The sequence below is a fragment of the Myxococcus sp. RHSTA-1-4 genome, from assembly GCF_020037125.1.
Taxonomy (GTDB): domain Bacteria; phylum Myxococcota; class Myxococcia; order Myxococcales; family Myxococcaceae; genus Myxococcus.
This window is the reverse complement of record NZ_JAIQDG010000017.1, coordinates 171,890-229,560: the sequence shown is the minus strand read 5'-3', so window position 1 is coordinate 229,560 and position 57,671 is coordinate 171,890. Positions and strand designations below refer to the sequence as shown.

Here is a 57,671-nt window from a genome sequence, read left to right as displayed (position 1 = left end):
GGCATCGCCGGCCAGGTGGCCCAGACGGGCACCGTCATCAACATCCCGGATGCCTACTCGGACCCGCGCTTCAACCGCTCGTTCGACATCTCCAGCGGCTACCTGACGAAGACCATCCTCTGCGTCCCCATGCGCGACGCCAACGGCGAGGTGACGGGCGTCATCCAGGCCCTCAACAAGCTCGACGGCGGCAGCTTCAACGCCGAGGACGAGGAGCTGCTGCTCGCCCTGGGCGCCCAGGCCGCCGGCGCGATTGAAAACGCCCTCCTCCACGACGAAATCAACCGCCTCTTCGAGGGCTTCGTCTCCGCCTCCGTCGTCGCCATCGAGGCCAGGGACCCGACCACCGCGGGCCACTCCGGCCGCGTGGCCGACCTCACGGTGTCCCTGGCCCAGGCGCTGGAGCACCTGTCCACCGGCCCCTACGCCCACACGCGCTTCTCCCCCGTGGAGCTGCAGGAGCTGCGCTACGCGTCGCTGCTGCATGACTTCGGCAAGGTGGGCGTGCGCGAGCCCGTGCTCGTCAAGGCGGAGAAGCTCTACCCGCACGAGCTGGAGGCGCTGCGCGCCCGCTTCCAGCTCGCCCGCAAGGATTTGCAGCTCCAGAGCTACCGCCGCCGGCTGGAGGCCGTGAAGGTTCGCGGCGACAAGCACCTGGCGGAAATCGAGGGCGAGGAGGAGGAGCGGCTGGGCACCGAGCTGAAGCAGCTCAACGAGGTGCTGGACTTCATCCTCACCTGCAACCGCCCCACCGTGCTCGCCCAGGGCAACTTCGAGCGCCTCCACGAGCTGGGCAGGCTCCAGTACGCGGACGCCGACGGCCAGTCCCAGCCCCTGCTGCTGCCCCGCGAAATCCAGTCGCTCTCCATCACCCGCGGCACCCTCTCCCCGGAGGAGCGCCGCGAAATCGAGAGCCACGTCGAGCACACCTACCGCTTCCTCACCCAGATTCCGTGGACGCGCACCCTGCGCCGCGTGCCGGAAATCGCCTACGCCCACCACGAGAAGCTCGACGGCACCGGCTACCCGCGCGCGGAGAAGGCCATCCCCATCCAGTCCCGGATGATGTCCATCTCCGACATCTACGACGCGCTCACCGCCAGTGACCGTCCCTACAAGAAGGCCGTGCCCCACACGCTCGCGCTCGACATCCTCAAGCGCGAGGCGGACTCCGGCCAGCTCGACAAGGAGCTGTTCACCATCTTCGTGGAGGCGGAGGTTCCCCGCCGCGCCCTCCACGACAAGAAGTAGCCCCGCGCGCTCAGCCGATGGTGTGCAGGCGGAGGCTGTTGATCTTCCCCGGCTGCCCCACCGGCGCGCCGAAGACGATGACGATGCGGTCGCCCTTGCGGCCCAGCCCGCGCGCCAGCAGCTCCTCCTCCACGCGCTTCAGCATCTCCTCCGTGTCCTGGATGGGCTCGAGCACGCGCGGCACCACGCCCCACAGCAGCGCCAGCCGGCGCCGCACTTCCTGGTTCGGGCTGAAGGCGACAATGGGCACCGGCGGCCGGTAGTGCGCCAGCAGGCGCGCCGTCACGCCGGACAGGGTGAAGGCGGCAATCAGCGTGGCGCCACTCGCCTTGGCCGCCTCGCACGCCACCCGGGCAATCACGTCCGGGAAGTGCTGGGGCAGTCCCAGCGGCGCCTCGATGTAGTGCGGCTGGCTCCCCGTCCGCGCCGACGACTCGGCCGCGAGGATGATGCGCTCCATCATCTGCACGGACTCGATGGGGAACTTGCCGCTCGCCGTCTCGCCCGACAGCATCACCGCGTCCGCGCCGTCGAAGACGGCGTTGGCCACGTCGCTCGCCTCGGCGCGCGTGGGGCGCGGGTTGTCAATCATCGAGTTCAGCATCTGCGTGGCCACGATGACGGGCAGGCCGCGCAGGTTGGAGCGCCGGATGATGTCCTTCTGGACGGCCGGCACCTCCTCGGGGGGAATCTCCACGCCCAAGTCTCCGCGCGCCACCATGACGCCGTCCGTCTTGTCGAGGATGGCGTCCAGCCGGGCGATGGCCTCCGGCTTCTCCAGCTTGGAGATGATGGGCACCGTGCGGCCCACCTCGGCCATGGCCTGCCGCGCCGTGTCCAGGTCCGACGGCTGGCGCACGAAGGACAGCGCGATGTAGTCCACGCCGGCCTTGAGGCCGAAGACCAGGTCCTCGCGGTCCTTGGGCGTCAGCGCCTCCGCGCGCACCGCCACGCCGGGCAGGTTGATGCCCTTGTTGTTCTTCAGCGTGCCGCCGTGGATGACCTGCGTCTTGAGGAGCTTCTGCTTGTCCGTCTCCAGCACCTTCAGCTCCAGCAGGCCGTCATCCAGCAGGATGCGGTCTCCCGGATTCACGTCCGCCGCGAGGAAGGGGTACGTGGTGGACACGATGTCGTCCGTGCCCGGCACCGTCTCGTCGGTGGTGATGTGGAAGGTGCCGCCCTCCTTCAGCTCCGTGCTGCCCTTGACGAAGCGGCCGGTGCGAATCTTGGGTCCCTGGAGGTCCCCGAGGATGCCCACCGCCTTGCGCACCTTCAGCGACGCGGCGCGCAGCTTCGCGATGTTCTCCGCGTGCTGCTCGTGGCTGCCGTGGGAGAAGTTCAGGCGGGCGACGTCCATGCCGTTCTCCAGGAGCGCTTCGAGCATCTCCTGGCTCTGGCTGGCGGGACCGAGGGTGCAGACAATCTTCGCTCTTCGCATAGGGCTCGGGAGGATGGGTGCACCTCATGGACGCGTCAAGCACGGTCCACGGGTGGCATCGCTCGGTAAAACGGTAAATGAGCCAGCGAGCGAATGAGCCATCAACCGCGCAACAGCACGCCCAGGTTCTCGCGTTCCCAACGCAACGCGGCGGCGTAGTGCGGGTACGTCCGCTCGCGCTCGCGGAAGGCACGCGGGTGGTGGACGCGGCGCCCGCCGCGCGCGTTGCTCGGGAAGAGCTGGTGGAGCATCTCGTGGAAGACGATGAACTCCACGAAGAAGGCGGGCACCTCCGGCCTGTCCAGCGCGGGGTGGATGCGAATCTCCCGCGTCTGGTGGTCATAGACGCCCAGGCGGATGGACTTGCGGCGCCGGCGCGGCGGCATGCGGCCCCAGCCGATACGGGCCTGGATGAGGCCCTGAAAATGGGCGGCGTTGACGGCGTCGTAAAGCGCCTGCAGGTCGAAACAGCGGCCGCGGGGGTTGAGGTCCGCGTCCGTCTCGCGGCGCACCTGGCGGATGCGCGGCTGCTGGCCGCGGATGTACTCGTCCAGCACCCCGCCCGCGCCGCGGTGGCCACGGCCCGCGTAGTCCGCCACCGCGCGCACCACCGGCTCGGGCGCGTCCAGGAACATGTGGTGCAGCCGGAGCTGCAGCACGTTGGCGCCCCGGCGGAAGGACACCATGGTGGAGCGGTTGTCCGTCACCGACAGCCGCACGGGCATGCCCAGCTCGGCGCTCAGCCGCCAGGCCAGGGACTCGGCGCGCGTCCACATCTCCTCGCGCGTCGAGGTGACGGTGAGCATGCGCGGCGCCTCCTCGACAATGCGGTTGCGAGGAGGAGGGGGCCGCGGCGGCACGGGAGCGGGCATCACGTCCCGCGCCGGCTGTGGCTCGACGGCCTCCGGGGCCCGGTTGGCCGCGGACAGGCCGCGAGGGAAGAAGGACATCTGGCGGAGTTGCTCGGGACTCACTCGGCCGCCATCGTACCCGGCACCCCCTGGGACTCAAGGCCGGCGGCCCCTGCCTGCCCCCCCTTAAGTCAGCCCGTCAACCGCGCCCACCTCCCCGCCTCCATGAGGATTCCCGGGAGGCGGGCCTCCAGGCGGCTGTCCGCCAGGGGCAGCGGGCCCCGACTCCAGGGCAGGACGCCGGAGTCCCCTGCCCCACCTCCATGGCGGAGTCAGGACGCGGGCGCTTCCGCGTGGCGGGACTTGAGCAGCCGCTCCAGCCGCTCCGGCTCCATGCGCACGACGAAGGTCTTCTCTCGCGTGTACGTCACCTGCCCGTGCGCGCCGCCCTTCACCTTGCGCACGAACTTCACCGGCACGTAGCTCACCTCGCCGCGCGGCTCGCCCTTGGCGCCCGAGTGGTGCAGCGCCAGGTGCGCCGCGTCCAGCAGCACCTCCTGCGCCACCTCCTGGCCCTTCTCGAGCGGGAGCACCACGTGGCTGCCCGGCACGCCGCGCGCGTGCAGCCACAGGTGCCAGGGCCGCGCCACCTTGAAGGTGAGCGTGTCGTTGTCCTCCGAGCCCCGCCCCACCCAGATGCGCGCGCCGCCGTGGCCCACGTACTCCTTGAAGGGCCGCCCCTCCGGCGCCCCCTCTCCTCCCGAGGGAAGCTGGAGCACCTCGGCCTGCGCCAGAAGCAGGGCCTCGTCCATTGCCTCAATCTGGGTGAGCGCGGCCTGCGCCTGCGCCACCTCGCGCGCCAGCTCCGCCTCGCGGTGGCGCGCCTGCTCCACGCCGCGCAGGAGCCGCCGGTACTGGTGGAAGTGCCAGTCCGCTTCCTCCTTGGGCGTGCGCTTCGGGTCCAGCGCCACCCGCACCTCCTCGGCGCCGGCTTCGGTGTACTCGGTGAGCGTCACCTCGGTGGCGCCCCGCTTGAGGCGGAAGAGGTTCTGCGTGAGCAGCTCGCCCAGCCGCCGGTGCTTCTCCGCGTCCGGCCCTCGCGAGGCCTCCGCGCGCACCTTCTCCAGCGTGCGCGAGGAGCGCTTGAGGCGCGCCCGGTACGGCTGCGCCAGCCGGCGGCGGATGCTCTCGGCGCGGCTGGCCTTGTCGCGCGCCCCCAAGAGCCGCTCCGCGGCCCGGGCATACGGGAGGTCATCCCCCTCCGAGGGCACGAGGCGCGACGGCACGCCCCTCGCCTTGGCGAGCGCGTCCGGCGGCTGCGGCTCCGGGGGCGTCCACGCCATGCCCGGGTAGAGGTTGCGCCGCTGCGCGAAGCCCTCGCCGGAGTGCATCAGCACGCGGCCGTTGTCGCTCAAGAGGAAGAGGCCGCCCGGAGCGCCCAGCTCCAGCACCAGCCGGCGGCGCACGTCCTCGCGCTCGAAGTCCAGCTCCACCACCCGCTCCGCCTCGCGCCAGCGGGCGCCCTGGAGCTTGAAGCCGGTCAGCTCGTGCCGCAGCCACCGCTGGAAGGGGGCCGGCTCACCCGGCGTGGGGAAGCGCTCCTCCGCCACCGACATGCGCGCCAGGTCTCCCTCCGCGCACAGGCACAGCACCACCGAGCGGCCGGGCACGCGCAGCTCCAGGTAGGCCAGCCGGGGGAGTGGGCACCAGGCCTTCTGCGCCACCGCCCCCACGAGGCGTGTGCGCACCTCCTCCACCACCTGCTCCAGCTCCACGGGACGCAGCGACACGGGCCCCTCCAGCGCCAAAAATGAAAACGGCCCGGCGGGTTTCGCCGAGCCGTTCACCGGACGTCAACTCACGTCCGCTCATGACTTCTTGCTGCTCAGGACTCCGGGGTCGCCGGAGCGGACGCCGTCTTGCTGGCGCGCTTGCGGGCCGGGGCCTTCTTCGCGGCCTTGCGAGCGCCGCCCTTCTTGGCCGCCGCCTTCTTCGCGGTCTTGCCCGCGGTCTTGCGGGTGGTGGTCTTCTTCGCCTTCGCGGCCTTCGAGGCGGTCTTCTTCTTGGCAGCCATCAGAATCCTCCGGTTCAGTGATGTAGCCCCAGTCAAATGAGGCCCTGCACTCTTCTTGATGGGAGTGAGTGCTTGAAGTGAAGAGTACGGGTGACATGCGCGTGTGTCAACGCATGGTGATGTATTGCAACGCGCTTCAAGGCCGATTTTTCGGCATCGGGCGCTTCCGGAGGCCCGAAACGGTGCCTCGCGGACATTCGGAAGCGCGCGAAGGCATCGCGCGCGAGGCCGATTTTCCGGCTCCGGACGCGCTTCGGCCACTTTCGCGCCACCGCCGCTCGGGCCACCTCGGCGCGCGAGCGGCGGGCACGCGGCGCTTTCCGCGCTGGGAGGCGGGGTCTACGTTGCGCCACCACGATGAGCACCCACGAGCTGACCTTCCCCGAGGACTTCACCTTCGGCGTCGCCACCTCGGCGTACCAGGTGGAGGGCGGAATCGAGAACGACTGGGCCGAGTGGGAGCGCGCCGGCAGGCTGAAGGAGCCGGACGCCAGATGCGGCCGCGCGGTGGACCACTGGCACCGCTACGAGGAGGACTACGCCCTGGCGCGAGCGGTGGGCGCCACCGCCTTCCGCATCTCCCTCGAGTGGGCGCGAATCGAACCCGAGCGCGGCCGCTACGACGGCGCGGCGCTGGAGGCGTACCGGGAGCGGCTCCTCAAGATGAAGGCCCAGGGCCTGCGGCCCGTGGTGACGCTCCACCACTTCACCCACCCCACGTGGTTCCACCGCGAGACGCCCTGGCACCAGCCGGCCAGCGTGGACGCCTTCCGCCAGTACGCGCGCCGGTGCGCGGCGCTGCTGGAGGGGCTGGACGCGCTGGTCATCTCCTTCAATGAGCCCATGGTGCTGCTGCTGGGCGGCTATCTCCAGGGCGCCATTCCTCCGGGCATCATCGACGGCCCCACCACCATGAAGGCCCTGGAGAACCTGGTGCGCGCGCACGTGGCCGCGCGCGAGGAGCTGCTGTCGCGCCTGGGCCGTGTGGAGCTGGGCATCTCCCAGAACACGCTCGCCTTCGCGCCGGACCGGTGGTGGCACCCGCTGGACCGCGCGCTGGTGCGGCTGAGCGCCCAGGCCTACAACCACGCCTTCCACGAGGCGCTGGCCACCGGGAAGCTGCGCGTCACCATGCCGGGCGTGGCCTCCACCCGCGTGGACATCCCCGGGGCGCGGGACTCGGTGGAGTTCATCGGTGTGAACTACTACACCCGCGCGCACCTGCGCTTCGTGCCTCGCGCGCCCTTCATCGAGTTCAAGTACCGCGACACGCAGGGCCGCGGCCTCACCGACATCGGCTGGGAGGACTGGCCCGAGGGCTTCCTCCAGACGCTGCGCGAGGTGAAGCGCTACGGCCGGCCGGTGTGGATTACCGAGAACGGCATCGATGACCGCGGCGGCGCGCGCCGGCCCCACTACATCCATTCACACCTGTCCCAGGTGCTGGCCGCGCGCGGGCTCGGCGTGGACGTGCGCGGCTACCTCTATTGGAGCCTGCTCGACAACTTCGAGTGGCTGGAGGGCTGGGGCCCCCGCTTCGGCCTCTACCACGTGGACTTCAACACCCTGGAGCGCCGCCCCACCCCCGCTTGCGAGTACTTCCGGGCGGTTGCGAGCGGGCGCCGGCTCGTCTCCCCGGATTCCATGTAAAACATCGGGGTTGCTGTCCGGGAATGGGTCACCCCTCCGGGGTACTGGCTGAAACAAGGCCACTATGCGCCCGGAATCAGGGCGGAATTGGGCGCCTCTGGCACAAAAGAACAACATGGCTGTGAAAATTCCACTCTCATGGCCTTGACTTCACCAAGCGATTAGCTGCTTGATGCGGGACCAACCGAACGGGCCTTCCGTTTTCTCAGGAATCCCGGGGTCGGCCTCTCACATCCAGGAGCACCATCCATGAAGAAGATGTGGTCGAGTGTCGTTGCCGTCACCACCGCCCTGACGTTCACCGCCTGCCAGAGTGAGGAGCCGAAGCCCGCCGCGGAGGTCGCCGACTTCCAGGTCATCGGAGGCCAGGTCATCGACGAGGCGTTCTTCGCCGAGAACAAGACGGGCGCCTGCGGCACGGTCGACTTCGGCCCCAGCGAGGCCCGCCGCGAGCCGACCCCCGAGGAGGCCTCGAAGTTCCAGGTGCGCGCCGCCGCCGACAACATGGTGAATGTGGCCTGGCACGTCATCACCAGCGGCACGACCGGTAACGTGACGGACGCGCAGATCGCCGCGCAGCTCCAGGTCCTGAACGACGCCTACGCCGGCAAGGGCTTCCAGTTCCAGACGGTGTCCATCGACCGGACCAACAACTCCAAGTGGTTCGGCATGACGCCGGGCTCGCGCAACGAGACGCTGGCCAAGCAGACGCTGGCGAAGAGCCCGGCCACCACGCTGAACATCTACACCGCGGGCCCCGGGCAGGGCCTGCTGGGCTGGGCGGTGTTCCCGTGGTCCTACGCGGAGAGCCACTACCAGAACGGCGTGGTGCTGCTCCACAGCTCGCTGCCCGGCGGCAGCGCGGCCCCGTACAACCTGGGTGACACGGCGACCCACGAGGTCGGCCACTACCTGGGCCTGTACCACACGTTCCAGGGCGGCTGCACCGGCTCGGGCGACTCCGTGGATGACACGCCGGCCGAGGCCTCCGCCGCCTACGGCTGCCCGGCGGGCCGCGACACCTGCTCCGCCACGGGCCAGGACCCCATCTACAACTTCATGGACTACACCGACGACGCCTGCATGAACCACTTCACCGCGGGCCAGACGACGCGCATGGCGTGGGCCGTCTCCACGTACAAGCCGAGCCTGTAATCCCGGCATAGGCCTGGTGGTCTGAAGCACGAAGGCGCGGCGCCCTCTTCGAGAGGGGCCGCGCCTTCTCCTTTTGGGGCTCAGCCCAGCGCGGCGCGGTAGTCCACGTCCTGCTCCTCCGAGGGGCCGGCGCTGTCGGTGTCGGCGGCGGCGAAGAAGCGGCGCACGCAGGCCTCCACGGCCTCGGGCGCGTCGAGCGCATTGACCTCCGCCCTGAAGGCGGCGGCGCCGTACAGGCCGTGGGCGTACCACGCGAGCTGCTTGCGGAAGGAGCGCACGGCGCCCAGCGCGTCACCCACGAAGTCCAGGTGCGCGCGCAGGTGCTCCAGCACCAGGGCGCAACGCTCCTGCGGCGTGGCGGGAGGGCCGCCCAGCAGCTCGCGGAAAATCCACGGGTTGCCCAGCGCCGCGCGGCCAATCATCACGAAGTCACAGCCGGTGGACTCCAGCATGCGCCGCGCGTCCCCGGGCGTCCTCACGTCGCCGTTGCCGATGATGGGCATGTCCGGGAAGTGACGCTTGAGGTCGGCGATGACGCTCCAGTCCGCCTGGCCCGAGTAGCCCTGCTCGCGGGTGCGCGGGTGGATGGCCAGCGCCGCGCAGCCCGCCTCCTGGAGCGCGGCGGCCATCTGGAGGTAGTTGCGGCTCTTCGCGTCCCAGCCCGAGCGAATCTTGCAGGTGACGGGCAGCCCCGTGGCCTCGCGAATCTCGCGGACGATGCGGGCGGCGCGGGGCACGTCACACAGCAGGGCGCTGCCGGCGCCGTTCTTCGTCACCTTCTTCACCGGGCAGCCCATGTTGATGTCGATGATTCGCGCGCCGGCCTCCCTGCCCACCAGCGCGGCGCGGGCCATGGCCTCCGGCTCGCCGCCGTAGATTTGCAGCGAGTAGGGCCGCTCCACCTCGGCGTCGTAGCGCAGGTATTTCAGGGTGCGCTGGTTGGCCCGCATCAACCCCTGGGAGCTGACCAGCTCCGTGGGGCAGAGGGCGGCGCCCAGACGGAAGGCGATGACACGGAAGGGCATCTCGCTCACGCCCGCCATGGGAGCGAGGATGTAGGGGTTCGGCAGGGAATAGGGACCGAGCTGCGGCATGAAGGGCGGGGAACCTAGCGGATATGACGAGGAGGATGCAGGCCGTGTTCAACGGACTGCGCGGCAGGGGGCTAACGGTTAAGGTCCGTCCCCATGTTCCGCTTTCGCCTCGGGAGCATTCCCGTCGAAGTGCACCCCAGCCACCTGCTCGTGTCGGCCCTGATTGCATGGAGCTCCATTGGCGCTGCCCAGGACGGCTGGCCCTTCCGCCAGGTGGAGGGGGCGCCCGCGCTCGGCCACGCCAGCGCGATGGTGGTCTACATCCTGTCGTGGATGCTCATCGTCTTCGTCTCCGTGCTCATCCACGAGCTGGGCCATGCCCTGGCCAGCCGGCTGTTCGGCTACCGGCCGAGCATCGCGCTCGTCTGGATGGGGGGCCACACGCTGCCCAATGACCAGCCCGGCCCCCTGCCCTGGAAGCGCAACCTGCTCATCACCGCGGCCGGGCCCTTCTTCGGGCTGATGCTGGGGCTGGCGAGCGGGGTGGGCTTCGTCCTCTTCAAGGGCCGCGCGCCGGCGCTCGACTTCTTCCTGTTCACCTTCGCGGTCGCCAACCTCTTCTGGGCGGTGCTCAACATGCTGCCCGTGCTCCCGCTGGACGGGGGCCACATCACCGCCACCCTGGCGACGCGGATGTTCGGCCCGCGGCGCGGCTTCGTGCTGGCGCAGGGCCTGGCGCTGCTGGTGTGCGTGGCCGCCGTGGTGTACGGCCTGCGGTCCGGGTCGACGCTCTTCACCCTCATCTTCGCGATGTACGGCGTGCAGGCCTTCCGCGTGGTGGCGGAGGCGCTGCGCGGCGGAGGACCAGGCCAGGAGTCGCGCATGACGGGCCCGCTGGCGGAGAAGCTCCGCGAGGCGAAGGTGGCGCTCGACGCGGGCCGGCTGGACGACGCCCGGCGGCTGGGCACGTCGGTGCTGGAGGCCGAGGAGGGCCTCACGGTGCCGCTCGCCAGCCACGCGCACCACCTGCTGGGCTGGGTGGCGCTGAAGGAGAGCCAGGGCCGGGCCGCGCTGGACCACTTCTCCCAGGTGCAGGGCGTGCCGCCGGTGGAGCCCCACGCGGTGGCGGCGGCCTGTTCGCTGGTGGGCGACGACGCGCGCGCGGTGGGCTGGTGGGAGCAGGCCTGGAAGATGTCCGCGAACCGCACGGTGCTGCACGAGTACGCCGGCACCCTCATCCGCCTGAAGCGTGAGCAGGAGGCGCTCAGGCTTCCGGGCGTGGACCCGGCGGTGGCGTATGCCTGCGCGCAGTCGGTGCTGTTCAACCGCGGCGCCTATTCCGAGGCCGCCGCGGTGGGCGAGGCGGCGCTCCAGCGCGTCCCCAGCGCCTCCATCGCCTATGACGCCGCATGCGCCCACGCCCGCGCGCGCAACGCGCCGGACGCGGTACGGATGCTGCACCGTGCCACCGAGCTGGGCTTCCGCGACGGTGCGTATGCCGCCTCGGACGCGGACCTGGCCCCCCTGCACGGCCACCCGGCTTTCGAGTCCTGGCTGACGGAGCTGCGCCAATCCGCCGTCTCCTGACAGAGCCATGACACGAGGGGGTGTTGATGCGGGGTGGGACTGAGCAGGTTGCGGCTCGGTCCCGTTCAGCTCACGAGGCTTGCCTTGCAGACACCCTCCCCTGCCCTGCCCGCGGATAACGAGCGCATCAACTGGCTGTCGTCCATTCCGTTCATCGCCGTCCACCTGATGTGCCTCGCCGTCTTCTGGGTGGGCGCGAAACCGGTGGACGTAGCGGTGTGTGTGGGCCTGTACGTGGTGCGGATGTGGGGCATCACCGCGGGCTACCACCGGTACTTCTCGCACCGGGCCTTCAAGACGGGGCGCGTCTTCCAGTTCATCCTGGCCCTGGTGGGCACCCTGTCGACGCAGAAGGGCGTGTTGTGGTGGGCGGCGAACCACCGGCACCACCACCGGTACTCGGACCAGCCCGAGGACATCCACTCGCCCGTCCAGCGGGGCTTCTGGTGGAGCCACATGAACTGGATTCTCTGCGACAAGTACGGCGAGACGAAGATGGAGGCCATCAAGGACTTCGCGCGCTACCCGGAGCTGGTGTGGCTCAACCGCTTCCACCTGGTGCCGCCGGTGCTGCTGGCCGTGGCGCTCTACTTCATCGGCGGCTTCTCCATGCTGGTGTGGGGCTTCTTCGTCAGCACCACGGTGCTGTGGCACGGCACCTTCACCATCAACTCGCTCAGCCACGTCTTCGGCAAGCGCCGCTACAAGACGACGGACACCAGCCGCAACAACTGGCTGCTGGCCATCATCACCCTGGGCGAGGGGTGGCACAACAACCACCACTACCACCAGAACACGGCCAACCAGGGCTGGTTCTGGTGGGAGGTGGACATCAGCTACTACACGCTGAAGGCGCTCTCCTGGGTGGGCATCGTGGAGGGGCTGCGGCTGCCCTCCGAGTCCACGAAGTACGCCTACCTGAAGTACACGCCCGAGGAGCGCGCGGAGCTGGCGGCGCCCACGCCCTTCTGGGGCGCCCAGGGCGCGCGGGCCCAGATTCTGGCCGCCCGGGCGGCGGCGAGTGACGCGGCGAAGGCGGCGGGTGACAAGGTGCGAGAGGCGATTGCCAGCGCCGCGGACCACCTGCCCACCTCCGCGCCCGCGCCCCAGGCCCTGCTGAAGCGGCGGTAGCGGCGATGAGGCAGGACACCCCCCGGGACTCCTTCCCGGGGTAGAGTCCTCCGCGCGTGCCCACGCCGCCCCGCTCACTGAAACCCGAAGCCACGCCCGCGCGTACCGGACAGGAGCCGGCGCGCGCACCCGTCGCCGGAGCGTCCGACGAGGTGTTGATGGCGCGGTTCTGTCAGGGAGACTCCACGGCGTTCGACGCGCTCTTCCAGCGCTACGCCCGGCCCGTGCACGGCTACCTCAGCCGGCTGACGGGCAGCCCGTCGACAGCCGAGGACCTGGTGCAGCTCACCTTCCTCTCCCTGGTGCGCGCCCGGGGGCGCTTCCAGCCCGGCTCCCGCTTCAAGCCCTGGCTCTACGCCATCGCCACCAACGCGGCGCGTGACTCGCAGCGCCGGAGCCGGCGCCCGGAGGAGCTGACGCCCGAGGGCGAGCTTCCCGCGAGCGTCCCCGCCGACACCCCGGCCCCGCGCGACAGCGGGCTGGAGCAGGCCGTGCAGCGCGCCCTGGCGCAGCTTCCCGAGGGCCAGCGCATCCCCATCCTCCTGCACCGCTTCGAGGGGATGAGCTTCGCGGAAATCGCCGACGCCATGGGCCTCACCGAGAGCGCCGTGAAGGTCCGGGCCCACCGCGGCTACGAGCGCCTGCGCGAGCTGCTGGCCGCCCTGCATCAGGAGACCCAGGAATGAAGCCGGAGTGCTCGCGGGTGATGGACTCGCTGGGAGGACCGCTGCCCGCGGACCTGGCCTCGCACGTGGCCACGTGTGAGGACTGCCGGAGCCTCGTGGGGGGCTTCGACGCCCTGGGAGCGGGCCCCGCCCCGGTGACGCCGGCCCCGAGGCTGGACGCCGCGCGCCAGCGCGCCCTGGACGAGCTGTCCGCGCACCCGAAGCCCACCCCCTGGTGGCGCGAGCTGCTGGTGCTGCTGGCCGTCTACACGGCCGTGCTGGGCGGAGCGCTCCTCTTCATGGGCCGCAACGGACAGGTGGGCAACAGCGCCTCGCCCATGGTGGTGGCCGTCGTCGCGGTGCTCACGCTGGTGCTGGTGGGCGGTGGCGCCTTCGTGGCCCTGGCCCCCGCGCGCAGGCGGTTGTCCTGGGCGCTGGTCGCCATGGCGGCGGTGGCGGTGGCGGCGACGCAGGTGCTGGGCGGCTCCGGACAGCAGGTGAGGCCGCCCATGGAGGGCATGCTGCGGTGCATGGGGATGGAGATGATGTTGTCCGTGCTGCCGCTGGCCGCGGCGCTCGTGCTCCTGTGCCGCTCCGCATTCCAGCCCGTGCGCGCGCTCGCCGCGGGCCTGTCCGCGGCAGGGGTGGCCCTGCTGGTGCTTCACCTGCACTGCCCCGAGGGGACGGTGCGGCACCTGCTGACGGCCCACGTCCTGCCGTGGCTGCTGCTGGCGGGCGTGGCGGTGCTCGTGCGCTCCCGCCTGCCCTCGCGCAGCCATGCGCCCTGAGCGCCTGGAGCCGGGACGCGTCCGGGGTTCAAGGCCGGACGCGCCCCGCAATCACGGGTACGGCGTACACGGCCTCACAGCTGCTTCAGCGCCTCCTGCGGGAAGGCGCGCGCGTCCACCTTCGGGTACCACGCCTTCACCTTCCCGTCGGGGCCGATGATGACGCCCACCCGGCGCGCGTTCGGCGACTTCGCGTCGTCGCAGGCGCCATAGGCCAGCCCCATCTTCCGGTCCGTGTCACTCAGCAGCGGGAAGTTGAACCCGAACTTCTCGGCGAACGCCTTGTTCTCCTCCAACGTGTCGAAGCTGACTCCCAGAATCACCGCGTTCTTCTCGTCGTACTGCGTCTTCTGGTCGCGGAACCCGCAACCCTGGGCCGTTCAACCCGGGGTGTCCGCCTTCGGGTAGAACCACAGCACCACGTTCTTCCCGTGGTAGTCCGCCAGCCGGTGCACCCGGCCGGTGTGGTCCCGGACGGTGAAGTCCGGCGCCACGTCTCCTGGCTTGAGCATGCGCAGCCCTCTCGCGCGGCGGCGCCGGAGTCCCGCCGCGCCGGTTGTCCACTCCACCTCCGGCCCCTCCTTTCGTAGCACGCCCGCCCGCTCCCCTGACGGGCGCGCGCCCCACGCCAGGGACGGAGTGCCACCGGCCCGACAGCCCACTCACGGAGCTTGATGGCCCCACCCATCTCTGTTTAGTGGGGGCTCCAATGAAGGCCGAGACACGCACGGCAGACGCAGCCCTCCGGCAGGCCGTCCGGGTCCGCCTGCGCGAGGGGCTCAGCCGCTCCATCCACGCGCTCCTCCAGGCCTCCAACCGGCTGCGGCTGCCGGGCCCGTCGGTGCTGCCGGTGGCGGGGGCCGTGGTGGGGCTCTACAGCGGGCTGGCCGCCGGCATCTTCGCCAACCTCATCGGCCTGGTGAGCGGGCTCACCTTCGGCGCGGCCGAGCTGACGCACACCCTGCGCCGGGGCCAGCTCCGCTCGCTGATGGAGGCGTTCTCCACCGCGCGCTGGCACCCGGAGTACGCCTTCGTGGGGGTGCCGCTGGCGCTGGGCGCGCTGGTGCTGTCGCGGGTCATCGAGCCCGGCGGCCCGCGCGACGAGGTGAAGCGCCGGCTGCGGCTGCTGGCGCTGCTGGCGCTGGGCGCGCTGTCGCTCTACTACCCGCTGGTGGGCCTGGCCGCGCTCAACAGCGTGTTCGGCCACTCGCATGACCTTCCGGCGCTGCTGCCGCACCTGCCGTGGTGGCTGATGCTGCTGGCGCCCACGCTGGGCGGCGTGGCGGTGGGACGGCTGCTGCGCGACAGGCCGGAGACGCACGGCCACGGCGTGCCGGAGGTGGTGCGGGCGGTGAAGAGCGGCGCCAACGTGGTGCCGGCGGACCGCGGGCTGCTGAAGCTGGTGGCCTCCGCCATCACCATCGGCAGCGGCGGCTCGGCGGGACGCGAGGGGCCCATCGTCTACGGCGGCGCCGCGTTCGCCTCCAGCGTGGGCCGGGTGCTGGGCTTCAGCCGCAAGGAGCTGTCCATCCTCCTGGCCTGCGGCGCGGGCGCGGGCATCTCCGCGTCCTTCAACGCCCCCATCGCCGGCGCGGTGTTCGCGATGGAAATCATCCTCCGCGAGTTCGAGCTGCGCGTCTTCTCGCCCATCATCCTGGCCAGCGTGGCGGGCACCCTGGTGAGCCAGGGCGTATTGGGCGAGGCCCCCGTGCTCCGCAGCGCTCCCTACGAGCTGGTCAGCGGCTCGGAGGTGCTGGCGTACGCGGCGCTGGGCATCGCCTGCGGTCTGCTGGCCTTCACCTTCGTGCGGTTCCTGCACGGGGTGGAGCACTACTTCCATGGACGCGGGGGAGGCCGGCTGTCGCCCTGGCTCGCCCGCCAGCCGCTGCCGGTGCGCGCGGGCCTGGGCGGGCTGTGCGCGGGCCTGCTGGCCTTCCTCAGCCCCTCGGTGTGGGGCAGCGGGCACGACTACATCAACCTGGCCGCGCTGGGGCGGCTGCCCTTCCTCTTCCTCGTCACCGCATGCGTGCTGAAGCTGGTGGCCACGGCCATCACCATCGGCTCCGGCGGCTCGGGCGGCACCTTCTTCCCCGCAGCCGTCATCGGCGCCATGGCGGGCGGCGCCTTCGGCACGCTGGTGCACTCCTTCTTCCCCGCCAGCACCGGCCCCAGCGGCGCGTACGCCCTGGTGGGCATGGGCGGCGCCGTGGCGGCGCTCAACCGCGGCCCGCTCACCGGGATGATGATGCTCTACGAGATGAGCGGGAACCACGACATCATCCTGCCGCTGATGGTGACGTGCACCATCGCCTCCGCGCTCTGCCACTACCTCACCGAGCGCAAGGCGCCGAAGGTGCAGAGCGACACGGACCTGCTGGAGGCCACCCCCGTGCGAGAGGTGATGACGCACCTGACGCCGGTGCCGGCGGGCACGCCGCTGCGGCCGCTGACGGACCTGCTGCTCACCTCGGAGGCGGGCGCCCTGCCCGTGCTGGACACCGCCGGCCGCGTCTACGGCACCGTGCAGGTGGAGCAGCTCCGGGAAGTCTGGCGCGACGAGGCCGTGTACCCCCTGCTGGTGGCCAGCGACCTGGCCCGCAAGCTGCCCCTGCTGTCCCCCGACACGGACCTGGCCCACGCGCTGCGCGTCATGGACCAGGAGGACGTGGACGCCCTGCCCGTCAGCACGCCGCCGGACAGCCCCACCTGCGGGCTGCTCACCCGGAGCGCCGTGCGCCGGTTCCTCATCGCCCAGCATGCCCAGGCCCACGCGCGCGGCGACTACCCCGTCAGCCCCTCCGAGGCGGCGCACTGAGCCCCTGAGCGGGAGGGCGGCGGCCGCCCCACGGGGGCCCGGGCCGGCACCGCTACGAGCGGCCGATGCCGTAGTACGTGAAGCCCTCTTCCTTCACCCGCGCCGGGTCGAAGATGTTGCGTCCGTCGAAGATGACGTGCCCCTTCATCAGGCTCTTGAGCCGCTTCAGGTCCGGCCGGCGGAACTCGTTCCACTCCGTGACGAGGAAGAGGCCCTCCGCCCCTTCGGCCGCCGCGTAGCCCGATGGCGCGTACAACACGCGGTTGCCGAAGTAGCGCTCCGCCACCTTCGCGGCCACCGGGTCATGCACCTGCACCCGGGCGCCCTTGCCCAGAAGGCCCTCGATGAGCTCCACCGCGGGGGCCTCGCGCATGTCGTCCGTCTTCGGCTTGAAGGCCAGGCCCCACACCGCGAACGTGCGGTCCGCCACGTCGCCGTAGTGCTTCAGCGCCTTGGACAGCAGCGAGCGCTTCTGCCGCGCGTTGGTGCGCTCCACGGCGCGCAGCAAATCCAGCTCCAGGCCGAACTCGCGCGCGGTGGCCACCAGCGCCTTCACGTCCTTGGGGAAGCAGGAGCCGCCATACCCACAGCCGGGGTGGAGGAACGGGTAGCCGATGCGCTTGTCCGAGCCCAGCCCCTTGCGCACGAACTCCACGTCCGCGCCCACCTTCTCGCAGAGCGCGGCGATGTCGTTCATGAAGGAGATGCGCGTGGCCAGCATCGCGTTGGCGGCGTACTTCGTCAGCTCCGCCGAGCGCGTGTCCATGAAGTGGATGGGGTTCTCCGTGCGGACGAAGGGCGCGTACAGCTCGCCCATGAGCTTCCGGGCGCGCTCGGACGAGGTGCCGATGACGACGCGGTCCGGCTTGAGGAAGTCCTCCAGCGCCGCGCCCTCCTTGAGGAACTCCGGGTTGGAGACGACGTCGAACTCCACGTCCGTCACGCGGGAGATGACCTCGCGCACCTTGTCCGCGGTGCCCACCGGCACGGTGCTCTTGTCCACCACCACCGTGTACTGCCTCATGGCCCTGCCGATGCCCTCGGCGGCGGCCAGCACGTACTGGAGGTCGGCGTCGCCGCTCTCCCCCTCGGGTGTGCCCACGGCGATGAAGACCACCTGCGCGGAGGCCACGGCCTTGCCCAGGTCGGTGGTGAAGTGCAGCCGGCGCGCGGCGGAGTTGCGGTGCAGCAGCTCCTCCAGCCCCGGCTCATAGATGGGGACCTTCCCCTCCTGGAGGGCGTGGACCTTCCGCTCGTCCACGTCCACGCAGCTGACCTCATTCCCCGACTCGGCGAAGCAGGTCCCCGCCACGAGCCCCACGTACCCCGTTCCCACCACCGCGATTTTCATTGCCCACCCCCATACCTGCCCACTCACTCAACGCTGCACGATGACCCTGTCCCTGGAGGCCCCGCCGCGGCTGGCCTCCCTCGCGTACTCCTCCACCGCCAGGGCGCGGTGGGCCGCCGTGTGCTCGGCCAGCACCCGCGCCCGCGCCTTCGCGCCCAGGGCGCGCCGGTCCTCCTCCGTCAGCTCCCGGAGGTAGCCCAGCGTGTCCTTCGCCGTACGGGCCAGGAGGATTTCCTCGCCGGGCACGAAGACGCTCTCCAGCCCGTTCCACACGTCGCTGATGATGGGCACCCCGCACGCGGCGGCCTCGAAGAGCCGCACGCTGGGCGAGTACCCCGCGAGCACCATGTCCGCGCGCGTCACGTTCAGCGTGAAGCGCTGGGCGCAGTAGAAGTCCGCGTGCGCGGGCGGCGGCAGGTGCTCCACCCGCTCCACGTTGGAGGGCCAGCGGACCTCCTTCGGGTACTGAGGACCGGCGACGACGAAGCGCCCCCGCCCCCACTCCCGCGCCGCCTCCAGCATCAGCCGCTCCAGCGTGGGCTGCCGGTCCGCGCTGTAGGTGCCCAGGTAGCCCATATCCCAACCCGGCGCGCACTCCCGGGGCAGGTACAGCTCCGGGTCCACGCCGCAGTACAGCGGGCGGGCGGCGGGCGAGCCCAGCTCGCGCTCGATTCGCCGCAGCATGGGGCCGCCGGTGAAGGACAGGTACAGCCGGTAGCCGGGGACGAGGTCCGGCGAGAGGTACTCGAAGTCCCCCCGCGCCAGCTTCGCCAGCGTCACCGGCGTGTCGATGTCATAGAAGGCCGGGATGCCCCGGACGGTGGACTGCACCCAGCGGCCCACCTCCACGCCCTGCGGGACGTAGGAGCCCACCACCACGAGGTCCGCGTCGCGCACGTCCTCGGTGAAGCGGGCGCGCAGGTCGACGAGGTCGGCGTACAGCTCGGTGCGGCCCCAGGGCGGCCGGGGCATGTCGCGGTTGGCCGCGTACCAGGGCACGTCCCGCTCCAGGAAGAGCACGTCGTGCCCGCGGCGCACCAGCTCGCGCAGCAGGCCGCGGAAGGTGGTGGCGTGCCCATTGCCCCAGGACGAGGTGATGGACAGGCCGAGGATGACGATGCGCATGCGCTGGGGCTCCATCACGCCACTCCCTCCAGCGAGGCCCTGGCCCGCTTCGGCGCGCGGTGGCCCAGCACCTGCTCCACCTGCACCGCGCGGTGCGCGTAGGTGTGCTCGGCCAGCACGCGGCGCCGGGCCGCCTGGCCGATGTCGCGCGCGCGCTCCGCGTCCAGCGAGCGCACCAGGTCCGCCACGCCTGCGCCGTCCTTGGCCACCAGCACCTCGCGGCCGGGCTCCAGGAACAGCTCGAGGCCTTCCCACGCGTCGGTGATGAGGCAGGAGCCCGCGCCCGCCGCCTCGAAGACGCGGGTGGCCGGCGAGAAGCCGAAGCGCGCCATGCTCTCCCGGCTGAGGTTGAGCACCGCCCGGGGCGTGCAGTTCAGCGCGTTGTGGTCCGCCGTATAGACGTGCCCCAGGTACTTCACGTTGGAAGGCAGGCGCTTGTCGCCCCAGCCGCTGCCGCCCAGGAGGAAGCGGCCCTCCGGGTAGAGCCGCGCGGCCCGGAGGAAGAACTCCTCCACGCGCGCCTCGCGGTCCGGCAGGCGGTTGCCCAGGAAGGCCAGGTCGCACTCGAAGCGCGGCTCGCGCGGCACCGGGTGGTGGGTGCTGGAGTCCAACGCGTTGTAGATGGGCACGCACTCGCGGGCCCCCAGCGCCACGTAGGCGCGCACCACCGGGTCGCCACCGCCGTAGGTGAGCACGCGGTCATACCGGGGGATGAGCGGGCGGAAGGCGTCATCCGGGTTCTGCTGCACGCGCTCCAGCGTGGCCGGCGCGTCCACGTCCCAGAACACCACCTGGGTGCGCGGCCCCTGCAACTCCAGCACGCGGGACTCGAGCAGCGCGTCGAAGACACCCACGCCGCTGGCCTTCACCACCACGTCCGAGCCGCGGGCCTCCTCCAGGCAGCGCTCCAGGGCGCCGGTGCCCTCCGCGGAGTAGACGACGACGCGGGCCCAGTCCGGGTCGGGGATGTCGCGGTGCTGCTGGCGCTCGAAGGCGTCCGGCTCGTAGAAGGTGACGCGGTGGCCCCTCGCGTGGAGCGCGCGGATGACGCCCCGGTAGTAGGTGGCCGCCCCGTTCCAGTACGCGGAGACGAGACTGGAGCCGAAGAAGGCGATGCGGAGCCCCTGGTTCATGCGGTGACCCTCTCCTGTGCCCGCGGTTGCGCCGCCCGGGTGTCGACTCCCAGCTCGCGGCAGATGCCCAAAAGCTCGTCCACGCGGTGCGCGCAGGTGTGGCGCGCCAGCACGGTGCGCCGGCCATGCCCCGCCAGCTCGCGGCGCGCGTCCTCGTCCGACAGCAGCGTGCGCAGGTGGCGCTCCATCTCGTCCCCGTCTCGCGCGACGAGGAAGTCCCTGCCCGGGGTGAAGAGCCCCTCGGCGTCCTGCCACGGGGCGCTCACCAGGGGAATCCCGCACGCGAGCGCCTCGAAGACGCGGATGGTCGGGATGCCCGGCAGCGCGGAGGCATACGGCCGGCGCGGCACGTGCACCGTCAGGCGCGCACGGGCGAAGGCCTGTGGCGCCTCGGGGTTGGGCAGCCAGCCGCCGTACCGGATGCCCGCGTCGCCCAGGGCGCGCTTCGCCTCGCCGGGGTAGCGCACGCCGTGGACGCGGGCCTTCAGGCCGAGCCGCTTCACCGGGCCCAGGAGGAACTCATGCAGCTCCGCGGTGCGCTCGTCATCGCCCCAGTTGCCCACCCAGACCAGGTCCTCCTCCTGGGCCACCGTGGGCAGCGGACGGAAGACGCGCGTGTCGGCGGACTCGTGCCACGTCCAGGCGCGGCGCGTCCAGCCGCGGCCCAGGTACAGGCGGCGGATGACGTCGCCGAAGGCCAGTACCCCGTCGTAATGCGTCAGGTCGTACCGGGCCATCTCATGCGGCGCGGTGACGCTGCGGTGGTGCGTGTCGTGGAAGAGCAGCCGGAAGCGGCCGCCCCGGGCACGCCTCTCGCCCACGCGCCGCACCAGCTCCGGGGTGCTCCACTCGTGGACGATGACCACGTCCGCGCCGTCGAGCGCGCGGTCCAGGTCCAGCGAGTCCAGGTCATACCGGAGCGGGCGCACGCGCGGGTAGCTGGTGCGCACCGCGTCCAGCGCCTCCTGCCCGCGTGGCTCGGCCAGCAGGTTCTGGAGGCTCCACGCATCCCGCGGCTCCCACACGCGCACCTCGTGGCCGCGCTGGACCAGCTCGGTGACGATGCCGCGCAGGAAGTGCGCGTTGCCGTGGTTCCAGTCGGACAGCAGGGAGTGACAGAAGAGGACGGCTCTCATGGCGTTGTACTCTCTGAGCGAAGGTGCTGCTCCCTGCCGCCGGGCCGGAGGACGGGCGCCGCTCCTCGCCCCCCCATGAGCCCGGCGTAGACGGAGAGGTAGCCCGCGGCCATGCGCCGCGGGGTGTACGTCAGGGCCCGGGCCCGGGCACGCGACGCAAGCCCGGTGCGCAGCGGCTCGTCGCGCCGCAGCGACTCCAGGGCCTCCACCAGCGCGTCCAGGTCCCCCGGCGGCACGAAGAGGGCGGCGCCGTCTCCCCACACCTCGCGCAGGGAGGGGATGTCGCCCAGCACCAGCGCGCAGCCGGACAGGGCCGCCTCCAGCGCGGACAGGCCGAAGGGCTCGTAGCGGGCGGGCAGCGCGTACACCGCCGCGCGCGCCATCCATCGCGCCAGCGCGGAGGGCGGCAGGAGCCCCAGCATCTCCACGTCGGGCGACTCCACCTTCCACCCGGCGGGATGCCGCGCGTCACCCGCCACCTTCACCGGCCAGCCCAGGCGCGGTGCGGCGGCCGCCAGCGCGGCCACGTTCTTCGCCTCGTCCCACAACCGGCCCGCGCTGAGGATGAAGGGCTCTCGCGCCTCGCCCGGAGGGAACTCCTCGGGGTTCCGGGCGTTGGAGATGACCTCGGAGGCGGGCAGCGGCCCGTAGTGGAGGCGCAGAGACTCCAGCATGGCCGCGCTCGGGGCCACCACCCGGCCCGCGGCGCGCAGTCCGGCGGCGACGGCGTCGTGATAGCGCGAGTAGCGCTCGGGGGCGTCCTCGCCCTTCACCGCGCGCCACCAGGACAGGACACACGAGTGGCCCACCACCAGCGGCTCGCGCGCCCAGGGCAGCGCGCCGTGCGCATAACCGTTGAGGTGCACCACGTCCGGGCACAGCCGTGCTTCCAGCGAGAGGAGCCAGTCCCCCGCGGCCCGCACGTCGTCCCACGGGTCATCCATCCACTCGAGCGCGAAGCGGGACTCCTCCACCGCGAGGTTCGGCAGGGCCCGCGCCTGGGCCCACTGCGCCTCGGAGAGCGGCGCGCCCATGGTGGCCAGCGTCACCTCCACGCCATGCGGCGCGAGCGCGCGGGCCAGTTCCAGCGCGTACGTCCAGACACCTCCGACGGTGTCGGCGGTCATCAGCACCCGTCGCGGCGCGACGGGACTATCCGGCGAAGGTCTCAAGTGCGAGTGGCTCCCGTGGCGCGGAGGGGCGGCCCTCCAGCATCTCCTCCAGCCAGCCCAGCAGCCGGGTGACGCCGTCGCGCACACCCACCTGCGGGGACCAGCCGGTGGCGGACTGGAACTTCCGCGTGTCGGACACGTAGTAGCGCTGGTCTCCCGTGCGCCAGGCCTCGTGGCGCACGTCCGGCCTGTGGCCCACCAGCTCCTCGATGAGCTCCAGCAACTCCAGCAGGCTCACCGCCCGCGTGGGGCCACCGCCGATGTTGAAGGCCCGGCCGGAGACCGCGTCCATCTTCGCCTGCGCGAGGCGGAAGGCACGCACCATGTCCTCCACGAAGAGGATGTCGCGAACCTGCATGCCGTCGCCGTAGAGGGTAATCGGCTGCCCCTTCAGCGCGCGGATGAGGAAGTGGGCCACCCAGCCCTGGTCCTCCGTGCCGAGCTGGCGCGGGCCGTAGATGCAGCTCATGCGGAACACCGTCGCGCGCAGGCCGTAGCTGCGGGCCCAGTCCAGCACGTACTGGTCGGCCGTCCCCTTGGAGCAGCCGTAGGGGCTCTCGAAGTCCAGCGAGCAGCGCTCGCTGATGCCCTGGGCGCGGATGTCCGGGTCCAGCGGCTCATAGCGCCGCTCCCCCGCCACGAAGCGCAGGCCGGGCAGCCCGCCATACACCTTGTTCGTCGAGGTGAAGACGAGCGGCGCGGGCGTGTCCATGGAGCGCAGCGCCTCCAGCACGTTGAAGGTGCCGCGGGCGTTGACCTCGAAGTCGTGCGTGGGCGCGTCCAGGCTGGTGGTGACGGCCACCTGCGCGCCGAAGTGGAAGACCTCGCCCGCGTGGCGCACCGCGCGGCGCACGGAGGCGGCGTCGCGGAGGTCCGCGACCTCCACGTCCAGCCTGTCGCCGTGGCGCTCCTTCATCCAGCGCAGGTTCTGCTCCACGCCCGGCCGGCTGAGGTTGTCGTAGACGAGGACGCGGCGGCCCTCCTCCAGATACGAGCTGGCGACGTTGCAGCCGATGAAGCCCGCGCCGCCGAAGACGACCACCTGCCGCTCCGGGCGCACGGCTCGCGCGTGGCCGAGCTGCCGGAAGCCCTCCGCCAGCCCCACGAGGCCACTCTCCGCCCACAGGCGGTAGAGGAGCTTCACGCTGCCGTCGGCCCGCTTCAGGCCCAGGTACAGGTCACGCTCGTCGGTGCCCTCCTCGACGATGTCCTCCACCGAGCCCGCGTCGTACAGGCCGTCCCAGTACATGCGGGCCACCGGCGCGGCGGCCGCGTCGAGGAACTCCGCCACCTGCCGGCGCTCCCCGTGGCGCCACGTGGAGTAGCCCGCGGCCGTAATCCACACCTCCGCGCGAGAGCCGCGCCGGGCGAGCACGTCCCGCACCGGCTCCAGCCACGCATCCCAGCCCATCCACGGCGTGTCATGCGTGTCCGGCCAGCCATGCACGCCCACCGCGTCCAGCGCGTCCGGGTCCAGCCGCTCCAGCACCCTGTCCAACCACAGCGGGTCCACCGGGCTCATGCCGCCCAGCACCACCCGCTTGCCGGCCGCGTGCACGCGCCGGGCCCCCTCGGCCACCAACGCGCTGAACGTCTCCCACGACGGGTCCAGCCTCCAGTCATAGGAGGCGAGGCTCTGGGGCTCGTCCCACAGCTCCACCCAGTCCACGAAGCGGCCGTGCTCCGCGAGGAACCGCTCCACGAACCCGCCGAAGGCCCGGGCATCCTCCTTCGCGCCCGAGGGCGTCCCCACGAGGCAGGGCAGCACGCACACGTCCTGGGACAGCCGCCGCATCAGCCAGCGGTACCACCGGGCGCCCTCCGGGGTGACGGCCTCGGCCCAGGACACGCGCGTGCGCAGCTCGCGCACGCCCAGCACCTTGAGGTCCGCCAGCGCCGACTCCACCGCGACGTGGTCTCCCGGGGTGAAGTCCTGCACGAGGCCCACCCTCGACGTGCGGAGCCCCGCGCTGCGTCCCGTTCCGCACCCCATCCTGGTCCGTGTCATACGGTCAGCCCCCGAGCCTCCAGCTCCGCCCGCGCCTCGGCCACGCGGTCCGTGGCCACCTGGCCCCGCAGCCACTCCGCCAGCTCAGACAGTCCCTGGTGGAAGCCCACCCGGGGCTCGTAGCCCAGCACCTTGCGCGCCAGGGAGATGTCCGCGAAGCAGTGGCGCACGTCGCCCACGCGGTACTTGCCCGCGATTTCCGGGCGGATGTGCGGCTTGCCCATGACCTCCGCGATGGCGGCGGCCACCTCGCGTACGGTGACGGCGCGCCCGCTGCCGATGTTGAAGACGCCGCCGGCGGCCTCGGGCACCTCCAGCGCCAGCCGGCACGCCATGGCGATGTCATGCACGCTGACGAAGTCGCGCTGCTGGAGGCCGTCCTCGAAGATGAGGGGCGCGTTGCCGTTCATCAGCCGGCTGGCGAAGATGGCCAGCACGCCGGTGTACGGGTTGGAGAGCGCCTGGCGCGGCCCGTACACGTTGAAGAAGCGCAGCGCCACCGTGGGAACGTCGTAGGCCTTGCCGAAGATGAGGCACAGCCGCTCCTGGTCGTACTTGGACAGCGCGTAGACAGAGGAGAGCGCGGGCGGCTTCGTCTCCGGCGTGGGAATGGGCACCAGCGGCTGACCGTCCACGTCCAGCACGTCCCACTGGTTGGCCTGGAGCTGCTCGCGCGGCCGGTCCGTGCCGGGGACGAGGTTGCCGTCACGCGCGCGGAACAGGCCCTCGCCATAGACGCTCATGCTGGAGGCGACGATGAGCTTCTTCACCGGGCGCTGGATGAGGGCCTCGAGCAGCACGGCGGTGCCCAGGTTGTTCACCGAGGTGTAGTGGGCAATCTCGTACATGGACTGGCCGACGCCGACGGCCGCCGCGAAGTGGTAGACGGCATCCACGCCCTCCAGGGCACGGCGCACGGCCTTCGCGTCCCGCACGTCGCCGACCTGCAGCTCCACTTCTGGATTCAGGTATTCCGGCCGCGCGCGGGACTCGCCATGCACCTGGGGCAGGAGGCAGTCGAGCACGCGCACGCGGTGCCCCCGCTCGATGAGCTGGTCCGCCAGGTGTGAGCCGATGAAGCCCGCTCCGCCAGTGACGAGAATCTGCTTGCTCTTCATTGCCCCTCCGCCCCCACGGGACCGTGGATGGCGCCGTGCCGGCGCCCTGTACCCGGGTCGTAGACCCGCCTCATGACCGAGCCCCCGGGCTCGCGAGGGCAACGTAGGTCTCGGCCAATCAAGCGGGGAGTGCCATGCCACGTTGCACCCATGCCCGAGTGCTCGACCTGGTGAGCGTTCGCGAACACACCCAGGGAGTCACTCGTTATTCATGCAACCTGGAATGTAGGCAGGCGGGCACGCGGGACCGGCACCACGGCGCCCGCGCGAGGCCTCACGCGGAATGCGGCGCGGGGGTGAAACGGAAGAATGGCCGACACATCTCCGCGCGCTTCGTGGAGGTTTTCACACCGCGGAGCGCCACTGGTGAACGATTCACGGCAGCGCCCCTGCTCCACGGCGGGGCGCCCCTTGAATGCAATCCCATTGCGGATACCTCGCACCGGGCCGCTGGCTCGGTGGCCCCACGTGCCACCGCCAGGATGCGGTGTTAAGCACCGTGCGGCGCGGGGACTCTACGGGTCGCGCGCCTGCGTCCCGGCGGCCAGCGGACACGCGCCTCGTACCGAAGCCCCGGGGGGAAGCGACACGCGCCTTGTACCTGGGGACGAGTGGGCGCGCGTGTGGCGTCCGGCAAGCTGCGCACGAAGGCCCGGTGCTGGCAGCAGCCAGCGGACTCCGGCGAGGACGATGAGTCCCGCGCCGAGCGCGGCGAGCGTGTACCCATGGGGAAGCCACGCGGCGGCCCGGGAGAGGCCTCCCGTCCCCGCGCCCAGCAGCCCGAGGCCGCCGCCCATGAGCAGCAGCCCCCCATTGTGCAACGTCAACCCGCGCGCCAGGGGGCGACCCAGCCTCTCCAGCAGGGGAACGAGCAGGCCCAGGCTGACGAAGCCCACGAGCATCACGTGCAGGTACAGGAGCGCGGGTTGCCGCGCCCGCGCCGCCCACGTGGCGAGCCCCAACGCCCCCGCGGCCTCCATCATCACCTTCAGGGCGAACCACGCGGACAGCCAGCGGTAGGCGCTCGCGGCCGCCCCGGAGAGCTCGCGCGCCATGCGCCACAAGGAGCGCACCCAGACGAGGCCGGCGACGGCGCCCACCAGCGCGGCGGCCCGCGCGAGAGCCCCCATCACTCCCGAGTCTCCCCCGGCGACGCCGAGTGGAGCCCCCAGCCACGCCGTCAGTGTCAGCAGGCGGAGGCTGACACCGAGCGCGCGCTCATCCACGCGCGCCCCTCGAGCCCGCGCGTGCGCGATGAGCACCGCCATCGTCGTGAAGAGGAAGAACCAGGCGAAGGCATGCAGGAAGACGAACACGGCCAGCTGGCCGTGGAGCTGTGTGCCCCGCCCCGACGCGAGCAGCACCACCCGGGCGACGGCTCCCGCCAGGGCCAGCACCACATAGGCCAGCCCCGCTCGCAGGAAGCGGACCTCCAGTCCGGAGCCCCCACGCGCCGCGTGCCCCCCCACGGCGACAGCCGCCGCCCACACGACCAGCGCCAGCGTGGACACGGCGATTCCAGGCGCCGCGTAGCCGCCGTGGAGGAACGCCACGAAGGTCAGCAGCGAAGTGAGGGCGAGCGTGGCGAGCACCCGGGCTGCTCCTCGTCCCCTCGCACCGAGGTGCTCGTACGCGAGCGCCAGCAGGCCCAGCCCCGCCCAGCCGAAGTAGAGCGTGTGCGAGTGCGCGTGGAGGGCATTGCCGAAGTGCAGCCAGGGCAGCGGCCGGAGGAAGGACACGCGCAGCAGCAGGCCGAGGCTGGTGGCCAGGACATAGAACGCCAGCGACAGCGTCAGGAACGTGCGCGTCGCGGACGGTCCGCTCGCGGGTGCGGCGTCTTTGAAGAGCCGGGACATGCCTGCGGGTAACGCAAGCCACGTGCCGCCCGCCTCCCTCTCACGCGCCGGCCGGCACGCCGCAGGAATTGCGGAGCGCGGGGCGCGGCCCGCAAGTCCCCCACGGGAATCGGCGTCCCTTCCATGGCGGCGGCGCTCACGTGGACTGACGCATGACGCGGCGGGAAATCGCACAAGGCCAGTTGCCGCCCGGCGTGCCTGGGCCCCCATGCCCTCGAACCTCGCGGACCTCTCCATCGAGGCTCCCGGACACCTACCTATCTGCGGCCTGGCGGCGCGATGCCACCCGCGACCGGCGAGGACCTGACGGGCCCACCCGGAACGGAACCTCCATTCCGGATAGGGGCGGCCCGGGGCGCGACATGGCGGGGAGGCGGAGGCATTGAGCATTGAGGGCCTGCAGCGTTCCGGAATGGAGGTTCCATTCCGGCCAGGGCGGCCCCGGCCCGGCATGGTGGAGAGGCCGGAGCATTGAGCATTGAGGGCCTGCAGCGTTCCGGAATGGAGGTTCCATTCCGGCAATGCTCGGCCGGGAGGGAATGCCAGGGTGACAAGACCCATGGACTGCGATGGCCCGACAGGCCACCCTGAATGGAGGTTCCGTTCCGGCCATGCTCGGCTGGGCTGACATACGGGGAGGCGGAGCCCGTGAGCGATGAAGACCTGGCAGACCATCCGGAATGGAGGTTCCGTTCCAGGCATGGGCGGCCCCGGGCGCAGCATGGCGGGAGTCGTGGCCTGAGAGACAGCCCGGAGCCTCGCAAGCCCTCAGGCTCCGGGCAGTCCGAACATGCCAAGGTACCGTTCCTCCCACTGCGTGGCAGAGAGAGCAACGCGGCGGGACGCAACCGCGTCCTGAATGAGTACGCCGTCGGGTCCGCGCAGGCGGGCTCACGCAGCGTTGAGGCCAGGCCCGAGGCTCCCTGTCCGACACTCACCGGGTACCCGCGGCCTCCAGTGCGTGCGCGATGCGGACGAGACGAATGCCCTCGGGAGCGCGAAGGAGCGTGTCCCACCACGCCTGTCCCTGGTAGCGGTAGCGGACCTGCACGCCCAGGACCTGTCCTCGCTGGAGCGCATCCACCGCTTCCGCCAACGTGCGGCGCTGGGTGGAGGCCATGCTGGCGCCACCGCCCTTCAGCAGCACCTCGTCCACGACGGTGAGCCCCTGGATGTCGCTGACGAGGCGGGCCAGCGTCGCGGCGTCGAGGACCGCCTGCTGGAGGGAGGGGAGCGATTCGGCGTCCAGGGTGGTGCTCATGAGGTGGCTCCGGGTGCACCGGCGGGGCGAAGCTCGAAGGCGTTGAGGGGCGCCGGGCACACGCGCACGCAGGTGCCACACCCATCGCAGCGCTCCGGCACGACTCGCGGGCGGCCTGACTCAACGAGGATGGCACCCTCGGTGGGGCAACGCTCCACGCAGGTCGTGCAGAACGAGCCCTGCCACGCGAGGCAGAGCTGCGTGCGCACGCGCACCGTGGCGCCAAGGGCCGGAGCAGTCCCGGGCGGCCTCTCCTGCCTTGCTGATTCGCGTACCGATAGGCCATCCGTGCCCGCTGGCATGGGTGTGGCTCGCGGGGAGTCATCCACCCGGGCCGCTTCGCGTAGCGAAACGCCCTTCGTGACTGGCATGGATATGCCCCACAGGGGGCCTTCCGCCCGAGACGCCTCGCATCCCGGAGCAACGACCGCGCTTGCCGGGGTTTGCTTCGTGGCTTGTCGCGCTGGCGAGCCTGGGAAACCGTCCTCGTCGGGCCCGCGCTGGGGCACGACGAGCCCTTCCCTCAGTGAGAAGAGGGGGATGCGCCCATCCAGGGTCGCCTCGCCGGAGCGGGCCCGGCTCGCATAGAACGCTTCGAGCGAAAAGGTGTGAGATGGCGCTCCCGCTGAACCGCTGTGCCCAGAAGGTGGCGCGAATGGTGGCTCGCCCGCAGGCATGGTCGCGGGGGAGGAGGACACGTGCGGCGGTGCGGCGGCGGGCTCCGAGGACGCGCCCTCCGGCACGACGACAGGCCCCCTGAGCACTCGAACGGATAGCTCGGCAACAGGCTCCGGGAACACACCCGGAGGCGCGACGGCGGGCGCCCCGGGCACCCGGGCGGAGGGTTGGGTGACAGGCGCCGAGGATGCGCCCGGCGATACAGCCGCGGCATCCGCTTCGGACGTTCGCGGCCTCCGGAACAGCCCCAGAAGCGCGCGGCGGCTGAGCCCTGGCTGATGCTGGCTCATGGCACTTCCTTCGCCACGCCTGGCGGAGGCGTGGAGTCCAGCAGTCCCACGGGCGGCTCACGCTGGTCCAGCGCGGCGGAGGACGCGTGGCACTGGACGCAGTTCTGCCGCTCCGGATGCGACGTGCGCAGGCCCGGCTTGCCCGTGGGGCCGTGACAGGAGGCGCACTCCGTACGCATGTGCTCGGCATGCGGCATGGTCGGCGGAGCCCCCGGCCACGCGCGCGCACCGCCGCCGGCGGAGGTCCTTCCAACGAAGCGGTTGGCCGGCACGTCCGGGTACGGCGCCAGCGGCTTCGGCGAGGCCTCCACCACGTGACACTGGTTGCAGCTCTGGTACGGCGGATGGCTGATGCGCGGTGCGATGCGCTCGCCCAGCTTCATTCCCTGCCCGTGGCAGGACAGACACCCGGGAGTGCCGAGCGGGTCCACCTCATGTGGAATCGTCGGAGGCGCTCCGTCATAGGCGCGGTGGGCCTTGCGTGCCTCCACCGCCCGGGCGCGCTGCTCCACGGTGGCCACCGCCGTGGGCGTCAGCGGGTCCAGCCCCTGCCGCAGGGCCTCCATGGCCCCCTCGTACATCCGCGCGTTGTCCCCGCGCCGCGCCTCGCGCAGCTCCCGGTAGCTCGGGGCCCGCTCGGACGTGGCGGAGGCCCCGGGCGTGGACTCGGGCTCCGGACGCTCGGGCACGGGGCGCGTGCCAGCAACGTACCCCGTGAAGGCGAGCGCCACGGCGATGCCCGCCGCCACGTGGAGCCAGCGCGCCGGAAGGCCCGGGCCACCGTCCTGGGGCGCGCCGCTCATCCGCGGGCCTCCTTCTTCGCGCGCCCGCGCACCCGCGCCGCGCACTTCTTGTAGTCGGGCTGCTTGGAGAACGGGTCGTGCGCGTCCAGCGTCAGCTCGTTGATGAGCAGCCGCTCATCGAAGAAGGGCACGAAGAGCGAGCCCTCCGGCGGCTCACCGCGCCCGCCCAGCCACACCGGCAGGTCCAGGCTCCCCCGCCGCGTCTCCACGGTGACGATGTCGCCATTGCCCACGCCCAGCCTCCGCGCGTCGGCGCGGTTCATCTCCAGGTATGCGCTCGGCATCGCCCGCTGGAGCTGGGGAATGCGCATCGTCATCGTCCCCGAGTGCCAGTGCTCGATGACGCGGCCGGTGCACAGCCAGAAGGGGAACTCGGTGTCGGGCGACTCGGGAGGCGGCTCGTACGGGTTGAACCAGATTTGCGCCCGGCCGTCGTGCGTGGGCGAGTGGTAGAAGTCGATGTCGCGCCCCTCCTGCACGTACGGGTCGTCGAACCCGGAGAAGCGGAAGCGCGTCTCGCGCCAGCCTCCATCCGGCTGCTGCACCACCGGCCAGCGCAGCCCGCGCGCCTTGACGTACTCCTCGTAGGGCGCCAGGTCCTTGTGCTTCAGGCGCGTCGTCTTCCGGTACTCCTCGAAGAGGTGCGCGTCGACGTTGACGTCGTAGTAGTGCTGGAAGTCCCAGATGGGGACCGGCTTGCCATCCTTCTTCACCTCGAAGAGGAAGCGCCCGTCCTTGTCCTTCATCCCCTCGAAGCCCCGCTCGAAGAGCCGGTGCGCCACGGCGATGAGCTGCCAGGCGTCGTCGCGGGCCTGGCCGGGCGGAGCCACCATCTTGAACCACTGCTGGGTGCGCCGCTCGGAGTTGCCCACCATGCCGTTCTTCTCCACCCACATGGCGGAAGGCAGCACGAGGTCGGCGATGCGCGTGGTCTCCGTGGGGTACGCGTCCGAGACGATGAGGAACTTGTCCGCCAGCTTCCGGCTCGGGTCCACCAGCTTGTGACGGTTGGGCAGCGTCTGCGCCGGGTTCGTCACCTGCACCCAGAGGGTGTGGATGTCGCCGCCCTGGTCCGTGGGCGTGGAGAAGCGCTCCCACATCTGCACCGTGTGGTAGCCGGGCTTCGAGGAGATGCGGCCCGGCGGCACGTTCCAGAGGTCCTCCATCTGGTGTCGGTGCTTCTCCTCCGCCACCACGCGGCCGCCCGGGAGCGCGTGAGCGAGCGTGCCCACCTCGCGCACCGTGCCGCACGCGGAGGGCTGGCCGGTGAGGCTGGTCGGCGCATCTCCCGGCTTGCCGAAGTGGCCGCTGAGCAGGTGCAGCCCGTGGATGAGGGAGTTCATCGCCGTGCCGCGCGTGTGCTGGTTGACGCCCATGCACCACAGGCTGGTGATGCGCACGTCCTGGCGGCCGAACAGCCCCGCCAGCATGCGCAGGTCCTGCTGCGACACGCCCGACAGCTTCTCCACGTGCTCGGGCGTGTACGGCGCGAGCAGCGCCCGGTACTCGTCGAAGGTGATGGCCTTGCCTTGCAGCGTCGCCGGCTCGCTGGGAGCGCGGAAGGCGCAGTTCGCATCGACGAAGGCCTTGTCCCACGTGCCGTTCTCCACCAGCAGGTGGGCGATGCCGCAGGCGATGGCCAGGTCGGTGTTCGGCTTGAAGCGCAGGACGTGGTCGCAGAACGCGCTGGTGCGCGTGCGGCGCGTGCCGATGTCGATGAGGGTGACCTTCTCCCCTCGCGAGCGCCGGTCGATGACACGTGAGAAGAGGACGGGGTGCATCTCCGCGGGGTTGTTGCCCCACATGATGAGCACGTCGCAGGCGTCCAAATCGTCATAGCAGCCGGCGGGCTCGTCCACGCCGTAGGTGGCGAGAAAGCCCGTCACCGCCGAGGACATGCACAGGCGCGCGTTGGCATCGAGCTGATTCGAACCCAGCCCGCCCTTCACGAGCTTGGAGGCCGCGTAGCCCTCCGGAATCGTCCACTGGCCACTGCCATAGAGGGCGAAGCCCTTCGGGTCCTTCTGGATTCGGCTGGCGATGACGTCGAGCGCCTCGTCCCACGAGATGGGGACCTGCTTGTCACCCTTGCGCAACAGCGGCTGGGTGAGACGGTCGCTCCCGTAGAGCGCGAGCCCCACGTGGTAACCCTTCACGCACAGCAGGCCCTTGTTCACCTCGGCCTTCGGGTCCCCGGCGATGGCCACCACCTTCCCGCCCTCCACGCCCACCTGGACGTGGCAGCCGGTGCCACAGAACCGGCACGGCGCCTTGTTCCACTTCACACCGCCGCCCGCGCCCGTCGCCACGGGCGGTGTCGGCCCCGCTGCCTGGCCATACGCCAGCCGGCTGGCGGCCAGCGTCGCCGCGGTCATCGCCGTGCTCTTGAGGAAGTCCCGCCGGTCCATGGCTCAGCACTCCCCGCCGGAGAAGTCCACCATCACCACGTCCAGGAAGCGCACCCCGGGCAGTTCCCGGAGGAAGTCGGCGAGCGACTCGCCCTCCTCGGGCGTCGCCGTCTCCGTCACCACGGGGAGCCAGCGCTCCTCCAAAGGCGTCCCCAGGGTGATGCGCGCGTCCCGCTCGAGCAGCGCGAGCACACCGGCTCGCTGCTCCGCGGAGTCTTCAAGGGTGAGCACGAGGCTGCTGAAGGTCATGACGGCTCCCGGTCCACATCTGCCTTGAGCAAGAGGTGGACCAGGGCCCCCGCGCCGTGCGCGCCCGGGGTACACGCGCAAAAGTTGCATGTCGGATACTTGATTTGAGCAAGGGATGCGCGTCCGGGCGGGGCCTGCCTCGCGGGCGCGGCGTGGCATGGACGCTGCTTTGGGAAGGCCCGTGGCCGCGACCTCACCATTTCCCCTGCTGTCCGTGCTCGTGGCCCTCACGTGGTGTGGGTGCGAGCGGGACGTGCCCCGGCGCCCCCAGCCACCTCCTGGTGCCTCCACTGGCGTGGAGACCGTGCTGGTGCCGGAAAAGCTCACCTCCATCGAATCCGGCGAGGTGGACGCGCTGGGGAAGCCCCTGCGGGTGCCCTGCGTGAGCTGCCACTCCTTGAAGGAGCCCGCGCGGATGCCCTCGGGCCCGGAAGCACTCCAGGAGTTCCACCGCGGGCTCCAGTTCCGCCACGGCGAGCTGGCCTGCACCTCCTGCCACCAGGCCGATGCGCCCCAGTCGCTGCACCTGGCGACGGGTGAGCCGCTGCCGATGGTGGAGGTGGTGACGCTGTGCTCGCAGTGCCACGGGCCCCAGGCGCGCGACTTCCGGGCCGGTGCGCACGGAGGCATGACGGGCCACTGGGATTTGTCCCGCGGCGGGCGCACCCGGAACAACTGCGTGTCCTGCCACGACCCTCACGCCCCGAAGTACGCCGGGGCACTTCCCGTCATGCCGCCGCGCCCGCCGCACCCTCCTCCCTCGACGGAAGGCCGCCCCCATGAATGACTTCACCCGCAGGACCGCGCTGAAGGGCGCCGGCGCCACGCTGGGCGCGGCGGCCTTCGCGCACGCCATGGCGCCGCTGACGGAGTGGACGAAGGACCTGTCACTCGACGAGTTCCTCCAGCGCCACTACAAGGAACTCACGCCCGAGGAGATGCAGGTCATCCTCCGCCGGCTGGAGGAGGAGACGAAGCGGGAGTACGGCCGCGACGTCACCATCCAGGACCTGCCCCCGCAGGAGGGCGTCTCCTTCGGCTACGCGCTCAACCTCAGCGTGTGCATCGGCTGCCGCAAGTGCGCCGAGGCGTGCCACCAGGAGAACAACCACGACCGGCGCAGCGGCAACTCATACATCCGCGTGCTGGAGATGGAGCAGGGCAGCCTGGACCTGGAGCGCGGCAACGCGGACTACGACCACGCGGTGCCGGCCCCGGGGAAGTACTACCTGCCGGTGCAGTGCCACCAGTGCGACAACGCGCCGTGCGTGAAGGTGTGCCCCGTCCAGGCCACCTGGAAGGAGCAGGACGGCGTGGTGGTGGTGGACTACAACTGGTGCATCGGCTGCCGCTACTGCGAGGCGGCGTGCCCGTACCACGCGCGGCGCTTCAACTGGACGAAGCCCGAGGTGCCAGCGGAGGAAATCAACCCGGACCAGGGCTACCTCTCCAACCGCATCCGCCCGCAGGGCGTGGTGGAGAAGTGCACCTTCTGCCTCCACCGCACGCGCGCGGGGCGGCTGCCGGCGTGCCTGGAGGCGTGCCCCACCGGGGCCCGCGTCTTCGGCAACCTCCTGGACCCGAAGAGCCCCATCCGCTGGGTGCTCGAGAACAAGCGGGTGTTCGTCCTCAAGGAGGAGCTGGGGACCCGTCCGCGCTTCTTCTACTTCTTCGACAAGTGAGCCATGGCCGCCACCCGTCACGTCCTCGACTACCCCCGCTTCCTCGGCCGGCTGCTGTGGATGAGCACCGACGGGAGCTGGCGCTTCTACACGTGGATGACGGTGCTCACCGCCATCTGCCTGGTGGGCGCGAATGCGTGGGCACGCCAGCTGGTGGAGGGCATGGCGCTCACGGGGATGAGCGACCACGTGTCATGGGGGCTCTACGTGGCCAACTTCACCTTCGGCGTGGGGCTGGCGGCGGGCGCGGTGATGATGGTCATCCCCGCGTACCTGTACCACGACCATGAGATGCACGACGTCACGCTGGTGGGCGAGCTGCTGGCGGTGGCGGCGATTGCGCTGAGCCTGCTGTTCATCGTGGTGGACATGGGGCACCCGGAGCGGGCGTGGCACCTGATTCCCGGCGTGGGCCGGTTCAACTGGCCGGTGTCGATGCTCACGTGGGACGTGGTGGTGCTCAACGGGTACCTGCTGCTGAACCTGCACATCTGCGGGTACCTGCTGTACATGCGCTTCCTGGGGCGGAAGCCTCGCAAGCGCTGGTACCTGCCGTTCGTCTTCCTCTCCATCTTCTGGGCGGTGTCCATCCACAGCGTGACGGCGTTCCTCTACAGCGGCCTGGGCGGGCGGCCGTTCTGGAACTCGGCGCTGCTGGCGCCGCGGTTCATCGCCTCCGCGTTCATCACGGGGCCTGCGTTCGTCATCCTGCTCCTGCAGGTCATCCGGCGGTTCACCGGGCTGCCGATTGGAGAGGGGCCGCAGCGCACGTTGACGTCGGTGATGCGGGTGACGGTGCTGCTCAACCTCTTCATGCTGGGCTCGGAGGTGTTCACCGCGTTCTACACGGGGGGCGCGCATGCCGGGCCGGTGCGGTACCTGTTCTTCGGGCTGCACGGGCACCACGCGCTGGTGCCCTGGATATGGACGGCGGTGGCGTGCAACGTGGCCTCGGCTGTGCTGCTGCACCTGCCGGCGAGCCGGAGACGCGTCACGGTGCTGAACGTGGCGTGTGTGCTGGCGTTCGTGGGCGTGTGGATTGAGAAGGGGATGGGGCTCATCATCCCCGGCTTCGTCCCCAGCACCCTCCATGAAATGGTCGAGTACGTGCCCACCGTCACCGAGTGGAAGATTACCGCGGGCATCTGGGCGTTCGGGCTGATGCTGCTGACGGTGGCGGTGAAGGTGGCGCTGCCCGTGCTGAGCGGACAGCTCGCGGCACAGGCGGCACAGGCCGAGAACCCGTCCCAGGAAGAGGAGCAACGCGCGGCGGCGTGAGGTCAGCTCACGCCGCCCCGGAGACCTTGCGCGGGCCGGGCTCGGCGATGAGGGGGCTGTCCGGGAGCAGGCCCCGCGTCTGACGGCGCACCAGCGAGGCGTAGTAGCCGTCCTGCGCCATCAGCGCCTCGTGCCGGCCCTCTTCCACGATGCGCCCGCCCTTCAGCACCAGGATGCGGTCCGAATCCACCACCGTGCTCAACCGGTGCGCGATGGCGAAGACCGTGCGCCCCTTCATCAGCTTGTTCAGCGCCTCCTGCACCAGCGACTCCGACTCCGCGTCCAGCGCGCTCGTCGGCTCGTCCAGGACGAGGATGGGCGGGTCCTTCAAGAGCGAGCGCGCAATCGTCACCCGCTGCCGCTCGCCCATCGACAGGCGGCTGCCCCGCTCGCCCACCACCGTGTCGTAGCCCTGCGGCAGCTTCATGATGAAGTCGTGCGCGTTCGCCGCCTTCGCCACCGCCATGACCTCATCCAGCGACGCGTTCGGCCGCCCGTAGGCGATGTTGGCGCGCACACTCTCGTTGAAGAGCAGCCCGTCCTGCAGCACCACGCCGATGTGCCGGCGCAGCGACATCTGCTTCAGCCCGCGGAGGTCCTTCCCGTCGATGCACACCGCCCCCTGGATGGGGTCGTAGAAGCGGCACAGCAGCGCCATCAGCGTGCTCTTGCCCGCGCCGCTCGGGCCCACCAGTGCCACGTGCTCGCCCGGCTTCACGTGCAGGTCGATGCCACGGATGAGCGACGAGCTCCGGTCCGAGCCGTAGGCGAAGTGGATGTCCTTGAACTCCACCTCCCCCTTCACCTCCGTCACCTCCACCGCGTCCGGCGCGTCGCCCAGGTAGTCCTGCGTGTCCAGGATGTCGAACACCTGGTCCATGGCCACCGACGCCGTGCGGATGGTCCGGTACACGTTGCTCAGGCTCTGCACCGGCGCGAACATGCCGCCCACGTAGCCCAGGAACGCCACCAGCGTGCCCGCGGTGATGTCGCCCCGCAGCGCCAGCAGCGCGCCAAACGCAATCGCCGCCACCCGCGCCGCCAGCACCACCAGGTTCTGCGTCGCCGACACCGCCGAGTCCAGCCCCACGCCCCGCGTCACCACACTGTTCGCATCGCGCACTTCATGCAGGAAGCGCTGCTTCTCCCGCTCCTCCATGGCGAAGCTCTTCACCGTGACGATGCCGGAGAGCACCTCGTTGAAGCGCTGATAGATTTTCACCCAGCGGTCCATCAGGCTGCGCTCACGCGCCGTCTGCCGCGGCGCCGCCCACTGCGCAATCAGCACCGGCAGCGGCGCGAAGGCCAGCACCAGCAGCGCCAGCCGCCAGTCCAGCTTCAGCATCACCACCACGGAGATGATGAGGTACGCCGCCGCGGGGATGACGTTGAAGGCGATGTCGTTCACCGCCTGCACGAAGCCCTGGATGCCGCGCTCCAGGCGCGTCATCGTCGCGCCCACGCCCTCCTCGCGGTGGAAGCTCAGCGGAAGCTTGTGCAGCCGGCCCACCACCTCCTCCATCAGCGAGAAGTGCACGCCAATGCGCGTGCGCCAGGTGAGCCAGTTGGACACCGCGTTGACGCCCTCGCGCAGCAGGCCGGCGCCCACCAGCAGCAGCACGCCCAGCACCACCGAGCGCCACGCCTGCCCGGAGCCCAGCCCGTCGAAGATGTGCTTGAGGACCAGCGGCTCCAGCGCGTTGAGCGCCCCGGCGGTGAGCACCAGCGCGAGGATGCCCGCCACGGACCCGCGGAACGGGCGGAGATAGCCCACGCTGCGCCGCAGGCGGGCACGAGGACGGAGAGTGGCCGAAGTGGAGGTCTCCATGCGTGCCCCTCCAACCTGCATTCCCGTGTCCGCCCTTCCCCTCCGAGTCAAAATGGCCGTCCTGGCCGGGGAGCGGGCAACCGGCCATGCTGGCGTCCCGGGAGCCTCTCCATGGACATCCACCACCCGTCACCGGCCCACGCTCAGGGCCGGTAGATGCGGTCCAGCGCGTCGGCCACCGCCACCAGCCGCTCGCACTCCGGGTCGAAGCGCTGGCCCGCCGCCAGCCGCGCCGCCCAGTCCACCGCCGCCCGGCCGCCCCAGGCGTCGGGTGGCTCGGCCAGCCGCTGCCGCGAGGTGCCGTGGAAGAGGTCCGCGGTGAAGTCGTAGAAGGAGCCGTTGACGTTGCGGAGCGAGGCGCCGCCCTTCGTCCCGTAGAAGGACGCCTCGATGACCGCGTCGCAGCCCGCGCTCACCTTCCACGAGCAGGTGAGCTGCACGGACGCGCCGCTCGCCAGCTCGAGCTGCGCCACCGCGTAGTCCTCCACCTGCGTCTCCCGCGACGCGAGCGGACGGCCGCCGGCGTACAGGTGGCTGCTCACCCGCGTCACCGGCGGGAAGTCCATCACCCATAGCGCCAGGTCCACCAGGTGGATGCCCAGGTCCATGACGCACCCGCCGCCGGCCAGCTTCGGGTCGTAGAACCACGCCTTGTCCGGACCGTAGGCGTTGTGGAAGACGAGGTTGAGCGCGAACACCTCGCCCAGCTCGCCCGCGCGGATGCGCTCCCTCAGCTGGCGCATGCCGTGCGTGAAGCGGTACGACAGGTCCACGCCCAGAAGCCGGTCACTCGCCTTCGCCGCGTCCACCACGCGCCGCACCTCGCGGGCGTCGCGGCCCAGCGGTTTCTGACAGAACACCGCCAGGCCCCGCTCCAGCGCGGCCACCGCCTGCTCGGCGTGCACGGCGCTCGGGGTGGCGATGACGATGCCGTCCAGCGGCTTCGCCAGCAGCTCCTCGAAGGAGCCCGCCCGCTCACAGCCCGGCGCCGCCTTCTCCGCCGCCTCCAGCGCCTGGGTGGACGGGTCCACCACCACCGCCACCTCGGCCGCGCCGCTCTGGGCGATGGCCTCCATGCGATGCCGGCCAATCCAGCCCACGCCCAGGAAGCCCAGGCGGGGACGCTGCGTCTGCGGCTTCGCCGCGATTCCACTCTGCATGACGTGCGCTCCCGGGTCTTCAAAAGGTGACGAGGGCCTTGAGGAAGCCGTCCGGGCGCTGCTTCATCGCCTCGAAGGCCTGGTTGAGGCCGTCCAGCCCGTAGCGGTGCGTGTAGAGCGGCGCCGGGTCCAGCTTCCCGGAGGCCACCTGCTCCACCGCCATGCGGATGCCCTCCAGGTACACCTTCGGGTCCCGCTCGTGCGCGTTGATGACGTCCAGCCCGCGCCAGTTCCACAGCCACATGTTCACCTGCCGCGGGCCGTCCTGGTGGTAGCCGGCGACGATGAGCTTGCCGCGCTCCCGCGTCAGCTCGCCCGCGAGGTCCAGCGGCCACTGCTCGCCCACCACCTCGATGACGCGCTCGCAGAAGTTGCCGCCGGTCAGCTCCTTCACGCGGTGGATGATGCGCTGGTGGTCATCCATGGGGATGCACTCGGCGGCGCCGTACTTCGCCGCCAGCTCCAGCGCCCACGGACGGCGCGTAATGGCCAGCACGCGCGCCCCGGCGTTGGTGGCCAGACGCGTCAGCAGCGCGCCCAGGAAGCCGATGCCGATGATGGCCACCGTCTGCCCCGGCTGGATGTCGCTGCGCCGGAAGATGTTCATCGCGCAGCCCAGCGGCTCACCGGGGAACGGCTTGCCCGCCAGCGACGGGGGCAGCACCACCGCGGAGTCCGCGCCCACCACGTCGTACTCGGCGAAGGCCTTGCCGGAGAGGAAGGCGACGCGGTCCCCCACCTTGTAGCCCCGCACGCCCGAGCCGAGCGACTCCACCACGCCCCAGCCCTCGTGGCCCGGGGCGCCCGGGGCCATGGGGTACTTGAACCACTCGCGGCCTTCCCAGGTGGGCAGGTTGGAGCCGCACACGCCGCAGCCCTCCAGCTTCACGCGAAGCTGTCCGGGCCCGGGCTCGGGCCGCACCACGTTCTCCACCCGCGCCCCCCTGGGCGCGGCGATGACCGCCGCCTTCATCTTCGTTCCCACCCCTGCATCCATCACTGCTGCCTCCGCTGGCGGCGGTGGGCCGGGAGCCTCCCCCCACGCGCCCACCGCGAGGTGGGGTCTGGGGGTATGGCCCCAAGGGCCCACCCGACAAGACGGACGGGAGTGCCTCGCGGGGCACCGTGAACTGATGAACGGGGCGAGTGCCGGACAACGGATTCCGGCCTCGCACGTGCGTCCAGGAGAAGACCGTCGCCCCACCCTTGTCCCTGGGAACGCCTACCCACCCGATTGCTCCTGCGGAACCCTCCCGTCCATGAACGACATGAAGGGCAAGCGAGTGGTCGTCCTCGGGGGCGCGGGCTTCCTCGGCTCCCATCTGTGCGAGCGGCTCCTCCGGGACGGGGCCGCCGAGGTCATCAGCCTCGACAACCTCATCACCGGCGACGAGCGCAACCTCGCGGACGTGGCCGCGGTGGGGAGGCTCCTGGTGGTACGGCACGACATCACCGAGCCGATGCGGGTGGACGGCCCGGTGGACTGCGTCTTCAACCTGGCCTCTCCGGCCTCGCCCATCGACTACGCGCAGCTCCCCATCGAGACGCTGCGCGTGGGCTCCCTCGGCACGGAGAACGGCCTGAGGCTGGCGCGGGAGAAGGGCGCGGTGTTCGTCCAGGCCTCCACGTCCGAAATCTACGGCGACCCGCTCGTCCACCCGCAGCGCGAGGACTACTGGGGCCACGTGAATCCCATCGGCCCGCGCTCCGTGTACGACGAGGCCAAGCGCTACGGCGAGGCCATCACCGCCGCCTACGCGCGCACGTACGGCGTGCGCACGCGCCTGGCCCGCATCTTCAACACCTATGGCCCGAAGATGCGGCTGGAGGACGGCCGCGTGGTGCCCGCCTTCGTGGGCCAGGCGCTGCGCGGCGAGGACTTCACCGTGTTCGGCGACGGGACGCAGACGCGCTCGTTCTGCTACGCGAGGGACCTCATCGACGGGCTGGTGCGCCTGGCCCTGTCCGACGTCACCGAGCCGGTGAACCTCGGCAACCCACGCGAGATGACGATTCTCGAGTTCGCCGAGGCCGTGCGGAAGGCCCACGGCGGCGGCGGGCGCATCGTCTTCATGCCGCTGCCGAAGGACGACCCCAAGCAGCGCAGGCCGGACATCACCCGCGCCAGGACGCTCCTCGGCTGGGAGCCGAAGGTCTCCCTGGAGGAGGGACTGGTGGAGACGCTCGCGTACTTCCGCAAGGTGGTGAGCCCGAGGGCGGCGCCACATCCCCAGCCCGGAAAGACCTCCGTGGGCGCCTCGCCATAGGTCCGTGACAGACCTGGAAGGCGCCACGTTCGTCTACGGCAGCCGGACCCTGAGCGCGCCCGCGCTCCCGGGTGGCCGCGGCGTCATTCGCGCCTCACACCCGTGTCAGGCGGCGTCCCGCTCCTGGGGCTTCCCCTCCGGAGCCGCCGGGACCGATTCCCCCCTCAGCAGCGCCGCGAGCTCCTCACCGCTGAGCACCTCGCGCTCCAGCAGGCGTTGAGCGGCGTGGCGGAGCACGGCCTCGCGCTCGCCCAGCAGTCCCCGCACACGCTCCGCCTGCGCGTCCACGATGCCGCGCACCTCTCCGTCGATGCGCTCCGCCAGGGCCTCGCTGTACTCCCCTCGCCCGCCCGCCATTCCCGTCTCCAGGAAGAGCGGCCGCCGTCCCGGGTCCACCGTCACGAGCCCCAGCGCCTGGCCCATCCCGTACGTCATCACCATGCCGCGCGCGATGTCCGTCGCCTTCTTCAGGTCGTCGTGCGCTCCCGTGGACGACTCGCGGAAGATGAGCTCCTCCGCCAGCCGCCCGCCGAGCAGCACGGCGATGCGGTCCTCCAGCTCGCTCCGCGTCATCAGGAAGCGGTCCTCCGTGGGGACCTGCAGCGTGTAGCCCAGCGCCGCCACGCCGCGCGGGATGATGGAGACCTTGCGCACCGCATCGCCGCCCCGGGACAGCGCCAGCGCCATCAGCGCGTGCCCCAGCTCGTGGAAGGCCACGCGCTCGCGCTCCAGCGGGCTGAGGACGCGGTTGCGCTTCTCCAGGCCCGCCACGGCGCGCTCCACCGCCTCCTCCAGCTCGGCGCGTCCCACCTTCTCCTTGCCGCGGCGCGCGCCCAGCAGCGCGGCCTCGTTGATGATGTTGGCCAGGTCCGCGCCCACCATGCCCACCGTGGCCGCCGCGATGAGCTCCAGGTCCTTGGGGTCCTCCAGCGGCACCTTCGCCGCGTGCACCTTGAGGACGGCCAGGCGCCCCTCCCGGTCCGGCCGGTCCACCACCACGTGACGGTCGAAGCGGCCCGCGCGCAGCAGCGCCGGGTCCAGGATTTCGGGCCGGTTGGTGGCCGCCATCAGGATGACGCCGGTGTGCGGGTCGAAGCCGTCCAGCTCCACCAGGAGCTGGTTGAGCGTCTGCTCGCGCTCCTCGTGGGACACCGGCCCCGTGTTGCGCGCCTTGCCCAGCGCGTCCAGCTCGTCGATGAAGATGATGCAGGGCGCCTGCGCCTGCGCCTGCTCGAACAAGTCGCGCACGCGCGCCGCGCCCACGCCCACGAACATCTCCACGAACTCCGAGCCGCTGATGCTGAAGAAGGGCACCCCGGCCTCACCGGCCACCGCTTTCGCCAGCAGCGTCTTGCCCGTGCCCGGCGGGCCCACCAGCAGGATGCCCTTCGGAATCTTCCCGCCCAGGCGGCGGTACTTCTGCGGCGTCTTGAGGAAGGCGATGACCTCGCGCAGCTCCTCCTTCGCCTCGTCCACGCCCGCGACGTCGGCGAAGCGCACGCGGATGTCCTTCTCCGCGTACATGCGCGCGTTGCTGCGGCCCACCGCGAAGAGCCCCCCGGCGCGCCCCGCCCCACCGCCGCTTCGCTGGCGGAGCAGGCTGAGCCACAGGAACACGCCCAGCGGCAGCAGCCACAGGGCGGTGATGAGCCACGGGTTCTCCGGCAGCTCGGCGGACACCTGGACGCCGTGCGCCTGCAGGTCCTTCAGCAGCTCCGGGTCATCCACCTTCACCGTGGTGAAGCCCTGCGCCTCCTTGCCTGCCTCCGCCTTGAGGCGGCCGTGGATGCGCCCGCCGGTGATGACCACCGACTCCACGCGCCCCTGGGACACCGCTTCCCGGAAGGCCGTCCAGGTGAAGGGGGGCGGCTCGCGGAACCGGGTGAACTCCTGCATGGCGAACACGCCCAGGAACAGCAACACCACGGGGAGCCAGGGCCGCCACTTCGAGGTCTTCGGTTCCTTCACCGCCATTACGTATGCCTCCCGGGCTGGACGCCCGTGCCCCATCCCGAGCCGGCAACGGACCCAGGCAGGGATTGCAGCGGGTGTGCCGCGACATGAGGCACACACACGCGGTCACGGGCGCGCAAATCCTGCGGACCGGCATCATGCCACGCAGTTGCTGCGCCGTGGACGGACACCGTGTCATAGGCTCCCGCCGCGGCACGGAGGGATGACGCGTTGGCACCGGGAAGGAAGAGGCGATGACGGCCGGAGCGTTCGTTTCGTATGACCTGAGGACCCCGGACCTGGAGGCGGCCCAGGCGTTCTACACGGGCCTCCTGGGCTGGCAGGTCCAGCGGTCGGGAGAGTCCCGGGTGTTCCTCGCGGGCACGCAGCGTGTGGGCGAGCTGATGGCCCTGCCCGAGCGGGCGCGGGCCCAGGGCGCCCCGGCGCACTGGCTCGGGCATATCGGCGTCGAGGACGTCGACGCGGCGGCGCGGCGCTTCGTGGCGCTCGGGGGCCAGATGCTGGGCCCGGTGCAGCAGCCCGCGCCGGGGCAGCGCGTTTCCATCTTCAAGGACGCCCAGGGCGCTGTCTTCGCGATGAGCTCCGGAAGGGAGGGCGCGGGCCTCGACGTGGTCGCGTGGCACGAGCTGAACACGACAGACCGTGAGCACGCCTGGGCCAGCTACTCGGGGCTGTTCGGCTGGAGGGCAACCGGGGCACTGGAGCTGGGCCCCCAGGTCGGGACGTACCAGATGTTCACCTGGGACGGGGCCGGGCGGGACGTGGGCGCCATGGTCAACACGGCACGCCTCCCGTCCATCCACACCCACTGGCTCTTCTACCTGACGGTGGAGGACCTGGATGCCACGCTCGTGAAGCTCCGCGCACTCGGTGGCCGGGTGCTGAACGGACCGATGCAGGTCCCCGGTGGGGACCGCGTCGCGCAGTGCGAGGACCCGCAGGGCGCCGCCTTCGCGCTGCGCCAGGCCGCCCGGACGCCCTGAGCAAGCCCTTCCAGGAGCCCCCCTCGCGGGCCGTGGCGCCTTGGAGGGTACGTCCTCCCGATGCTCCGCGGCGAGGAGGACGGAAAGAGGGAGACGCGATGGAGCGCTCTTCCATCGCGGCACGAAGCAGCGGCGAGGTCATGTTCCTGGAGACGGAGCGCGTATGACTGCCCACACCACGAAGCATGAAGTACTCGTCCTCGGAGCCACCGGAACCACCGGCCGGAGATTGACCGGCCTGCTGCGCGCGGCCGGAGTCCCGGTACGAGCGGCCTCCCGTCACGGCGAGGTGCGCTTCGACGGGTCCGACCCGGGAGCCTGGGAGCATGCCGTGACGGGCGCCTCGCGGATGTACCTCATGGCACCGCACGAGCTCCCGGTGGACCCCGCGTTCGTCCGGTGCGCGGTCCAACGGGGGGGTGCGGCACATCCGAAGTCGTGCGACGGCTCATCGGGCGAGAGCCAAAGGAACGGTACCTCGGGAATGCTTGGACTGCCCGGAGCCCGAGTGCATACGAAGCCCCAGGCCCTGTCTCCCAGGCCAAGACGTCCCGCCATGTCGGCCCCCAGGGCCGCCCGCGTCCGGAATGGAGCGCCCGTTCCAAGTGGTCTGTCAGGTCCCTACCCCTCATTGCCCCAAACGCGCCCCAGGCCGCTCCTGGGACCGCCCTTGCCGGAATGGAGCATCCGTTGGGCCTGCCAGCCACCCACTGCTCGAGGGCTTCTCGCCTTCCCTGTGCCGCATCGCGCGCGGGGGCTTCGAGATGGGGCTGAGCGCACCGGAGGAGGGCGGCTTCCGTCAGGTCTTCGAGGACTTCTGGCGGGACCTGGCCTCACGAGGATTCACTGGAGTCCCAGTCACCCGGGAGTGAAGCACGGGAACTGGTGCGCGAGGTGCTGGCGCACGGCGAGCGCGAGGGGGCGCTGGCGCCGGGCAGCGTCCGAGTCGGTGAGGGGCTCATCTGGGGTGCGCTGGCGGAGGAGGACTCGCCTTCCCGAGGCACTGGCACGCCTCCTTCGGGGGCGACAGGAGACGCCGAGCCCGGCGGCGCCAGCGAGTCTGCGTCCACGACAGGGCACGTCGAGGTCGAGAGGACTGGTGGACCCGCGTTGGCCACCGAAGCGGCATCCTCCCACGCGCCCGACTCCACCGGGGTGGTGCCGCACCATGCCCCCCGAGAAAAGGACGCGGTCTCAACGCACGCCGCGCCCTCATGCGCTTCTCGGCACCGCGAGCGCGTGGCCACATCACCTGGCAGTCGTGCCTCCTGGCCTCGAAGCGGCAGGTGTCTGAGCCCTCGATGGCGGGATGGAAGGGGCGAGTGCCGTGGCGCTCGGACGGCTGCGAATACGGCGAAACGTCCTTCATGGAATGTGCAACGCAAGAGCATCCATCACAGGCCTCCCCGTCCGCCGCCTCTTCGAGGCACCGCCATGACCCGGGCACCGCCGGGCGGCGCCTGGCCTCGTGCGTTTCCCTACTCCGTCATGAATGAGCCGCAATGGGGTGGTCGAGCCCTGGCGCCAGCGGAAGAGCCTGGCGGAACGACATCGGACTCCGGCGAGCCGCGGAGCCTCGCGCGCACGGGCCCGGAGCCTTCCGCGATGATGGAACCATGATGAAGCGCTGAACCCGGTGTGACACTCCGCTTTCGCGGATGGGGTACCCTCCTCGTGACTTGAAAGGGGGCATCCATGCGTGAGGAAGCACTCACCCGCCGCGCCACGCTCCGTCCGGAGCATCGCGTTCAGAGGGACTCGGGCCGGTTTCATCAACTCCTGGCCCTGGCCGTCCTGCTCGCCCCACTCCCACAGGCCGAGGCCTTCCCCATCGCCCCGCAGACGCTCTGGGAGCTGACGCAGAAGGCGACACTGGTGGTCTGGGCGGATATCGAGGGAGTGGAGCCACTGCCCCCGAATCCGTCCGGGGAAAAGACCGTCGACCTGAATGCTGGCGACGTCGCACGCCTGCGTGTCCGGGAGGTCTGGAAAGGCGCCACACGCCCGGGCGAGCTCGTGGAGGTTCACTTCAATTCGGGATTGGTCTGCCCGGCGCCTCCACGCTACGAGCCCGGGCTCGCTGTCGTCGCGTTCCTCACGCTGGAGGGAGGAAGGTGGAGGACCGTCAGCCTTTCGTACGGGACGCGCTACCCGACGAGCCACAGCGAGGCAGATGCCTACCGGGAAGCGGTGACGCGCGCCCACGCGATACAGGAGCAGTGGACGCAGGTCCGGGCCTCGGGCAGGACGGCCGACGACATGGCGGCGGCACGCACGAGTTGGCAGGTGCTCGCGGCCGCCCACCCCGCGACCCGCTGGGATGGCATGTACGGGCTGGAGCCCGAATCCGACGAGGACCATTTCTTCTACGACTTGCGGCGCCCCCGTTCCGCGCCCCTGTCCCCCGCGCAGCGCGAGCAACTGGCGAAAGGCTTCGTGGAGCACCCGCCGCTCGACCGCGCGCTGCCGATGATGCTCGCCACCCTGCGAGGCCAGGCGAGCGTCGAGGTGGACCGCGCGGCCGCGAACGCGCTCGAGACCCTCCTCGCCGAGGAGGACCCGCCGCACTGGGCAGCGCTCGCGTTCGCACTGCTCCGCGAGCGCCATGGAGAGAAGCTCAAGCAGCGGTCAGCGCCGAAGGAGGACCCGCAGCTTCGCACCTTCACCGACGCGAGCGGTGCCCCCAAGGGCTCCACGCCGCGGAGCACGCACCCACTCGTGCAGGAGTGGCGGGCCTTCAAGCAGCGCCATCACCTGGAGCCGAAGCGGCTGGCCCTGCCTGTCGAGCCACCCGTCCCCGGCACCGGCGGAGAAACGACACCCTGAGGCGGAGACCCACGCCTCCCGCTCGCCTGCCCGGCCCTCCGGCCAGGGCCGCCCCATTCCCGGCTTGACGGCCCACCGCCCGGTGGGCGCGAATGGGGCCTCCCCGCGATGCCGTCTCCCGTCCGACTCCTCCGCTCCACGTCGCGCGTCCTCCTCGTCGGAGTGCTGGTGGCGCTGTTCCTCGCGCCCCTGGTCGTGATGTTCACCGGCTCGCTGCGTCCGCCCGGGCTGCCTCCCCCGCGCGGGGTGGAGCTGCTGCCACAGGGAGCCGGGCTGGCCGCCTACGCCTCCACCTTCGAGCGGGTGCCCTTCGGCCGCGCGCTCCTCAACTCCGTGCTGCTGGCCGCCATCATGGTGCCGCTCAGCGTCATCACCGCGTCCTGGGCGGGACTGGCCCTGGCGCAGACGTCCGGGTGGCGATGGCGCACGCTGGCCGGCGCGGTGCTCCTGCTCGTCATGGTGCCCGCCACCGCCGTGTGGCTGACACGCTTCGCCGTCTTCAAGGTGCTGGGCCTCACCGGCACCGCCGTCCCGCTGGTGGCGCCCGCGCTCATGGGCGGCAGCCCCCTCTTCGTGCTCCTCTACGCGGTGGCCTTCCGGCGCCTTCCGCAGGAGCTGTTCGAGGCCGCGCGGCTGGAGGGCGCCGGCCCCCTGCGCCTGTGGCGCTCCATCGCCCTGCCGCTGGTGCGTCCCACCACCGCCGCGGTGGCGCTGCTGGCCTTCGGCCTGTCGTGGAGCAACTTCATCGACCCGCTGCTGTACCTCAGCGGTGAGGACGCACTCACCGCGCCCCTCGCGCTGCACGCGCTGGAGCTGCTCGGCTCCACGCAGTGGCCCGTGCTGCTCGCCGGTGCCGTGGTGGTCACCCTGCCCGCCGTCCTCGCCTTCCTCGGCGCGCAGCGTTTGTTCCTGGGCGAAGAGAGAGGGAGCGGATGGCTCGGACGTTGAGGTGGGCCGCGGCGCTCGCGCTGGCCGGCGCGGCGCTGCTGGGTGGGTGCAAGCGCGAGGAGATGACTCCGGAGCCCGCGCGGACGGGCACCCCCGCCGCGCCCATCGAGGTGACGCTCCAGCTCTTCGGGGACCCGGCCGAGGTGGGGGGCTACCGCCAGCTCATCGCCGCCTTCGAGGCGAAGAACCCGGACGTGAAGGTGCGCCTGGTCCCCATCGGCAAGCAGAAGGACCACATGGCGAAGCTCACCACCGCCTTCTCCGGTGGCACCCCGCCCGACCTCTTCCTCCTCAACTACCGGCGCTTCGGCCAGTTCGCCGCCAAGGGCGTGCTGGAGCCGCTGGGCCCCCGGCTGGAGAAGAGCACCATCCTCAAGGAGCGGGACCTCTATCCCCAGGCGGTGGAGGCCTTCCGCCACGGCGGCGCGCTGCAGTGCATCCCGCAGAACGTCTCCAGCCTCGTCGTCTACTGGAACCGCGGCCTCTTCCAGCGCCTGGGCGTGCCGCCGCCCAGGCCGGACTGGACGTGGGACGACTTCCGTAAGACGGCGCAGGCCCTCACCCGCGACGAGGACGGTGACGGGCGCATGGACATCCACGGACTGGCCTTCGAGCCGACCCTGTCCCGCCTGGCGCCCTTCATCTGGCAGGCGGGCGGCGAGGTGGTGGACGACGTGAAGGACCCGCACCACCTGGAGCTGCTCAACACCCCGTCGCTGGAGGCACTGCGCTTCGTGCTTCGACTGCAGCGCGTCTTCAAGGTGACGCCCACGCTGGAGGAGGCGAAGTCGGAGAACCACGAGGCGCGCTTCGCCGCGGGCCGGCTGGGCATGCTCCTCAACAGCCGCCGGCTGGTGCCCACGCTGCGCGACGTCCCCGGCCTGGACTGGGACGTGGCGCCCCTGCCCCGGCACCACAAGACGGCCACGGTGCTCCACTCGGACGCGTACTGCATGTCCCGAGCGTCCAGGGCGAAGGACGCCGCCTTCCGCTTCGTGGAGTTCGCCCTGGGCCCGGTGGGCGCGGAGCTGGTGGCGCGCGGCGGGCGCACCGTGCCGTCGCTGCGCAGCGTGGCGGAGGGCCCCGCCTTCCTGGACTCGAACCAGCGCCCCGCCTCCGCCCGCGTGTTCCTGGACTCCCTCCTCTCCATCCGCCGGCTGCCCAACGTGGCGGTGTGGAACGAGGTGGAGACGCGCGCGGACGTCATCGTCGAGGAGTGGTTCTACACGGTGCCTCCCCACGGCACGCGGCTGACGGAGGCGGACTCCACCGAGGTGAAGTCAGGGCAGGAGGCCGGTGGCTCCATGCGCCGGCTGCTGCGCCAGGGTGACGAGGTGAACGCGCTGGGGCAGGAGCTCACCGAGGCCGTGCAGGGCATCCTCGACTCGGCGCCGAAGCGCGAGGCCCCATGAAGGCGGGCGCCTCACACGGCCGGGAGGCCATGCTCTTCCTGGCGGCGCCGTTCCTCGTGGCGGCGGCGCTGCTGGTGGGGCTGCCCGCGCTGCTCGCCCTGGGGCTGGCCTTCACGGAGTACGACGCGCTGAGCGCCCCCCGTTTCGTGGGCGCGGCGCACTTCCTCCGGCTATGGGACGACCCGCTCTTCTGGACGGCGCTGGGCAACTCGCTGCTGTTCGCCGCGCTGGCGGTGCCGCTGAGGCTGGCGCTGGCCCTGGGGCTGGCGCTGCTGCTGCACAAGGGTGGGCGGCTGGCGCGGTCCGCGGTGTTCCTGCCCACCGTGGTGCCGGACATCGCCTATGCGCTGCTGTGGCTGTGGCTGCTCAACCCGCTGTACGGGCCGCTGGCGCTCGGGCTGAAGGCGGTGGGCGTGGCGGACAGCGGGTGGCTGCTCACGCCCTGGGGCGCGCGCGGGGCGCTGGTGGCGCTCACCGTCTTCCAGCTCGGCGAGGTGTTCGTGGTGCTGCTGGCCGCGCGGCGCGAGCTGCCGGAGGAGCTGTACGAGCTGTGCGAGCTGGAAGGCGGCGGCGCGCTCACCGTCTTCCGCCGGGTGACGCTGCCGCTGATGGCGCCCACGCTGGCGCTGCTGGCCGCTCGCGACGTGGTGGTCAGCCTGCAGACGACGTTCGTCCCCGCGCTCGTCATCACCCAGGGGGGCCCGCGCTACGCGACCACCTTCCTGCCGCTCTACATCTACCAGAACGGCTTCGAGTACCTGCGCCTCGGGTACGCGTCCGCGATGACGTGGGTGATGTTCCTCGTCACCGCGGCGATGGTGGCCGCGCAGCTCTGGGTGCTGCGCGGGTGGCGCGCCTCGCGCGAGGCGTGAGGCGCGCGAAGGGCCCGCTACTTCGCCCCTCCGTCCGGCGTCCCCCCGTCCGCGCCCGCTGACTTCGAGCCGGGCTTCCGGATGGGACACGACACAATCGCCCCATTGGGGTCGATGGCGTCGTTGCCGGACTCCACCTTCAATATCTTCCGTCCCTCGCCGATGACGAACGTGTACCGCTTGGGTAGGGACAAGAGCGGCATCTTCACGTCATACGCCGCGATGACCTTGCCCTCCGGGTCGGGAATGAAGGGGAACGGTGCTTTCAGCTCGGCCTTGAAGCGCGCGAGCGTCTCCGAATCATCCATACTGACGGCCAGGACCTGGCCGTGGAGCTTCTCGATGTCCGAGTACCTGTCCCGGTACGCCGAGAGCTCGCGGGTTCAACCCCCTGTGAAGGCCTTGGGGAAGAAGGCCAGGATGACGGGCCCCTGCTTCACCATCTCCGACAGGGTGTACACGTTGCCGGCGGTGTCCTTCACCGTGAAGTCCGGCGCCGTGTCCCCGACTTGCGGAATGGCTCCACTGAAGAGCCCCGCGACGAGCACTGGAATGAGCATGGCCGGGATTTGACGGGCTTCCCGGCGGGAAGGCAAGGAGCGGGGCCTACTTCGCCTCGGCCATGCGCGCCCACACCGCGGCGGCGGCCTCGCGCGCCTGCTCCGCCACCACCGTGGGATTCACGGACAGAGGCCGGCGCGCCCACATGCGCCACACGCCGTCCACCATCACCGCCTCCACGTGCCGGCTGCCCAGGCCGAACACCACGTGCCACGCCAGGTTCTCCGCGGTGAGCGGCGTGGCCGGCAGGTAGTCCAGGATGAGCAGGTCCGCCAGCGCGCCCTCGCGCATGGGGCCCACCGGCGTCTCGAAGAGCTGCGACGCCAGCCGGTGGCCGTTGGCCAGGTAGCGCAGCACATCGATGGGCTGCCCCGCCTCGCGCGAGCGGAGGTACGCCGCCTGCGCCTCCGCGAAGAGGTCCGCGGACACGGCGTCCGCGCCCAGCGTGGCCCGGTGGCCGAACTTCAGGGCCGGCGCGTAGCCCACCTCCAGCCCCTGGTTGGCGCGCGGCGTGTGGACAATCCACGCGCCGGTGGCAATCACCTGCGCCAGGTCCGCCCACTCCAGGTGGCCCACGTGCGCCAGCTGGCTCCTGGGGGACAAGAGCCCCGCCTCCAGCAGCCGCGCCACGGGCGACGCGCCGAAGCGCTCCGTGGACAGGCGCTCGTCCAGCGGGTCCTCGGCGAGCGGCAGGTGCAGCCCGCCGGTGCCCAGGGCCTGCAGCGCCTCCACCAGCCCCTGGAGGGCATCCTGCCCCAACGTGAAGCAGGGCCCCGCGCCCACCTGCCCGCGGAAGCGGCCCTTCGCCTTCTTCGCGAAGCTGACCGTCTCCTCCAGCCCCTCCTCGCGGCCCAGCGCGCCCATGCGGTCCGACACCGCGTAGGACAGCACGCCACGCACACCTACCTCGTGGAGTCCGCGCGCCAGCCGCACCAGCGAGCCCGACACGGCCTTGGGCGAGGAGTGCCAGTCACACACCGTGGTGGTGCCGCACTGGAGGGCCTCCAGGCCGCCGGCACACCCGGCCACCTGCACCGCGTCCAAATCCAGCGCGCTCTCGTAGGGCCAGACCACCTTCTCGACGATGTCCTGGTAGCTCTCCAGCGCCGGGCGCGGCATGCCGCGGCCGAGCACCGCGTGGAGCCGGTGGTGCGCGCTGACGAGCCCCGGGAAGACGAGCTTGCCGGAGAGCGCGACCACCTCGTCGTCCGCCGCGGGCGTCAGGTCCGGCCCGCGCGCGACGATGCGCTCACCCTCGATGCGCAGGTCCACACGCTCCACCAGCGCGGGCTCCAGCTCGACGACGTAACCACCCTTGAGGACGGTGCCCAACATCCCTCCGGACGCAACGCGTGCGTATCAGGGGCCCTCCTCCCGTGGGCCAGAACAGCCCTGGAGGTTAGCACTCCCATTCCAGCGCGCGAGCAAGCAGGTAGAGCACCCACACCCCGCGTCATGACCACAACGCGGTGCGCAGCCAGTTGGTGAAAACCCGCCGGCGGTGCGCTTCAGGGTCGAAGCCCACCCTGGAACTGTCCAGGGTGGGACGCCCGGTGGAATGGGGCAAGTTTCCAGCACCGCCATCCGACAGCAGCAGGCAAGCGGACAGGATGCGAGTCAGGAGCAGGACGCGGATGGGTCCCTACACGTAGACTACGGGAACTTTGGAGCAGGAGCAGAGCACCTATTGGGTGGGCCGCTACCGGCTGTCCGCGCGCATCGCGACAGGCGGCATGGCGGAGGTGTACCTCGGGCGGCGCATCGACGAGGACGGGCGGCGCGGCCCGGCCGTGGCGGTGAAGCGGCTGATGCCGCACCTGGCCTCGGACCGGCGCGTGGTGCAGATGTTCCTCAACGAGGCGCGCATCACCGCGCAGGTGCGGCATCCCAACGTCGTCACCATCCTCGAGCTGGGCATGGAGGGCACCGAGCCCTTCATCGCCATGGAGTTGCTGGAGGGGCGCTCCTTCGCGGAGCTGCGCCAGGAGGCCGCGGAGCACGGCCAGCGCGTGCCGCTGGGAATCACGCTGCGCGTGCTGGTGGACGCCTGCCGCGGGCTGGACGCCGCGCACCGCGCCGTGGACGAGGCGGGCCGTCCGCTGCGCATCGTCCACCGCGACTTCACGCCGGACAACGTCCACGTGGGCGTGAATGGCGCGGTGAAGGTCATCGACTTCGGCATCGCCAAGGCGGACGCGCTCGGCTCGGGCACGGAGCCCGGGGTCCTCAAGGGCAAGTTCTTCTACATGTCGCCGGAGATGATTGCCGGCAGGCCGGTGGACCACCGCGCGGACCTGTTCGCCGCGGGCGTCATGCTCTACGAGCAGCTCTGCGGCCGGCGCCCCTTCACGGGCCTGACGGCGGAGGAGGTGCTGGGGCGCATCGCGGAAGGACGTCCGAAGCCGCCCACCGCCTTCGACCCGTCCGTGCCCGCCGCGCTGGAGCTGGTGTGTCTCACCGCGCTGGCCCGGGAGCCGGCCGCGCGCTTCGACAGCCTCGAGTCCTTCATCGACGCGATTGAAGCCATTGGCGGCGCGGCGGAGGTGGCCACGCACGAGCAGCTCGCCGCGTACGTGGACACCCTCTTCCCTCCCGACACGGACTCCAAGCGGCAGGCCCTGCGCCGCGCCCGGCTCGCGGACCCGTCCCATGGCAGCACGCCCCCAGGCATCATCCGCCCGGTGCTCGGCATGGCGGGTGCCCCGGCGGACTGGACTGGCGGCGCGCAGGCCCCGAATCCGTACGGGATGGGGCCCTCCATGGCGCCGGGCGCGCACGGGCCCGAGGGTGCGGCCGCCCACCCGGGCACGGCCGCGCCGGAGTGGGGTCCGCCTCCGCACGGCGCGCAGAGCCCGGCCGGTACGGCCGCCCACGCGGGTGGGATGGGACAGGCACCGGGAGCGCAGGGGCCGGCTCCACACGCGGGTGAAGCGGAAGCGGCGATGACTCCGGGTTCCGCCGGCGCGAAGGGCGAGGGGCGGATGAAGCCCGGGGCCGCCGGAGCGAAGGGCGCGGCGCAGCCCGCTCGGGCCGGGAACTCCGGCGTGGGGCCCGGGGGCAGGAAGCCCTCGCGCCTGGGCGCCATCCTCGGAGGCGTGCTGGTGGTGGGCGCGCTCGGTGGAGGCGCGGCGTGGTTCTTCATGCGCCCGGCGCCGCCTCCGGCCGAGCGGCTGGCGAAGGCCGAGGCCGCCGCCACACCCGAGGCGAAGGTGTCCGCGCTCGACGGGCTGGGCACGGACGCGCGCGCCACCGCGAAGGAGCTGGCCCGGGCCGGTGCCCTGCTGATGGAGGCGGGCGCGCACACCCAGGCGTTGGCGCTGGCGGAGTCCTTTGTCTCGCGCTTCCCGAAGGACGTCCAGGCGCACCTGCTGGCCGCGCGGGCGGCGACGGAGCTGCGCATGGGCAAGCGGGCCGAGCGCGCCATCGAGGAGGCCACCACGCTGGCGCCCAGGGACCTCCAGCCCCTGCTGGCACTGGCGGAGCTGCGCGAGCGCCAGGGCGACGTGCCGGGCGCGCTCGCGGCGCTGGCGAAGGCCCATGCCCTGCGGCCGCGCTCGTCCGACGTGACGCCGCGCTATGGCCGCCTCCTGTCGCAGAGTGGCCGGCTGGACGAGGCCGCCGCCGTCCTGGCCGCGTGGACGAGAGACCACGACGACGCGGAGAGCCTCGCGGAGCTGGGCTTCGTGCGCTTCCGCCAGGAGCGCGTGGACGACGCGGCCAGCCTCCTCAGGCGCGCGATTCGCAAGGACGCCCGGCTCTCCGTGGCCCACTACTACCTGGGGGCCGTCCTCTTCCGCCAGGGCGACACCGCCGCCGCCGAGCGCTCCTACGTGGAGGCGGACCGGCTCGCCCCCGAGGACCCGCGAGCCCTCACCGCGCGCTGCCAGCTCCATGCCCATACCGGCAACACGGCCGCGGTCAATGAGGTGAAGCGCGTGCTCGCGGAGCGCTTCCCCGGCCGCGCGAGCACGCTCGTGGCGGAGTGCTCGGCGGGGAAGTAGACCCGGCCCGCGCGGAAGGTGCATCCAAGCAGGCACCTGGGCACCACGGCATGCATGCGCTACCTTCGGCCGCGGCACGAAGGAACCCACCATGCGTCTACGCGCGTCGCTCACCCTCCTGGCACTGCTGTCCTCCACCACCGGCTGCACCACCACCTACAGCATCCCCAGGTCGGAGCTCTCCCGGCTCGACGGCTGGAAGGACGACGGCAACACACTGCTCGAGGACGTGGGCGCATCCCTGCGCGGCGAGCGCAAGGACGTCCGGCAGCTTCATGACGATGAAGGACGGCCGCACAAGTTCAATGCGGACACGCCGCTGATACTGGTTCGCACCCGGGGCGAGGAGCTGGAGTCGAAGTACCTCCAGGTGGACGTGGACTCACTCCAGTTCCGGGGCGTGCCCGTGGAGCGTCCTGGCCGGCCCGTCGCCGTCGCGCTCGGCGAGGTGGAGCGGGCGGCCGTCCGCGAGTTCAGCTGGGGGAAGACACTGCTGCTCTCCGGCGGCATCGCCCTCGGGGTGCTGGGCTCGCTCGTCGCCGTCGGCCTCGCCGTGGATGGGGACGGCAGCTCCGGCGGCGGCGGCTTCGACGACTGACGGTCCTCCCCACACACCACGGCTCCGAGCCGCTAGAGGCTTCGCGCGACGAGGCTTCGCGGTTCATCCTGCCCGCTCGGCCCGCGAGCCGAGCGGGCAAGGCAGAGCTGCGCGCCCCAGTACAGCAGCATGATGGCGTAGCTCGCGCCGGGCATGGGGCGCACGAAGAGCTTGATGGAGAGAAGCCCATCACTGGCGGCGAACAGCAGCGCGCCCGCGAACGCGGCCCACTGCTCACGACGCGCCAACCCCTCCGCGCCCACCATGGCCGCCGAGCGCCACGCCATCATGCAGATGACGGCGATATAGGCCGTCACGGGCAGCGCCATGCGCCCAAGGCCAGGCCACAGGAACAGGCTGGCACCCACGCCCAGCAACACGAAGGGGAGAGCCCTCGTCAGGCTGGGGCTCCGCGTCACGGTGAGATACGCGGCCGCATAGCTCACATGCGCCAGCAGGAAGGCGCCCAGGCCCGGCAGGAACAGGCCGGGTCCCACCTCCAACAGCACGTCTCCGAGCAGCGAGAGCACGAGCCCGGCGAAGACCCACCGCGCATAGCGCTCCCGGGGCGGCCACAACCACAGGAGCAGGCAGAGCATGGGCAGCGGCTTGGTGGCCAGCCGGAGTCCATGGCTGTCCAACCCCACCGCGAGAAGGAAGGCCACCGCACTGGCGGCTCCCACTCCCACGAGAATCCTCGTCCTACCGGCGCCCTCGCTGTTCATCGGTGGCATCCTATTAGAAGAACGGCACTCGACGGGCGCGGCCGGCCCGGTTTCACCATCTACACACCCGGCCTTCCCGGCCCTGGACGCCGCGCGCGAGGCATGGCGATTCTTCCATCCATGAGCACCCGCGCCCTCATCATCAACGCCGACGACCTGGGCTACGACCCGGCCGTCACCCGAGGCATCCTCCGCGCCATGCGCGAGGGCGTCGTCTCCTCCGCCACCTTCATGGTGAACACGCCCCACTCCGAGGCCGCCGCGCGCGAGGCCCGGGGCCTGTCCATCGGCCTGCACTTCAACCTCGCCCGGGGCACGCCCGTCTGGAGCGGCTTCCCGCGCGCGCTGCTCGGCGAGGACGACGGCCTCGTGGAGTCCCGCGCCGCCGCCCTGCCCCCGGACGTGGTGGAGGCGGAGGCCTTCGCCCAGCTCGCACGGCTCGCGGGGCTGCTCGGACGGCCGGCCACACACGTGGACGTGCACAAGCACCTGCACCAGCACCCCCACGTCCTGGAGGGCCTTGCCCGCGCCGCCCGCGCCGCCGGGCTCCCGGTGCGCTCCATCCACCCGGACATGCGCCGCGCGCTGCAAGCCCACGGCGTGGCCACCAACGCGCACTTCATCGGTGACGCGGGCACGGAGGCGTACTGGACGCTGGAGCGCTTCGAGGCGCACCTCGCCTCGCTGCCCGCGGACGGCGTCATCGAGCTGATGTGCCACCCGGGCTACCGGCCGGAGACGCTGAAGAGCGGCTACTCCGCCCAGCGCGAGGTGGAGCTGGACACCTTCCTCCACCCCAGGGCCCGCGAGCTGCTGGCGCGCGCCGGCGTCGTCCCGGCGGACTTCCGCGTCCTCACGCCCGGGAGCTGAGCCCGTCGAGCGGCGCCCCCTCCGTGGGCCCGGACAGCCCCGGGGACCGGCGCCGCTCCACCATCAGCACGTTGCGCACCCGAGCCACCAGCTCGTCCGCGCGGTACGGGCGGGTGCACAGCGTGGTGCCCTCCTGTGCCCACCACGGCCGCTCGTCGCCGGCCAGCAGGATGGGGACGGGTCTCGCGCGGGGCAGCGTGGCGAAGGTCTCCAGGAAGACGCCCGCCTGCCCATGCGTGGCGCTGGTGGAGAGGACGATGAGGTCCACCGGCAGGTGCGTGGCCCGGCGCAGCGCCTCCGCCCCGTCCCGCGCGGTGAGCACCTCGAAACCCTCGGCGAGCAGCACCTGCTCGGCCAGCGCCTCCTGTGTCCGGTCCTCGTCCAACAGCAGCACCCGGCGGGGCAGCCGCTTCACCTCGTGGGACGCCATGCGCGGCAGGGACACGGTGAAGGTGCTGCCGTGGCCCTCCGAGCTGGCCAGCGTGAGCGAGCCGCGGTGCAGCTTGGCGATGGAGTGGCTGATGAAGAGGCCCAGCCCCAGCCCGCCGAAGTTGCGGTGCGACACGTTGCGCGCCCGGTAGAAGCGCTGGAACACCTGGGCCTGGTCCGCGCCCGGGATGCCGATGCCGTTGTCCTGCACGTGGATGCGCGCCTCGCCC

At 71.4% G+C, this 57,671-nt stretch carries 47 protein-coding genes (2 of these 47 running past the window's edge); 20 read left to right on the top strand and 27 right to left on the bottom strand.

Annotated features, from left to right (window positions below; genetic code table 11):
• Positions 1–1,251, top strand: the 3' portion of a protein-coding gene (locus tag K8638_RS23625; RefSeq protein ID WP_223756859.1) for an HD family phosphohydrolase. Its footprint begins 258 nt before the window's first position; 1,251 of the gene's 1,509 nt are visible here — the last part of the coding sequence; the start codon falls outside the window, past its left edge; its stop codon occupies positions 1,249–1,251.
• Between the two features lie 10 nt (positions 1,252–1,261).
• Here K8638_RS23625 and pyk read toward each other — a convergent pair whose 3' ends face one another.
• The 4 genes from pyk to K8638_RS23605 all read right to left on the bottom strand — a co-directional run bounded on the left by pyk (position 1,262) and on the right by K8638_RS23605 (position 5,614).
• Positions 1,262–2,689: a pyruvate kinase gene (gene pyk / locus K8638_RS23620; RefSeq protein ID WP_223756858.1), complete on the bottom strand. Its 1,428-nt coding sequence runs from the start codon at positions 2,687–2,689 to the stop codon at positions 1,262–1,264.
• Positions 2,690–2,790: 101 nt separating this feature from the next.
• Entirely contained in the window at positions 2,791–3,639 is an 849-nt protein-coding gene (locus K8638_RS23615; RefSeq protein ID WP_223756868.1) for a hypothetical protein, read from the bottom strand.
• Between the two features lie 233 nt (positions 3,640–3,872).
• The gene (locus K8638_RS23610; protein ID WP_223756857.1) at positions 3,873–5,330 is read right to left on the bottom strand and encodes an NFACT RNA binding domain-containing protein; all 1,458 of its coding nucleotides are present in this window, start codon (positions 5,328–5,330) and stop codon (positions 3,873–3,875) included.
• Positions 5,331–5,425: 95 nt separating this feature from the next.
• Complete coding sequence (locus K8638_RS23605) at positions 5,426–5,614, bottom strand: hypothetical protein (protein WP_223756856.1); 189 nt, start codon at positions 5,612–5,614, stop codon at positions 5,426–5,428.
• Positions 5,615–5,971: 357 nt separating this feature from the next.
• Here K8638_RS23605 and K8638_RS23600 point away from each other — a divergent pair, with 357 nt between their 5' ends.
• Positions 5,972–7,264: a glycoside hydrolase family 1 protein gene (locus K8638_RS23600; RefSeq protein WP_223756855.1), complete on the top strand. Its 1,293-nt coding sequence runs from the start codon at positions 5,972–5,974 to the stop codon at positions 7,262–7,264.
• 249 nt (positions 7,265–7,513) lie between these two features.
• Positions 7,514–8,419, top strand: a complete 906-nt coding sequence (locus K8638_RS23595; protein ID WP_223756854.1) for a zinc metalloprotease — start codon at positions 7,514–7,516, stop codon at positions 8,417–8,419.
• Positions 8,420–8,499: 80 nt separating this feature from the next.
• Here the strand turns inward: K8638_RS23595 and dusB are convergent, their stop codons facing one another.
• Positions 8,500–9,513 (bottom strand): tRNA dihydrouridine synthase DusB, encoded by a 1,014-nt coding sequence (dusB, locus tag K8638_RS23590; protein WP_223756853.1) that lies wholly within the window; start codon positions 9,511–9,513, stop codon positions 8,500–8,502.
• 93 nt (positions 9,514–9,606) lie between these two features.
• Between dusB and K8638_RS23585 the strand changes: the two genes are divergently transcribed.
• The 4 genes from K8638_RS23585 (at position 9,607) to K8638_RS23570 (ending at position 13,624) form a co-directional block, all read left to right on the top strand.
• On the top strand, positions 9,607–11,040 hold the full coding sequence (locus K8638_RS23585; protein WP_223756852.1) for a M50 family metallopeptidase: 1,434 nt from the start codon (positions 9,607–9,609) through the stop codon (positions 11,038–11,040).
• A gap of 84 nt (positions 11,041–11,124) precedes the next feature.
• Entirely contained in the window at positions 11,125–12,171 is a 1,047-nt protein-coding gene (locus tag K8638_RS23580; RefSeq protein ID WP_223756851.1) for an acyl-CoA desaturase, read from the top strand.
• 158 nt (positions 12,172–12,329) lie between these two features.
• Entirely contained in the window at positions 12,330–12,857 is a 528-nt protein-coding gene (locus K8638_RS23575) for an RNA polymerase sigma factor (protein WP_223756850.1), read from the top strand.
• A complete protein-coding gene (locus K8638_RS23570; RefSeq protein ID WP_223756849.1) occupies positions 12,854–13,624 on the top strand; it encodes an NrsF family protein in 771 nt (256 codons plus the stop codon). The genes K8638_RS23575 and K8638_RS23570 overlap by 4 nt, the downstream gene beginning before the upstream one ends.
• Positions 13,625–13,698: 74 nt before the next feature.
• On the opposite strand, the gene K8638_RS23565 is transcribed toward K8638_RS23570, so the two are convergent.
• A complete protein-coding gene (locus K8638_RS23565; protein WP_223756848.1) occupies positions 13,699–14,136 on the bottom strand; it encodes a peroxiredoxin in 438 nt (145 codons plus the stop codon).
• Between the two features lie 197 nt (positions 14,137–14,333).
• On the opposite strand from K8638_RS23565, the gene K8638_RS23560 reads away from it, so the two are divergent.
• On the top strand, positions 14,334–16,439 hold the full coding sequence (locus K8638_RS23560; protein WP_223756847.1) for a chloride channel protein: 2,106 nt from the start codon (positions 14,334–14,336) through the stop codon (positions 16,437–16,439).
• A gap of 52 nt (positions 16,440–16,491) precedes the next feature.
• Here the strand turns inward: K8638_RS23560 and K8638_RS23555 are convergent, their stop codons facing one another.
• The 13 genes from K8638_RS23555 to K8638_RS23495 form a co-directional block, all read right to left on the bottom strand.
• On the bottom strand, positions 16,492–17,790 hold the full coding sequence (locus K8638_RS23555) for a UDP-glucose/GDP-mannose dehydrogenase family protein (RefSeq protein ID WP_223756846.1): 1,299 nt from the start codon (positions 17,788–17,790) through the stop codon (positions 16,492–16,494).
• A 27-nt stretch (positions 17,791–17,817) separates the two neighbouring features.
• On the bottom strand, positions 17,818–18,930 hold the full coding sequence (locus K8638_RS23550; protein ID WP_223756867.1) for a glycosyltransferase: 1,113 nt from the start codon (positions 18,928–18,930) through the stop codon (positions 17,818–17,820).
• Positions 18,930–20,048 (bottom strand): glycosyltransferase, encoded by a 1,119-nt coding sequence (locus K8638_RS23545; protein ID WP_223756845.1) that lies wholly within the window; start codon positions 20,046–20,048, stop codon positions 18,930–18,932. Before K8638_RS23545 ends, K8638_RS23550 begins: the two co-directional genes overlap by 1 nt.
• Entirely contained in the window at positions 20,045–21,184 is a 1,140-nt protein-coding gene (locus K8638_RS23540; RefSeq protein ID WP_223756844.1) for a glycosyltransferase, read from the bottom strand. The genes K8638_RS23545 and K8638_RS23540 overlap by 4 nt, the downstream gene beginning before the upstream one ends.
• Positions 21,181–22,311: a glycosyltransferase family 4 protein gene (locus K8638_RS23535; protein ID WP_223756843.1), complete on the bottom strand. Its 1,131-nt coding sequence runs from the start codon at positions 22,309–22,311 to the stop codon at positions 21,181–21,183. Before K8638_RS23535 ends, K8638_RS23540 begins: the two co-directional genes overlap by 4 nt.
• A 25-nt stretch (positions 22,312–22,336) precedes the next feature.
• Complete coding sequence (locus K8638_RS45285) at positions 22,337–24,295, bottom strand: NAD-dependent epimerase/dehydratase family protein (RefSeq protein ID WP_370644092.1); 1,959 nt, start codon at positions 24,293–24,295, stop codon at positions 22,337–22,339.
• Between the two features lie 65 nt (positions 24,296–24,360).
• Complete coding sequence (locus tag K8638_RS23525; protein ID WP_223756842.1) at positions 24,361–25,482, bottom strand: NAD-dependent epimerase/dehydratase family protein; 1,122 nt, start codon at positions 25,480–25,482, stop codon at positions 24,361–24,363.
• Between the two features lie 515 nt (positions 25,483–25,997).
• The gene (locus K8638_RS23520; protein ID WP_223756841.1) at positions 25,998–27,338 is read right to left on the bottom strand and encodes a hypothetical protein; all 1,341 of its coding nucleotides are present in this window, start codon (positions 27,336–27,338) and stop codon (positions 25,998–26,000) included.
• A gap of 934 nt (positions 27,339–28,272) precedes the next feature.
• Complete coding sequence (locus tag K8638_RS23515) at positions 28,273–28,599, bottom strand: hypothetical protein (RefSeq protein WP_223756840.1); 327 nt, start codon at positions 28,597–28,599, stop codon at positions 28,273–28,275.
• Entirely contained in the window at positions 28,596–28,901 is a 306-nt protein-coding gene (locus K8638_RS45280) for a 4Fe-4S dicluster domain-containing protein (RefSeq protein WP_223756839.1), read from the bottom strand. The genes K8638_RS23515 and K8638_RS45280 overlap by 4 nt, the downstream gene beginning before the upstream one ends.
• Positions 28,902–29,563: 662 nt before the next feature.
• Positions 29,564–30,370 (bottom strand): nitrate reductase cytochrome c-type subunit, encoded by an 807-nt coding sequence (locus tag K8638_RS23505; RefSeq protein ID WP_223756838.1) that lies wholly within the window; start codon positions 30,368–30,370, stop codon positions 29,564–29,566.
• On the bottom strand, positions 30,367–32,778 hold the full coding sequence (locus K8638_RS23500) for a molybdopterin-dependent oxidoreductase (RefSeq protein WP_223756837.1): 2,412 nt from the start codon (positions 32,776–32,778) through the stop codon (positions 30,367–30,369). The genes K8638_RS23505 and K8638_RS23500 overlap by 4 nt, the downstream gene beginning before the upstream one ends.
• 3 nt (positions 32,779–32,781) lie before the next feature.
• Positions 32,782–33,027: a hypothetical protein gene (locus K8638_RS23495; RefSeq protein ID WP_223756836.1), complete on the bottom strand. Its 246-nt coding sequence runs from the start codon at positions 33,025–33,027 to the stop codon at positions 32,782–32,784.
• A 181-nt stretch (positions 33,028–33,208) separates the two neighbouring features.
• Here K8638_RS23495 and K8638_RS23490 point away from each other — a divergent pair, with 181 nt between their 5' ends.
• The 3 genes from K8638_RS23490 to dsrP are packed head-to-tail and all read left to right on the top strand — an operon-like array spanning position 33,209 to position 35,987.
• On the top strand, positions 33,209–33,814 hold the full coding sequence (locus K8638_RS23490; protein WP_223756835.1) for a hypothetical protein: 606 nt from the start codon (positions 33,209–33,211) through the stop codon (positions 33,812–33,814).
• Positions 33,807–34,709, top strand: coding sequence for a 4Fe-4S dicluster domain-containing protein (locus K8638_RS23485; RefSeq protein WP_223756834.1), 903 nt, complete (start codon positions 33,807–33,809; stop codon positions 34,707–34,709). Before K8638_RS23490 ends, K8638_RS23485 begins: the two co-directional genes overlap by 8 nt.
• 3 nt (positions 34,710–34,712) lie before the next feature.
• Positions 34,713–35,987 carry a sulfate reduction electron transfer complex DsrMKJOP subunit DsrP gene (gene dsrP, locus K8638_RS23480; RefSeq protein WP_223756833.1) on the top strand — a complete coding sequence of 425 codons (1,275 nt, stop codon included), beginning with the start codon at positions 34,713–34,715 and terminating at the stop codon, positions 35,985–35,987.
• 7 nt (positions 35,988–35,994) lie between these two features.
• Here dsrP and K8638_RS23475 read toward each other — a convergent pair whose 3' ends face one another.
• The 3 genes from K8638_RS23475 to K8638_RS23465 all read right to left on the bottom strand — a co-directional run bounded on the left by K8638_RS23475 (position 35,995) and on the right by K8638_RS23465 (position 39,960).
• Entirely contained in the window at positions 35,995–37,815 is a 1,821-nt protein-coding gene (locus tag K8638_RS23475; protein ID WP_223756832.1) for an ABC transporter ATP-binding protein, read from the bottom strand.
• 143 nt (positions 37,816–37,958) lie between these two features.
• Entirely contained in the window at positions 37,959–38,975 is a 1,017-nt protein-coding gene (locus tag K8638_RS23470) for a Gfo/Idh/MocA family protein (protein ID WP_223756831.1), read from the bottom strand.
• 19 nt (positions 38,976–38,994) lie between these two features.
• Positions 38,995–39,960: a zinc-binding dehydrogenase gene (locus K8638_RS23465; RefSeq protein WP_223756830.1), complete on the bottom strand. Its 966-nt coding sequence runs from the start codon at positions 39,958–39,960 to the stop codon at positions 38,995–38,997.
• 283 nt (positions 39,961–40,243) lie between these two features.
• Between K8638_RS23465 and K8638_RS23460 the strand changes: the two genes are divergently transcribed.
• Positions 40,244–41,242 carry a UDP-glucuronic acid decarboxylase family protein gene (locus K8638_RS23460; protein ID WP_223756829.1) on the top strand — a complete coding sequence of 333 codons (999 nt, stop codon included), beginning with the start codon at positions 40,244–40,246 and terminating at the stop codon, positions 41,240–41,242.
• Between the two features lie 105 nt (positions 41,243–41,347).
• Here the strand turns inward: K8638_RS23460 and ftsH are convergent, their stop codons facing one another.
• Positions 41,348–43,216 (bottom strand): ATP-dependent zinc metalloprotease FtsH, encoded by a 1,869-nt coding sequence (ftsH, locus tag K8638_RS23455; protein WP_223756828.1) that lies wholly within the window; start codon positions 43,214–43,216, stop codon positions 41,348–41,350.
• Positions 43,217–43,449: 233 nt separating this feature from the next.
• Here ftsH and K8638_RS23450 point away from each other — a divergent pair, with 233 nt between their 5' ends.
• The 5 genes from K8638_RS23450 to K8638_RS23430 all read left to right on the top strand — a co-directional run bounded on the left by K8638_RS23450 (position 43,450) and on the right by K8638_RS23430 (position 50,257).
• Complete coding sequence (locus K8638_RS23450; protein WP_223756827.1) at positions 43,450–44,199, top strand: VOC family protein; 750 nt, start codon at positions 43,450–43,452, stop codon at positions 44,197–44,199.
• A 1,695-nt stretch (positions 44,200–45,894) separates the two neighbouring features.
• On the top strand, positions 45,895–47,025 hold the full coding sequence (locus tag K8638_RS23445) for a hypothetical protein (RefSeq protein WP_223756826.1): 1,131 nt from the start codon (positions 45,895–45,897) through the stop codon (positions 47,023–47,025).
• Between the two features lie 108 nt (positions 47,026–47,133).
• Positions 47,134–47,973 (top strand): carbohydrate ABC transporter permease, encoded by an 840-nt coding sequence (locus K8638_RS23440; protein WP_223756825.1) that lies wholly within the window; start codon positions 47,134–47,136, stop codon positions 47,971–47,973.
• Positions 47,958–49,385 (top strand): sugar ABC transporter substrate-binding protein, encoded by a 1,428-nt coding sequence (locus tag K8638_RS23435; protein ID WP_223756824.1) that lies wholly within the window; start codon positions 47,958–47,960, stop codon positions 49,383–49,385. Before K8638_RS23440 ends, K8638_RS23435 begins: the two co-directional genes overlap by 16 nt.
• Entirely contained in the window at positions 49,382–50,257 is an 876-nt protein-coding gene (locus K8638_RS23430) for a carbohydrate ABC transporter permease (RefSeq protein WP_223756823.1), read from the top strand. The genes K8638_RS23435 and K8638_RS23430 overlap by 4 nt, the downstream gene beginning before the upstream one ends.
• Positions 50,258–50,274: 17 nt before the next feature.
• Here the strand turns inward: K8638_RS23430 and K8638_RS23425 are convergent, their stop codons facing one another.
• Entirely contained in the window at positions 50,275–50,817 is a 543-nt protein-coding gene (locus tag K8638_RS23425) for a redoxin domain-containing protein (protein WP_223756822.1), read from the bottom strand.
• A 46-nt stretch (positions 50,818–50,863) separates the two neighbouring features.
• Positions 50,864–52,150, bottom strand: coding sequence for an amidohydrolase family protein (locus K8638_RS23420; protein WP_223756865.1), 1,287 nt, complete (start codon positions 52,148–52,150; stop codon positions 50,864–50,866).
• A gap of 332 nt (positions 52,151–52,482) precedes the next feature.
• Between K8638_RS23420 and K8638_RS23415 the strand changes: the two genes are divergently transcribed.
• Positions 52,483–54,819, top strand: coding sequence for a protein kinase (locus tag K8638_RS23415; protein WP_223756821.1), 2,337 nt, complete (start codon positions 52,483–52,485; stop codon positions 54,817–54,819).
• 91 nt (positions 54,820–54,910) lie between these two features.
• Positions 54,911–55,417: a hypothetical protein gene (locus K8638_RS23410; RefSeq protein ID WP_223756820.1), complete on the top strand. Its 507-nt coding sequence runs from the start codon at positions 54,911–54,913 to the stop codon at positions 55,415–55,417.
• Positions 55,418–55,449: 32 nt separating this feature from the next.
• Here the strand turns inward: K8638_RS23410 and K8638_RS23405 are convergent, their stop codons facing one another.
• Positions 55,450–56,100 (bottom strand): lysoplasmalogenase, encoded by a 651-nt coding sequence (locus K8638_RS23405; RefSeq protein ID WP_223756819.1) that lies wholly within the window; start codon positions 56,098–56,100, stop codon positions 55,450–55,452.
• Positions 56,101–56,262: 162 nt separating this feature from the next.
• Here K8638_RS23405 and K8638_RS23400 point away from each other — a divergent pair, with 162 nt between their 5' ends.
• Positions 56,263–57,012: a carbohydrate deacetylase gene (locus K8638_RS23400; RefSeq protein ID WP_223756818.1), complete on the top strand. Its 750-nt coding sequence runs from the start codon at positions 56,263–56,265 to the stop codon at positions 57,010–57,012.
• On the opposite strand, the gene K8638_RS23395 is transcribed toward K8638_RS23400, so the two are convergent.
• Positions 56,996–57,671: the final stretch of a hybrid sensor histidine kinase/response regulator gene (locus tag K8638_RS23395; protein ID WP_223756817.1), read on the bottom strand. Its footprint extends 1,244 nt past the window's final position; the window shows 676 of its 1,920 coding nt (coding positions 1,245–1,920); the start codon falls outside the window, past its right edge — the gene reads right to left on this strand; the stop codon is at positions 56,996–56,998. The two genes, K8638_RS23400 and K8638_RS23395, sit on opposite strands and share 17 nt — an antisense overlap.

Bases quoted from the DNA above. Each gene is read 5' to 3' on its own strand.
- ftsH (WP_223756828.1), bottom strand. From the start codon at position 43,216: ATGGCGGTGAAGGAACCGAAGACCTCGAAGTGGCGGCCCTGGCTCCCC.
- K8638_RS23560 (WP_223756847.1), top strand. From the start codon at position 14,334: ATGAAGGCCGAGACACGCACGGCAGACGCAGCCCTCCGGCAGGCCGTC.
- K8638_RS23535 (WP_223756843.1), bottom strand. From the start codon at position 22,311: ATGACCGCCGACACCGTCGGAGGTGTCTGGACGTACGCGCTGGAACTG.
- K8638_RS23605 (WP_223756856.1), bottom strand. From the start codon at position 5,614: ATGGCTGCCAAGAAGAAGACCGCCTCGAAGGCCGCGAAGGCGAAGAAG.
- K8638_RS23470 (WP_223756831.1), bottom strand. From the start codon at position 38,975: ATGCAGAGTGGAATCGCGGCGAAGCCGCAGACGCAGCGTCCCCGCCTG.
- dsrP (WP_223756833.1), top strand. From the start codon at position 34,713: ATGGCCGCCACCCGTCACGTCCTCGACTACCCCCGCTTCCTCGGCCGG.
- K8638_RS23555 (WP_223756846.1), bottom strand. From the start codon at position 17,790: ATGAAAATCGCGGTGGTGGGAACGGGGTACGTGGGGCTCGTGGCGGGG.
- K8638_RS45280 (WP_223756839.1), bottom strand. From the start codon at position 28,901: ATGCCAGCGGGCACGGATGGCCTATCGGTACGCGAATCAGCAAGGCAG.
- K8638_RS23485 (WP_223756834.1), top strand. From the start codon at position 33,807: ATGAATGACTTCACCCGCAGGACCGCGCTGAAGGGCGCCGGCGCCACG.
- K8638_RS23540 (WP_223756844.1), bottom strand. From the start codon at position 21,184: ATGAGAGCCGTCCTCTTCTGTCACTCCCTGCTGTCCGACTGGAACCAC.
- K8638_RS23515 (WP_223756840.1), bottom strand. From the start codon at position 28,599: ATGAGCACCACCCTGGACGCCGAATCGCTCCCCTCCCTCCAGCAGGCG.
- K8638_RS23585 (WP_223756852.1), top strand. From the start codon at position 9,607: ATGTTCCGCTTTCGCCTCGGGAGCATTCCCGTCGAAGTGCACCCCAGC.
- K8638_RS23615 (WP_223756868.1), bottom strand. From the start codon at position 3,639: ATGTCCTTCTTCCCTCGCGGCCTGTCCGCGGCCAACCGGGCCCCGGAG.
- K8638_RS23475 (WP_223756832.1), bottom strand. From the start codon at position 37,815: ATGGAGACCTCCACTTCGGCCACTCTCCGTCCTCGTGCCCGCCTGCGG.
- K8638_RS23545 (WP_223756845.1), bottom strand. From the start codon at position 20,048: ATGAACCAGGGGCTCCGCATCGCCTTCTTCGGCTCCAGTCTCGTCTCC.
- K8638_RS23520 (WP_223756841.1), bottom strand. From the start codon at position 27,338: ATGTCCCGGCTCTTCAAAGACGCCGCACCCGCGAGCGGACCGTCCGCG.
- K8638_RS23500 (WP_223756837.1), bottom strand. From the start codon at position 32,778: ATGGACCGGCGGGACTTCCTCAAGAGCACGGCGATGACCGCGGCGACG.
- K8638_RS23400 (WP_223756818.1), top strand. From the start codon at position 56,263: ATGAGCACCCGCGCCCTCATCATCAACGCCGACGACCTGGGCTACGAC.
- K8638_RS23505 (WP_223756838.1), bottom strand. From the start codon at position 30,370: ATGAGCGGCGCGCCCCAGGACGGTGGCCCGGGCCTTCCGGCGCGCTGG.
- K8638_RS23430 (WP_223756823.1), top strand. From the start codon at position 49,382: ATGAAGGCGGGCGCCTCACACGGCCGGGAGGCCATGCTCTTCCTGGCG.
- K8638_RS23525 (WP_223756842.1), bottom strand. From the start codon at position 25,482: ATGAAGAGCAAGCAGATTCTCGTCACTGGCGGAGCGGGCTTCATCGGC.
- K8638_RS23600 (WP_223756855.1), top strand. From the start codon at position 5,972: ATGAGCACCCACGAGCTGACCTTCCCCGAGGACTTCACCTTCGGCGTC.
- K8638_RS23440 (WP_223756825.1), top strand. From the start codon at position 47,134: ATGCCGTCTCCCGTCCGACTCCTCCGCTCCACGTCGCGCGTCCTCCTC.
- K8638_RS23435 (WP_223756824.1), top strand. From the start codon at position 47,958: ATGGCTCGGACGTTGAGGTGGGCCGCGGCGCTCGCGCTGGCCGGCGCG.
- K8638_RS23550 (WP_223756867.1), bottom strand. From the start codon at position 18,930: ATGGAGCCCCAGCGCATGCGCATCGTCATCCTCGGCCTGTCCATCACC.
- K8638_RS23450 (WP_223756827.1), top strand. From the start codon at position 43,450: ATGACGGCCGGAGCGTTCGTTTCGTATGACCTGAGGACCCCGGACCTG.
- K8638_RS23570 (WP_223756849.1), top strand. From the start codon at position 12,854: ATGAAGCCGGAGTGCTCGCGGGTGATGGACTCGCTGGGAGGACCGCTG.
- K8638_RS23495 (WP_223756836.1), bottom strand. From the start codon at position 33,027: ATGACCTTCAGCAGCCTCGTGCTCACCCTTGAAGACTCCGCGGAGCAG.
- dusB (WP_223756853.1), bottom strand. From the start codon at position 9,513: ATGCCGCAGCTCGGTCCCTATTCCCTGCCGAACCCCTACATCCTCGCT.
- K8638_RS23595 (WP_223756854.1), top strand. From the start codon at position 7,514: ATGAAGAAGATGTGGTCGAGTGTCGTTGCCGTCACCACCGCCCTGACG.
- pyk (WP_223756858.1), bottom strand. From the start codon at position 2,689: ATGCGAAGAGCGAAGATTGTCTGCACCCTCGGTCCCGCCAGCCAGAGC.
- K8638_RS23410 (WP_223756820.1), top strand. From the start codon at position 54,911: ATGCGTCTACGCGCGTCGCTCACCCTCCTGGCACTGCTGTCCTCCACC.
- K8638_RS23445 (WP_223756826.1), top strand. From the start codon at position 45,895: ATGCGTGAGGAAGCACTCACCCGCCGCGCCACGCTCCGTCCGGAGCAT.
- K8638_RS23460 (WP_223756829.1), top strand. From the start codon at position 40,244: ATGAAGGGCAAGCGAGTGGTCGTCCTCGGGGGCGCGGGCTTCCTCGGC.
- K8638_RS23575 (WP_223756850.1), top strand. From the start codon at position 12,330: ATGGCGCGGTTCTGTCAGGGAGACTCCACGGCGTTCGACGCGCTCTTC.